The 57,671-nt window shown below is 63.5% G+C and carries 50 protein-coding genes (1 of these 50 running past the window's edge); 32 read left to right on the forward strand and 18 right to left on the reverse strand.

Annotated features, from left to right (window positions below):
• Window positions 1-19 precede the first annotated feature (19 nt).
• On the forward strand, window positions 20-745 hold the full coding sequence (locus tag AC5IJH_RS00980; protein WP_491900918.1) for a hypothetical protein: 726 nt from the start codon (window positions 20-22) through the stop codon (window positions 743-745).
• A gap of 69 nt (window positions 746-814) precedes the next feature.
• Here AC5IJH_RS00980 and AC5IJH_RS00985 read toward each other — a convergent pair whose 3' ends face one another.
• On the reverse strand, window positions 815-2,245 hold the full coding sequence (locus AC5IJH_RS00985; protein ID WP_491900919.1) for a glutamine synthetase family protein: 1,431 nt from the start codon (window positions 2,243-2,245) through the stop codon (window positions 815-817).
• Window positions 2,246-2,450: 205 nt separating this feature from the next.
• Between AC5IJH_RS00985 and AC5IJH_RS00990 the strand changes: the two genes are divergently transcribed.
• The 12 genes from AC5IJH_RS00990 (at window position 2,451) to AC5IJH_RS01045 (ending at window position 15,437) form a co-directional block, all read left to right on the forward strand.
• Complete coding sequence (locus tag AC5IJH_RS00990; protein ID WP_491900920.1) at window positions 2,451-3,875, forward strand: zinc dependent phospholipase C family protein; 1,425 nt, start codon at window positions 2,451-2,453, stop codon at window positions 3,873-3,875.
• A gap of 146 nt (window positions 3,876-4,021) precedes the next feature.
• Window positions 4,022-4,660, forward strand: a complete 639-nt coding sequence (locus AC5IJH_RS00995; RefSeq protein WP_491900921.1) for a hypothetical protein — start codon at window positions 4,022-4,024, stop codon at window positions 4,658-4,660.
• 35 nt (window positions 4,661-4,695) lie between these two features.
• A complete protein-coding gene (locus AC5IJH_RS01000) occupies window positions 4,696-5,580 on the forward strand; it encodes a Nif3-like dinuclear metal center hexameric protein (RefSeq protein WP_491900922.1) in 885 nt (294 codons plus the stop codon).
• Window positions 5,581-5,631: 51 nt separating this feature from the next.
• Window positions 5,632-6,720, forward strand: a complete 1,089-nt coding sequence (locus tag AC5IJH_RS01005; protein WP_491900923.1) for a radical SAM protein — start codon at window positions 5,632-5,634, stop codon at window positions 6,718-6,720.
• 6 nt (window positions 6,721-6,726) lie between these two features.
• Window positions 6,727-7,044 carry an antibiotic biosynthesis monooxygenase family protein gene (locus tag AC5IJH_RS01010; protein ID WP_491900924.1) on the forward strand — a complete coding sequence of 106 codons (318 nt, stop codon included), beginning with the start codon at window positions 6,727-6,729 and terminating at the stop codon, window positions 7,042-7,044.
• Window positions 7,045-7,221: 177 nt separating this feature from the next.
• Entirely contained in the window at window positions 7,222-8,748 is a 1,527-nt protein-coding gene (locus tag AC5IJH_RS01015; protein ID WP_491900925.1) for a glycoside hydrolase family 32 protein, read from the forward strand.
• Window positions 8,749-8,784: 36 nt separating this feature from the next.
• Window positions 8,785-9,294 carry a Uma2 family endonuclease gene (locus AC5IJH_RS01020; protein ID WP_491900926.1) on the forward strand — a complete coding sequence of 170 codons (510 nt, stop codon included), beginning with the start codon at window positions 8,785-8,787 and terminating at the stop codon, window positions 9,292-9,294.
• Between the two features lie 265 nt (window positions 9,295-9,559).
• Window positions 9,560-11,377 (forward strand): translational GTPase TypA, encoded by a 1,818-nt coding sequence (gene typA / locus AC5IJH_RS01025; protein ID WP_491901079.1) that lies wholly within the window; start codon window positions 9,560-9,562, stop codon window positions 11,375-11,377.
• 118 nt (window positions 11,378-11,495) lie between these two features.
• A complete protein-coding gene (locus AC5IJH_RS01030) occupies window positions 11,496-11,819 on the forward strand; it encodes a hypothetical protein (protein ID WP_491900927.1) in 324 nt (107 codons plus the stop codon).
• A gap of 74 nt (window positions 11,820-11,893) precedes the next feature.
• On the forward strand, window positions 11,894-12,841 hold the full coding sequence (locus AC5IJH_RS01035) for an LOG family protein (RefSeq protein WP_491900928.1): 948 nt from the start codon (window positions 11,894-11,896) through the stop codon (window positions 12,839-12,841).
• A gap of 144 nt (window positions 12,842-12,985) precedes the next feature.
• The gene (locus AC5IJH_RS01040; RefSeq protein ID WP_491900929.1) at window positions 12,986-14,155 is read left to right on the forward strand and encodes a PHP domain-containing protein; all 1,170 of its coding nucleotides are present in this window, start codon (window positions 12,986-12,988) and stop codon (window positions 14,153-14,155) included.
• 40 nt (window positions 14,156-14,195) lie between these two features.
• Window positions 14,196-15,437, forward strand: coding sequence for a glycosyltransferase (locus AC5IJH_RS01045; RefSeq protein WP_491900930.1), 1,242 nt, complete (start codon window positions 14,196-14,198; stop codon window positions 15,435-15,437).
• Window positions 15,438-15,442: 5 nt separating this feature from the next.
• On the opposite strand, the gene AC5IJH_RS01050 is transcribed toward AC5IJH_RS01045, so the two are convergent.
• Window positions 15,443-17,200 (reverse strand): alpha-glucosidase, encoded by a 1,758-nt coding sequence (locus AC5IJH_RS01050; protein ID WP_491900931.1) that lies wholly within the window; start codon window positions 17,198-17,200, stop codon window positions 15,443-15,445.
• A 295-nt stretch (window positions 17,201-17,495) separates the two neighbouring features.
• Here AC5IJH_RS01050 and AC5IJH_RS01055 point away from each other — a divergent pair, with 295 nt between their 5' ends.
• From AC5IJH_RS01055 to AC5IJH_RS01070, 4 genes are read left to right on the forward strand one after another with little or no spacing between them, the layout of a single operon-like run.
• Window positions 17,496-18,425, forward strand: a complete 930-nt coding sequence (locus AC5IJH_RS01055; protein ID WP_491900932.1) for a carbohydrate kinase family protein — start codon at window positions 17,496-17,498, stop codon at window positions 18,423-18,425.
• A gap of 40 nt (window positions 18,426-18,465) precedes the next feature.
• On the forward strand, window positions 18,466-19,830 hold the full coding sequence (locus AC5IJH_RS01060) for a DUF2252 domain-containing protein (protein WP_491900933.1): 1,365 nt from the start codon (window positions 18,466-18,468) through the stop codon (window positions 19,828-19,830).
• A gap of 23 nt (window positions 19,831-19,853) precedes the next feature.
• Entirely contained in the window at window positions 19,854-21,776 is a 1,923-nt protein-coding gene (locus AC5IJH_RS01065; RefSeq protein ID WP_491900934.1) for an ABC-F family ATP-binding cassette domain-containing protein, read from the forward strand.
• Between the two features lie 24 nt (window positions 21,777-21,800).
• Window positions 21,801-22,181 carry a hypothetical protein gene (locus AC5IJH_RS01070; protein WP_491900935.1) on the forward strand — a complete coding sequence of 127 codons (381 nt, stop codon included), beginning with the start codon at window positions 21,801-21,803 and terminating at the stop codon, window positions 22,179-22,181.
• Here the strand turns inward: AC5IJH_RS01070 and AC5IJH_RS01075 are convergent.
• Together AC5IJH_RS01075 and AC5IJH_RS01080 are read right to left on the reverse strand one after the other, a co-directional pair.
• Window positions 22,133-22,861 carry a hypothetical protein gene (locus AC5IJH_RS01075; RefSeq protein WP_491900936.1) on the reverse strand — a complete coding sequence of 243 codons (729 nt, stop codon included), beginning with the start codon at window positions 22,859-22,861 and terminating at the stop codon, window positions 22,133-22,135. The genes AC5IJH_RS01070 and AC5IJH_RS01075 overlap by 49 nt on opposite strands.
• A 22-nt stretch (window positions 22,862-22,883) precedes the next feature.
• The gene (locus AC5IJH_RS01080) at window positions 22,884-24,197 is read right to left on the reverse strand and encodes an MFS transporter (protein ID WP_491900937.1); all 1,314 of its coding nucleotides are present in this window, start codon (window positions 24,195-24,197) and stop codon (window positions 22,884-22,886) included.
• An 84-nt stretch (window positions 24,198-24,281) separates the two neighbouring features.
• Between AC5IJH_RS01080 and AC5IJH_RS01085 the strand changes: the two genes are divergently transcribed.
• The gene (locus AC5IJH_RS01085) at window positions 24,282-25,559 is read left to right on the forward strand and encodes an MFS transporter (RefSeq protein ID WP_491900938.1); all 1,278 of its coding nucleotides are present in this window, start codon (window positions 24,282-24,284) and stop codon (window positions 25,557-25,559) included.
• Here AC5IJH_RS01085 and AC5IJH_RS01090 read toward each other — a convergent pair.
• The gene (locus AC5IJH_RS01090) at window positions 25,553-27,205 is read right to left on the reverse strand and encodes a TolC family protein (protein WP_491900939.1); all 1,653 of its coding nucleotides are present in this window, start codon (window positions 27,203-27,205) and stop codon (window positions 25,553-25,555) included. The genes AC5IJH_RS01085 and AC5IJH_RS01090 overlap by 7 nt on opposite strands.
• 129 nt (window positions 27,206-27,334) lie before the next feature.
• Here AC5IJH_RS01090 and AC5IJH_RS01095 point away from each other — a divergent pair, with 129 nt between their 5' ends.
• The 4 genes from AC5IJH_RS01095 to AC5IJH_RS01110 all read left to right on the forward strand — a co-directional run bounded on the left by AC5IJH_RS01095 (window position 27,335) and on the right by AC5IJH_RS01110 (window position 33,601).
• Window positions 27,335-29,482, forward strand: a complete 2,148-nt coding sequence (locus tag AC5IJH_RS01095; protein ID WP_491900940.1) for a molybdopterin-containing oxidoreductase family protein — start codon at window positions 27,335-27,337, stop codon at window positions 29,480-29,482.
• Complete coding sequence (locus AC5IJH_RS01100; RefSeq protein ID WP_491900941.1) at window positions 29,475-29,660, forward strand: CPXCG motif-containing cysteine-rich protein; 186 nt, start codon at window positions 29,475-29,477, stop codon at window positions 29,658-29,660. Before AC5IJH_RS01095 ends, AC5IJH_RS01100 begins: the two co-directional genes overlap by 8 nt.
• A 209-nt stretch (window positions 29,661-29,869) precedes the next feature.
• Window positions 29,870-32,644 (forward strand): outer membrane protein assembly factor BamA, encoded by a 2,775-nt coding sequence (bamA, locus tag AC5IJH_RS01105; protein WP_491900942.1) that lies wholly within the window; start codon window positions 29,870-29,872, stop codon window positions 32,642-32,644.
• Between the two features lie 264 nt (window positions 32,645-32,908).
• Window positions 32,909-33,601: an OmpH/Skp family outer membrane protein gene (locus tag AC5IJH_RS01110; RefSeq protein WP_491900943.1), complete on the forward strand. Its 693-nt coding sequence runs from the start codon at window positions 32,909-32,911 to the stop codon at window positions 33,599-33,601.
• Window positions 33,602-33,954: 353 nt separating this feature from the next.
• On the opposite strand, the gene lepA is transcribed toward AC5IJH_RS01110, so the two are convergent.
• Window positions 33,955-35,766 carry a translation elongation factor 4 gene (gene lepA, locus AC5IJH_RS01115; protein ID WP_491900944.1) on the reverse strand — a complete coding sequence of 604 codons (1,812 nt, stop codon included), beginning with the start codon at window positions 35,764-35,766 and terminating at the stop codon, window positions 33,955-33,957.
• A gap of 159 nt (window positions 35,767-35,925) precedes the next feature.
• Here lepA and AC5IJH_RS01120 point away from each other — a divergent pair, with 159 nt between their 5' ends.
• Both AC5IJH_RS01120 and AC5IJH_RS01125 read left to right on the forward strand, forming a co-directional pair.
• Window positions 35,926-37,695: a lytic transglycosylase domain-containing protein gene (locus AC5IJH_RS01120; RefSeq protein ID WP_491900945.1), complete on the forward strand. Its 1,770-nt coding sequence runs from the start codon at window positions 35,926-35,928 to the stop codon at window positions 37,693-37,695.
• Between the two features lie 186 nt (window positions 37,696-37,881).
• Window positions 37,882-38,451 (forward strand): hypothetical protein, encoded by a 570-nt coding sequence (locus AC5IJH_RS01125; protein WP_491900946.1) that lies wholly within the window; start codon window positions 37,882-37,884, stop codon window positions 38,449-38,451.
• A gap of 79 nt (window positions 38,452-38,530) precedes the next feature.
• Here the strand turns inward: AC5IJH_RS01125 and AC5IJH_RS01130 are convergent, their stop codons facing one another.
• From AC5IJH_RS01130 to AC5IJH_RS01160, 7 genes are read right to left on the reverse strand one after another with little or no spacing between them, the layout of a single operon-like run.
• Window positions 38,531-39,091 carry a peroxiredoxin gene (locus AC5IJH_RS01130; RefSeq protein ID WP_491900947.1) on the reverse strand — a complete coding sequence of 187 codons (561 nt, stop codon included), beginning with the start codon at window positions 39,089-39,091 and terminating at the stop codon, window positions 38,531-38,533.
• Window positions 39,092-39,119: 28 nt separating this feature from the next.
• On the reverse strand, window positions 39,120-39,998 hold the full coding sequence (locus tag AC5IJH_RS01135) for an LpxI family protein (protein WP_491900948.1): 879 nt from the start codon (window positions 39,996-39,998) through the stop codon (window positions 39,120-39,122).
• A gap of 4 nt (window positions 39,999-40,002) precedes the next feature.
• Window positions 40,003-40,779: an acyl-ACP--UDP-N-acetylglucosamine O-acyltransferase gene (lpxA, locus tag AC5IJH_RS01140; protein ID WP_491900949.1), complete on the reverse strand. Its 777-nt coding sequence runs from the start codon at window positions 40,777-40,779 to the stop codon at window positions 40,003-40,005.
• Window positions 40,776-41,300 carry a 3-hydroxyacyl-ACP dehydratase FabZ gene (gene fabZ / locus AC5IJH_RS01145; RefSeq protein WP_491900950.1) on the reverse strand — a complete coding sequence of 175 codons (525 nt, stop codon included), beginning with the start codon at window positions 41,298-41,300 and terminating at the stop codon, window positions 40,776-40,778. The genes lpxA and fabZ overlap by 4 nt, the downstream gene beginning before the upstream one ends.
• A gap of 52 nt (window positions 41,301-41,352) precedes the next feature.
• Window positions 41,353-42,120 carry a hypothetical protein gene (locus AC5IJH_RS01150; protein ID WP_491900951.1) on the reverse strand — a complete coding sequence of 256 codons (768 nt, stop codon included), beginning with the start codon at window positions 42,118-42,120 and terminating at the stop codon, window positions 41,353-41,355.
• A 32-nt stretch (window positions 42,121-42,152) separates the two neighbouring features.
• Window positions 42,153-42,980, reverse strand: coding sequence for an SDR family NAD(P)-dependent oxidoreductase (locus AC5IJH_RS01155; protein ID WP_491900952.1), 828 nt, complete (start codon window positions 42,978-42,980; stop codon window positions 42,153-42,155).
• A 46-nt stretch (window positions 42,981-43,026) separates the two neighbouring features.
• On the reverse strand, window positions 43,027-43,455 hold the full coding sequence (locus tag AC5IJH_RS01160; RefSeq protein WP_491900953.1) for an MmcQ/YjbR family DNA-binding protein: 429 nt from the start codon (window positions 43,453-43,455) through the stop codon (window positions 43,027-43,029).
• A gap of 109 nt (window positions 43,456-43,564) precedes the next feature.
• Between AC5IJH_RS01160 and AC5IJH_RS01165 the strand changes: the two genes are divergently transcribed.
• Entirely contained in the window at window positions 43,565-44,251 is a 687-nt protein-coding gene (locus AC5IJH_RS01165; protein ID WP_491900954.1) for a MerR family transcriptional regulator, read from the forward strand.
• Between the two features lie 79 nt (window positions 44,252-44,330).
• Here the strand turns inward: AC5IJH_RS01165 and AC5IJH_RS01170 are convergent, their stop codons facing one another.
• Both AC5IJH_RS01170 and AC5IJH_RS01175 read right to left on the reverse strand, forming a co-directional pair.
• Window positions 44,331-44,714: a DUF3253 domain-containing protein gene (locus AC5IJH_RS01170; RefSeq protein ID WP_491900955.1), complete on the reverse strand. Its 384-nt coding sequence runs from the start codon at window positions 44,712-44,714 to the stop codon at window positions 44,331-44,333.
• On the reverse strand, window positions 44,711-45,919 hold the full coding sequence (locus tag AC5IJH_RS01175) for an aminotransferase class V-fold PLP-dependent enzyme (protein ID WP_491900956.1): 1,209 nt from the start codon (window positions 45,917-45,919) through the stop codon (window positions 44,711-44,713). The genes AC5IJH_RS01170 and AC5IJH_RS01175 overlap by 4 nt, the downstream gene beginning before the upstream one ends.
• A 56-nt stretch (window positions 45,920-45,975) precedes the next feature.
• On the opposite strand from AC5IJH_RS01175, the gene tyrS reads away from it, so the two are divergent.
• Window positions 45,976-47,259 (forward strand): tyrosine--tRNA ligase, encoded by a 1,284-nt coding sequence (tyrS, locus tag AC5IJH_RS01180; RefSeq protein ID WP_491900957.1) that lies wholly within the window; start codon window positions 45,976-45,978, stop codon window positions 47,257-47,259.
• Between the two features lie 56 nt (window positions 47,260-47,315).
• On the opposite strand, the gene AC5IJH_RS01185 is transcribed toward tyrS, so the two are convergent.
• Window positions 47,316-47,519: a PH domain-containing protein gene (locus AC5IJH_RS01185; RefSeq protein ID WP_491900958.1), complete on the reverse strand. Its 204-nt coding sequence runs from the start codon at window positions 47,517-47,519 to the stop codon at window positions 47,316-47,318.
• 545 nt (window positions 47,520-48,064) lie between these two features.
• Here AC5IJH_RS01185 and AC5IJH_RS01190 point away from each other — a divergent pair.
• From AC5IJH_RS01190 to AC5IJH_RS01200, 3 genes are all read left to right on the forward strand, one after another.
• Window positions 48,065-48,772 (forward strand): RNA polymerase sigma factor, encoded by a 708-nt coding sequence (locus tag AC5IJH_RS01190; RefSeq protein WP_491900959.1) that lies wholly within the window; start codon window positions 48,065-48,067, stop codon window positions 48,770-48,772.
• Window positions 48,769-49,734, forward strand: a complete 966-nt coding sequence (locus AC5IJH_RS01195; protein ID WP_491900960.1) for a zf-HC2 domain-containing protein — start codon at window positions 48,769-48,771, stop codon at window positions 49,732-49,734. Before AC5IJH_RS01190 ends, AC5IJH_RS01195 begins: the two co-directional genes overlap by 4 nt.
• Window positions 49,735-50,012: 278 nt before the next feature.
• Window positions 50,013-50,951 (forward strand): PDZ domain-containing protein, encoded by a 939-nt coding sequence (locus AC5IJH_RS01200; protein WP_491900961.1) that lies wholly within the window; start codon window positions 50,013-50,015, stop codon window positions 50,949-50,951.
• Window positions 50,952-50,964: 13 nt separating this feature from the next.
• Here the strand turns inward: AC5IJH_RS01200 and AC5IJH_RS01205 are convergent, their stop codons facing one another.
• Entirely contained in the window at window positions 50,965-52,332 is a 1,368-nt protein-coding gene (locus AC5IJH_RS01205) for an FG-GAP repeat domain-containing protein (protein WP_491900962.1), read from the reverse strand.
• Window positions 52,333-52,630: 298 nt separating this feature from the next.
• Between AC5IJH_RS01205 and AC5IJH_RS01210 the strand changes: the two genes are divergently transcribed.
• From AC5IJH_RS01210 to AC5IJH_RS01220, 3 genes are all read left to right on the forward strand, one after another.
• Window positions 52,631-53,674, forward strand: coding sequence for a radical SAM protein (locus tag AC5IJH_RS01210; protein WP_491900963.1), 1,044 nt, complete (start codon window positions 52,631-52,633; stop codon window positions 53,672-53,674).
• A gap of 78 nt (window positions 53,675-53,752) precedes the next feature.
• A complete protein-coding gene (locus AC5IJH_RS01215; RefSeq protein WP_491900964.1) occupies window positions 53,753-54,631 on the forward strand; it encodes a creatininase family protein in 879 nt (292 codons plus the stop codon).
• 35 nt (window positions 54,632-54,666) lie between these two features.
• Window positions 54,667-55,464 (forward strand): ribonuclease HI family protein, encoded by a 798-nt coding sequence (locus AC5IJH_RS01220; RefSeq protein ID WP_491900965.1) that lies wholly within the window; start codon window positions 54,667-54,669, stop codon window positions 55,462-55,464.
• A 7-nt stretch (window positions 55,465-55,471) separates the two neighbouring features.
• Here the strand turns inward: AC5IJH_RS01220 and AC5IJH_RS01225 are convergent, their stop codons facing one another.
• Window positions 55,472-57,671: the 3' portion of an ABC transporter permease gene (locus AC5IJH_RS01225; protein WP_491900966.1), read on the reverse strand. The gene runs 272 nt beyond the window's last position; only the last 2,200 of its 2,472 coding nucleotides appear in the window; its start codon lies beyond the right edge, outside the window; it ends in the stop codon at window positions 55,472-55,474.

Raw genomic sequence — 57,671 nt, forward strand, 5'->3', positions numbered from 1 at the left:
AAAAAAAAGGTGACCTCCTTTGGCGACCTCGACCCTCGCTCCGCCCCGAGCGCGCACCACCTCGCTCTATCCACACGCACACTGGTATTTTCTGGCTGCCATCGTGGTCACGTGGATCGGCTTCTCGCACACCTATTTCATGGTGCTGCGCACAGAGCCGTTGCTGCACCACCTTCATGGCGCACTCATGGCCGGATGGATCGTGATGTTGGCAGTGCAGTCACTTCTATACCGGCAGGGCAAGCTCGCCCTCCACCGGAAGATCGGGCGCGCCGGCGTCTACGGTCTTCTGCCCGCCATCGTAGTGTGCGGCTGCTTCATGGTGCATTCCATGCTGCAGGCGAGCTCACTGCCAGCCCCCATCGTCACCCAGCTGGCCTTCGAGGATCTGGCCGAGCTGCTAACACTGCCCATACTCGTCGCTCTCGCCATCGTCTATGCGCGCGACGTCGAACTTCACGCCCGCTACATGTCCTCCACCGTGGTGTTCTTCTTGCCGCCGGCAATCGCGCGCGGGCTGTTCATCTTCCCCTTCATGCACAGCTTCCCGCGCAATCTGCTGGTCGCCCTCGCCATCGGCTCGCTGATCTACGTGGTCCTGATTGCCGACGACGCTCGCCGCGGCCGCATCCGCGCTCCCTACCTCATCGCAGGCGGGCTCTACACCGCAAGCGGCATGCTCTCCTACCTCGTGGTTCACTGGGCCTGGTGGATCTCCCTCACGCACGCCATCGCCGCGATCTAAACACGCGCTCTAACGAAAAAAGAGCGGAGGGTATCCCCTCCGCTCCTGTCCCACCGTGTTTGCCGCGCTCTAGAACATGTTCCACAGGAACTGGTTGTAGACATCGTGGTGGTACTGCACCTCCGGCACCTTCACAAACGTGCCGAGCAGCCGTGGGCAACGGTCCGCCGCCGCCTGCTTCAGGTCGGCGTAGCGCGCCTTCACATCCTCGCCCAGCAGCTTGGTCGTCCACGTTGCATTGCGGAAGTCCTCCAGCGCCGAGTAGATGTTGTCCGGCAGATAGCGCTCTGCCTGGCGCAGGTTCGCAATCTTCGACGTGTCGCCATCGAGCCCGGTCTTGAAGATCGAATACAGCACCAGGTACGGATTCGCATCCGGACTCACCGACCGCACCTCGACGCGCGAGCTCTTCTCGTTGCCGATCGGCACGCGCACCATCGAGCCGCGATCCACCGCCGATGCCTTGATCTGGTTCGGCGCCTCGAAGTGCGGATCCAGCCGGCGATACGCATTCACACTCGCATTCAGCAACAGGCAGATGTCGTTGCCGTGCGTCAGCACGCGATCGATGAAGCCCCACGCGAACCCGCTCAGCTTCTCCTCGCCCTGCGCATCCCACATCAGGTTCTTGCCGCCTTTGCTGATCGACAGGTTCGTGTGCATGCCGCTGCCGTTCACGCCCACCACCGGCTTCGGCAGAAAGCTCGCGGTAAAGCCCATGCGGGTCGCCACCTGGCGGCAGATCAGCTTATAGAGCTGGATCTGGTCTGCCGCGGCCACCACCTCGCCGTAGCTGTAGTTGATCTCGAACTGCGACGGCGCCACTTCGGGGTGGTCCTTCTCGTTCTCGAAGCCGAGCGCGCGCTGCACCTCGGCCGCTGTGTCGATGAAGGTGCGCAGCGGATCGCCCGGCAACGAGTGATAGTAGCCGCCCGTGTTCACGTATTCGAAGCGCTGCTTCTGGTAGAAGTTCCGCTCCGCGTCTACACCTTCGAACAGGAAGCCTTCAATCTCGTTTGCCGCGTTCAGCGTGTAGCCGTCCTTGTCGAACCGCTCCTGCGCGAAGCTCTTCAGCACGCCCCGCACATCGGCAGAGTATGGCGCGCCGCCCTTGTCGATCACCTCGGCAAACACCAGCACCTTGCCGCCGCCGAAGTAGTCTTCCGGCACCCAGTAGAACGCGCTCCAGTCCAGTGACAGCCGCAGGTCGCTCTCGCGCTGTGCCGTAAACCCGCGGATCGACGAGCCGTCGAACGTCAGGTTGTCCCAGCTCTTCATCAGAAACTTCTTGTCGTAGTCCAGCATGTGGAGGCGTCCCTCCAGATCGCTGAACAGCACCGTCACTGCCTTGATGCGCTTCTCGTCTGTCAGGTACTTCAGCCGTTCCTCGCGGATCTTGTCGGCGGCCACACGGTTGCGCCGCTGGTCCTTCGCCTTCAGGTTCAACTCCTCCAGCTCCTCGTAGGGAAGGGAAAGAAAATTCCGCTGTTCGTTTGCCATCGAGCTCCTCTGTGTCTGTGTTTTGTATCGGTGGGCAGCGGCAACGTGGGCGCTTGCTCCTGAGCATAAATGTTGCTGCCGGGCCGCCCAAACACTTTGCTCCTGTCTCGGCTGAGAGATTTCGTCGCTCCCACCCCTCAGCCATCCTCCCCGGCAAAGAAAAATCCTCGCACCCCTCGCCATCCCTGCATCAGAGTCTCCGGACATGACCCGAGCCCTCAACGCCAGCCGGAAACTCATCGGCTCCGCCCTTTTGCTGCTGCTGCTCGCTCCGGCCCCGCCAGCGCGCGCCTATTCCGTCCTGTCCCATGAGCAGGTCGTCGACCTCGCCTGGAAGGACCACATCGTCCCCGTGCTGCGCCGCCGCTACCCCAACATCACCCCCGAGCAGATCAAGGAGGCGCACGCCTACGCCTACGGCGGCGCCATCATTCAGGACATCGGCTACTACCCCTTCGGCAGCCACATGCTGTCCGACCTGCTCCACTACGTTCGATCCGGCGACTTCGTCGACAACCTCCTGCGCGAGGCGCAGAACCCCAACGAATACGCCTTCGCCCTCGGCGCGCTCGCCCACTACACGTCGGACACGCTCGGTCATCCCGCCGTCAACCACGCCACTTCGAACGAGTACCCCAAGCTCCGCGCGCGCTACGGCGAGCAGGTCCTCTACGACCAGGATCCGCGCGCCCACCTCCAGACCGAGTTCGGCTTCGACGTGCTCGAGGTCACCCAGCAGCGCTATGCACCCGAGGCCTACCACGACTTCATCGGCTTCCTTGTCGCGAAGCCCGTCTTCGAGCGCGCCTTCGCCGATACCTACGGCGTCCCGCTCAAGCAGGTGCTGCCGCATGAGGACCTCGCCATCGGCACCTATCGCAAGACGATCAGCGTGCTCCTGCCCAAGATGACCCAGGTCGCCGTCACCGATTACGGCAAAAAGATGGCACAGGCCGAGCCCACCTTTGTGCCGCGTAAGCTGATCTACCGGCTCAATCGCGCTGATTACGAAAAGAGCTTCGGCGACAGCTATCAGCGTCCCGGCACCGGCGCTCGCATCCTCGCCTTCCTGCTGCGCCTCATCCCCAAGGTCGGCCCGCTCAAGGACCTCTCGCTGCGCGTGCCCAGCGCCGACGCCCAGAAGACCTTTCTCACCGGCATGGATCACGTCGTCGACCGCTTCGATCACGATCTGGACGAGCTCAACCGCCAGCCGCCCGACCGGCCCGCGCTGCACCTCGCCTCGCTCGATCTCGATACCGGCCGCCCCACGGCACCGGCTGAGTACCCGCTCGCGGATCAGACCTTCGCCGACTATCTCGCCCTGCTGGTGAAGCCTCGCCCCGCCTCCGCACCGGCCACCGCCTCGGCACCCGCACCCAGCGGCACACCGGAGCCCAACCGCAACGCCCGCCCCTCGCCCATGGCCGCCGTCGCCACCGCGCCGGACCCGGCGAAGCAGCGGGAGCCCCAGCCCATCGATCCCGCGATCCGTCAGGATGTGGAGCACTTCTTCGATCACGCGAAGCACGGCACCCTCCACCTGAAGCGCCACCAGTGGAAGCACCTGCAACAGAACCTCGCGCAATTGCGCCAGCTCCCCGCCGCGCCCCCGCAACAGCCGAAGTAGCGGCACTCCCCCTATCCTCCAGCCGGACCACGACCGGTCGGGGTGCGCGTGATACGTTCGTTCCAAACCACTCAAGCCTCCACTTCCCCTGTGGTCGCAGCGCTTGCTCTTCGGGCCCGTTCGTCTCGTTTCGGGGTAACTCACGGATGCTTGCAAGCCGGCCGCCTCGCGGCTCGTTCTATCTCTGGATCGCGCTCCTTATGCTCGCGGTGGTGGTCTACGGGTTCAGCCGTACCGTCGGCCCGAACCTTCTCCATTCAAACCGTCCGCACCGGATGTGGCTCGCCCTCCATGGCGTCATCCTGCTCGCGTGGATGCTCTTCTTTGTGGTGCAGTCCGCGCTGATACGCGCGCGTAAGATCCGGTTGCATCGCATGCTCGGCTGGTTCGGCGCGGCAAATGGCCTTCTTTGCATCATCGGGCTGGCGGCAATCACCATCGCCAGCGCTGCACCGCTGGCCCTGCGCTTCGTGGGCGGGGTCAGCGTACTCGGCTTCGGCATTCCGTTTGTGCTCGCGATCGTCTGGCGGCGACGGCCGGAGCTCCACCGCCGCCTCTTGCTCATCGCGACCGCCGTGCTGACCAACGCCGCATTCGCGCGCTTTCCTTCAGCCTTCCATCCAAACCACCTGTTCTTTCTCGGCACGGATGCATTCATCCTCGTTGGCGTGCTGCGCGATATCGTCGTCACGCGGCGCCTGCACCCTGTCTACGCGTACGGCGCCACGGCACTGTTTGCTTCGGAGTTCCTCGTCATGATCCCCGCCTGGCACTACCTCGGCTGATCCGCGCCACACGTGCAAAGATGGAGCTCGCCGCCATGACCTCGCATCGCCGCACTACCCTCGGTCTCCTCCTGCTGTCGACGCTCTCTGCGGTTGCACAGACCGCGAAGCCGCCGCTCACCGCCGCGCAGCTCATGCAGCGCGTCATCGCGGCCACCGGCGCCACGCCGCCTTCGGACACAGTCGACACTCTCAAGGCAGGCGATCCCAGCACTGTCGTCACCGGCATCGCGACCACGTTCATGGACACCTTCCCCGTCCTTGAACAGGCCGTCGCTAGCGGCAAGAACCTCGTCATCACGCACGAGCCCACCTTCTACAACCATCGCGACGAGCAGGCCACCCTCGCCGATGACCCGGTCCTCAAGCAGAAGCTCGCCTACATCCGCGATCACCACCTCGTCGTCTGGCGCTTTCACGACACCTGGCACGAGCGCGAACCCGACGGCATCCTCACCGGCATGATCAACCAGTTCGGATGGAAGCCCTACCAGAGCAGCACCGATCGGCTGCTCTTCACCTTGCCGTCCGCCACCGTGCGTGAGGTCGCCGCCACCCTCCAGCAGAAGACAGGCGCTCGCTCTATCCGCATCGTCGGCAATCCGGAGCTACGCGTCACACACGCTGCCGCTTTGCTCGGCGCTGCCGGCTCCGACCGCCAGATCAAGCTGCTCGAGCGCAACGATGTGGAGTTGCTCGTCGTCGGCGAATCCCGCGAGTGGGAGACCGTTCCCTACGTCGTCGACGCCGACGCTGAGGGCCGCCACAAAGCCCTCATCATCCTCGGTCACGAAGTCTCCGAAGAGGCCGGCATGGACGAATGCGCGCGCTGGCTCCGCACGCTCTTCCCCGGCATGCCCGTAGCGTTCATCCCGGCACGCGAGCCGTTCACGACCGTCACCGCCCCGCCCTCCAGATAGCGAAGTTCATCCCCCGCAACAGCCGCCTCATTCGCCGCCTACAATAAAGACGTGGCCACTCTCGCTCATCCGTTCACCGGAACCATCGCGGACAAGATCCGCGCCGGCGAGCGCATCACGCCCGACGACGCCCGCCACCTCTGGCAGCACGCCACCGACGCGGAGATGCGTGAGCTCGCCACCGTCGTCCGTGCCCGCTTTCATCCCGCGGACCGCGCCACCTACATGGTGATGCGCATCATCAACTACACCAACGTCTGCGTCGCGCAGTGCGACTACTGCGCCTTCTACAAGCTGCCCGGCCAGGACGGCGGCTATGTGCTCTCGCGAGAAGCGGTGTTCTCAAAATTGGACGAGCTGCTCACGCTCGGCGGCGACCTCGCCGCCTTCAACGGCGGCTTCAACCCGCACCTGCCGCTCGACTACTACTGCGAGCTCTTCTCGGCCATTCGTGCCCGCTACGGTGACACACTCGAGTTCTACGCGCTCACCATCGCCGAGTTCCTCTACCTCGCCGATCACGCGAAGCTCTCACTCGCCGACGCAGCCGCACGGTTCCATGCCTCGGGCGTGCGCTGGATCACCGGCGGCGGGTCCGAGATCCTCACTGAAGACTTTCGCCGCCGCCACTCCAAGTTCAAGTACACCGTGGCCGAATACTTCGCCGCGCAGCGCGCCATCCTCGACGCGGGCCTCAAGACCACCGCCACCATGGTCATCGGCTTCGACGAAACCCTCGACGAGCGCATCGAACACCTCGACCGCACCCGCGCCTTTCAGGACGAGGTCGCCGGCATCGGCGGCGGCCTGCAAAGCTTCCTCTGCTGGACGTTCAAGCCGTACTTCACCGCACTGGGAAGCACGCTCGGCGGCATCGAGATCACCACGCAGGAATACCTGCGCCACCTCGCGCTCTCGCGCCTCTACCTCGACAATATTCCGCGCATCCGCACCTCGGTGCTCACGCAGAATGCCGGCGCGCTCGACGGCCTGCGCTACGGCGCTGACGACTTCGACCTGCCCATCGAAGACGAAGTCACCCAGAAAGCCGGAGCCACCATCTCGCTCGACTTCGACCGCCTCCTCGACCACGCCCGTGCACTGGGCTTCAAGCCCGAATACCGCCATGTAGCCCGCTAGGTCGCCATGCACGTCATCGTGTGGCAGTTCGAAGTCGCACCCGAGAAGACGACTGAGTTCCTCGCCGCCTACCGAGGCGACGGTCTCTGGGCGCAACTCTTCCAGCGAGCGCCGGGCTACCTCGGCACAGAACTGCTCTCGTCCGCGGATGAAGCGACGCGCTACATCACCATAGATCGCTGGCGCAGCGCCGAAGACCTCGACCGCTTCCGACAGAACTTCGCGGACGCCTACCACGCGCTCGATGTATGCACCGAGGCGCTGACCACTCGCGAGACGGAGATCGGCAGCTTCGCATCCGAAAGCTGGAAGCAGATAGACTAGCGCCGCCGCAACCCACCCCGCCGCCGGCTCACCTTCCACGTGCTCACCCAGAACGCCAGCGATCCCGCCGCCAGAGCACCCCACACCCATCCTGTCTTCTCCATCGTCATCTCCTCCAACCGCGAGCTTAGCTCCGCGTGCGTTACCCTGTCGTCGCTCTTCTAGAGGTTTGTTTTCATGCCCACAAGACGCGATCTGCTCCACGGTCTCGCGCTCACCACCGGTGCCGCGCTCACCCGCCGCCTCCGCGCGCTGCCTGCGCATACGTCACTCACCGAGTCGCAAATCCTCGCCGACCCCATGCGCCCCGTGTGGCATTTGATGCCCGCGCGCAACTGGATGAACGACCCCTGCGCCCCCATCTACTGGCAGGGCCGGTACCACATGTTCTTCCAGTACAACCCGCACGCCGCCGTGTGGGGCGACATGCACTGGAACCACGCCACCTCCGCGGACATGGTGCACTGGAAGCGTGAAGGCATCGCCATCGCTCCCACCCCGGGTGGCCCCGATGCTGCTGGCGTCTTCACCGGCACGGCGGCAGTCGTCGAGGGCCAGGTCGCCGCGCTCTACACCGGTGTTACCGAAGCGCCGCTTGAGCAGGTCACCTTGCGTGATGGGCAGGATCATCTGCGGGAGCAGCAGTGCCTCGCCGTCGCTGAAGATCCTGGCCTCACCCGCTGGCGCAAGCAGCCGCAGGCCGCCATCCCGGTCCCGCCACCCGGCATGAAGGTTACCGGCTTCCGCGATCCGTGCCCCTTCCGGCTCGGAGACCAGTGGTACTGCATCGTTGCTTCCGGCCAGCGCGGCGTCGGCGGCGCGGCGCTGCTCTACAAGGCCGTCCCGCAACCCGGCACCGGCCCGGTCGCCGCGCTCAGCCACTGGCAGTACCTCCACCCCTTCGCGGAAGGGAAGTGGTCCGGCAAGCAGGGGGCGAACCCCGTCGACACGGGCGAAATGTGGGAGTGCCCCGACCTGTTCGAGCTCAACGGCAAGTGGGTGCTCATCCACTCGACCGAGGGCCGCACTCTGTGGCAGATCGGCACCATCAATCAGGCGGCGCTGCGCTTCGTCGCGGAGAGCGAAGGCCTGCTCGACCACGGCTCCTACTACGCCCCCAAGTCGCAGCTCGACGCCGCTGGCAATCGCATCCTCTGGGCCTTCCTGCCGGAAACGCGTCCCCCCGCCGAGCACGGAGCCGCCGGCTGGGCCTGCTGTATGTCGGCGCCCCGCCGCCTCTCGATCGCCGATGGCCGCCTCCTCATGGAGCCCATCCCACAGCTCACCTCGCTGCGTACCGCGCCGCGCACCGGAACGGCCGTTCCCCGCCTGCCCTCCGCCGCGCAGGAGATCCGCCTCACGCTCCAGCCGGCCGGGAGCGGCGGCCAGCCCTTTACAGAACAGTCGTTCACTGACCGGCAGGGCGCCGCCATCCTGCTGCGTACCGATCCGCAGCTCCCGGCGGGCACCGTCCGGATTGGCGCCATGCATCCGGAAAAAGAGATCACCGGCCTGGCGAGCGGACCGCTCGACCTGCACATCTTCCTGGATCACTCGGTCGCGGAGGTCTTCCTTAACCACCGCGAGGCCATGACCGTCCGTTACTACAAGCGGGACTTCATGGAGCCAGCCGTCGCGATCACCTTGGGGGGCAAGTGGAAGCTTGCCGACCAGCAAGCCTGGACGCTGCGGAGTATTTGGTAGACCGCTTGGTATCCTTGTTTCGCGAGGAGCATCGCGATGGCGACCGCAACCCAGGTTCCGCTCGAGACCTATCTCCACACCGCGTACAGCCCCGACTGCGACTACGTCGATGGTGAGGTCCGGGAACGCAACGTTGGGGAGCGTGAGCACTCACGCGCGATGGTCGAGCTAGCCAGCCGCATCTGGGATCTTGAGCGGCGTTCGGGCGTGTGCGCGCTCCTGTCCCTCCGCGTCCAGGTCAGTCCCACCCGCTTTCGCGTTCCCGACATCACCGTGCTGCGCGCCGACGCGCCAGACGAGCAGATCATCACGCACCCGCCACTGATCGCGATCGAGATCCTCTCGCCCTCGGACTCCTTTGCCGCCATGCGCGAGAAGATCGATGACTACGTTGGCTTCGGTATCCTGCACATCTGGGTCGTCGATCCCGCGGATCGCATGGGCTACGTCTGCCGCTCTGGCCAGTTTCGCGACTGGCAGCCCACCCGGCAGCTCGCAGTGCCCGGCACGGAAATCTTGCTCGATCTCGCCGCCTTGCCCGCTTAGGGAACAGCTCGCGCGATCGTTGGCATGTTTTTCATCCACGTCCGCTACACTGGTATTAGGTGAAGAAAAGCAGACTGCCCCGGCGCGCCCGGAGGACCTCGTAAGCTCTATGGTTTGAGGTCTTTGCGCCTAAGTCCTTGGGAAAGCCACACTTACCCACGCGACACTGTCTAAACCGCTCCATTTGAGTGACTTACAGACCTCCAAGACCGGAGGGTGGGGGGGAGGGGTGCCCGGCCTCCGCCACACATAAGAGAGAACGCGCATCGTGTCCAGCATCCGCAATATCGCCATCATCGCCCACGTCGACCACGGCAAGACCACCCTGGTGGACGCCCTGCTCCGCCAGGCCGGTACCTACCGCAGCAACGAGACGATCATCGAGCGCGTCATGGACTCGAACGAACTCGAAAAGGAACGCGGGATCACGATCCTCGCCAAGAACACCGCGATCCACTACAAGGACTCGAAGATCAACATCGTCGACACCCCCGGCCACGCCGACTTCGGCGGTGAGGTCGAGCGCGCCCTCAAGATGGTCGATGGCGTCATGCTGCTGGTCGACGCCTCCGAAGGTCCACTGCCCCAGACCCGGTACGTCCTCTCGAAGGCCCTTGAAGCCAAGCTTCCGCCGATCCTCGTTATCAACAAGATCGACCGTCCTGACGCCCGCGCGCAGGAGGTCCTCAACGAGGTCTACGACCTGTTCATCGACCTCGATGCGCACGAAGACCAGCTCGACTTCCCGGTGCTCTACACCAATGCGAAGCAGGGCACGGCCTCGCTCTCGCTCGACACCCCCGGCACCGACCTGCAGCCGCTGTTCGAGACCATCCTCACCACGCTTCCTCCCGCTGCCGGCGATGCGAATGGCGCACTCCAGATCCAGGTCACGAACCTCGACTACTCCGACTACCTCGGCCGCCTCGGCATTGCGCGCGTCTTCAACGGCACGCTGAAGACCGGCGACGAAGTCAATATCTCCAAGCGCGATGGCTCGCTGCAGAAGACCAAGATCACGAAGCTCTTCTCCTTCGAGGGCCTCAAGCGCACGGACATCACCTCGACCGAGATCGGCGACATCGTCGCCATCGCTGGTGTCACCGGAATCACCATCGGCGAAACCATCGTCGACCTCGAGAACCCGCAGCCACTGCCGCCGATCATCATCGACGAGCCCACCATCGCGATGCAGTTCTCGGTGAACAACTCGCCGATGGCCGGTCGCGAAGGCCAGTACGTCACGAGCCGCAACCTGCGCGAGCGCCTCGAGCGCGAGCTGCTGACCAACGTCTCCATTCGCGTCGAAGACACCGGCACGCCCGAGAGCTTCAAGGTGCTCGGCCGTGGTGAGCTCCAGCTCGCCATTCTCATCGAGATGATGCGCCGCGAAGGCTACGAGCTCATGGTCGGTCGGCCTGAGATCGTCACCCGCACCGTCGACGGCAAGCTGATGGAGCCCGTCGAATACCTCACCATCGATGTGCCCGAGAACTTTGTCGGTACCGTGATCGAGCGCCTTGGACCGCGTAAGGGCGAGATGGTGAAGATGACCAACCACGGCTCCGGTCGCGTCCGCATGGAGTTCCGCGTGCCCTCGCGCGGTCTCATCGGCCTCCGTTCCGAGATGCTGACCGAGACGCGCGGCACCATCGTGATGAACTCGCTCTTCGACGGTTACATCCAGTACCAGGGCGAGATCCCGCAGCGCCCCACCGGCGCTCTCATTGCCGACCGCAACGGCACCACCACTGCCTACGCGCTCGACGGACTGCAGGATCGCGGCGTGCTGCTCATCAACCCCGGCATCGAGGTCTACGAAGGCATGATCGTCGGCGAGCATTCGCGCGACAACGACCTCGACGTGAATGCTGTTCGCGAGAAGAAGCTCACCAACATGCGTGCCTCGAGCGCGGATGAAGCCATCCGCCTCGTGCCCGTGAAGGCGCTCAACCTCGAACAGGCAATTGAGTTCATCGCCGAAGACGAACTGGTTGAGGTCACACCAAAGTCGTTGCGCCTCCGCAAGAAGGTGCTCCAAGCGAACCGCCGGCCCCGCCGCAACGCGCAGCCCGTCTCCTGACGAGCGCATGCTCTGCGTGATAGGGTCAGTCACAGAGCGGCCTTCGGGCCGCTCTTCACGTTCGAGGGAATTGACGTTGACGAGCGGCCGGCCCGGCGCTCTGCACAGCAGGTAGTGGATGGCCGAACAAGGCAACCTATTCTCCCCGCACCGTGACCCCGCGGGCATCGCGCCCGTGCCGCGCGAGCGGCCCCAACGCCCCATCCCGCGCTGGCTTGCCATCCTCGAGCTGAGCCTGTTCGTGCTGCTCCGCTTGTATGTCGGCGCACTCGTGGTGCTGCTGCCCTGGCGCAGCCTTTGGACGACGAATTCCTGGATACTGCACTTTCCTGCCCTCGCCTCCTTCATCGCTCAGGGCTGGGTCCGTGGCATCGTCTCGGGGCTCGGTCTGTTGAACATCTGGGTCGCTTTCGTAGCACTCTTCCGCGGCGGTCGTCGCTAACGCATCCTATGCAGTCGCACGCGTAGTGCGGAATGGATGGCTCGCCTTGCGCCCACGCTCGACTTCGGAGTTCTATGTCTGACGAAACACCGCCACTGCTTCAGGCCGCACCGCTCGCCTACGAGAACCCCACCTTCCTCAACAGCCCGGACGGGCGGCTCTTCCGCATCCTCGCCGAGTTCTCCGAACCGCTTGCACGCTTCCGGCGCGAACGCATCCGAGACACCGTGGTGTTCTTCGGCTCCGCACGCTTTCGCGCGCACGATGTCGCGTCGCGTGAGCTCGAGATGCTGGCCAAGCCCGGCTCTGCGGAACCCGCACCACCCGAGGAGCAGCCCGCCGCACCGCAGGATATCGCCCAGGGCACTGCGACCGAGTTGAAGCTTCGCCACGCCGAGGCCGCTGTCGAGATGGCGCAGTACTACGAAGACGCGCGGCGTCTCGCCTCTCTGCTGACGACGTGGGCCATGAGCCTGAAAGGGCGGCAGCGACGCTTCGTCGTCACCTCCGGTGGCGGCCCCGGCATCATGGAGGCAGCCAACCGCGGCGCCTGGGAGGCGGGTGGCGTTACCGTCGGGCTCAACATCAAGCTCCCCTTCGAGCAGTACCCCAACCCCTACATCACACCCGCGCTGAACTTCGAATTCCACTACTTCTTCATGCGCAAGTACTGGTTCGCTTATCTCGCCAAGGGACTGGTCGTCTTTCCCGGTGGCTTTGGCACACTCGACGAAGCGTTCGAGATCCTGACCCTCGCGCAGACCGAGAAGCTGGCGAAGAAGATCACCGTGATCTTCTATGGTTCGAGTTACTGGAAATCAGTCATTAACCTTCAGGCTCTGGTCGACAAGGGCGCGATCTCGCCGCACGACCTCGACCTATTCCAGTACGCGGACACCCCGGAGCAGGCATTCACGCTATTGCAACAGGGACTGGTCACAAATCACCTCGAGCCGGAGGCGCGTCACGCTGCCGCAGCCGACGGCGGCGAAATGGCGCCAGACATCGCCAAAACGCGCTAATTGATGCCGATGCTTGTTGTCATATCCGATTCCTGCTGCCTGCTCACGCGAAGGTTGCACATGAGTCACAGCATCTTGTTGGCCACGTAATGCCTCGTTCACGGGGCTCTTCTCATACTCAGAGTGCAGGGTGTGAGGTGAGCCATGATGAGATCCCAGATCTCCTACTTGTGGAAGACCCCCGATGCCGCGCGCTCGTTCAGCACCGGCGTCTCGCTGCATAGCCATACCAACCGCTCGAGGGAAACGCTTGACTTCGTCGTCAGCGCGCTCTCTGGAGATGGCTTCACGGGCCGAGTCTTCCGCAAGATCGAAGCCGTGTACTCCCGTCGCGCGACCTTCAAGCCGGACTATGCGCGCGCCTACTGGACACCGCCGTTAACGCCGCGCCTCGCGTTCGATCTCGAGCGCCGTCAGATTGAAAGCCAGTTGCAGCGGCAGGCCCTGGTTTCGATCACGGATCACGACAACATCGAAGCACCGCAGCTGCTGCGCACTGTCGCCAGTGCGCGTCACATCCCCGTGTCGGTCGAGTGGACGACGCCGTTCGGCGGAGACCAGTCCTTTCATCTCGGTGTTCACAATCTGCCGAGCGCCGAAGGCGCGGACTGGATGCGTACCTTCGCGGAGTTCACGGCGCAGCCGTCCGACGCACGCCTGACGGAACTGCTGAGCGCATTGCACTCTCTGCCTCATGTGCTGATCGTGTTCAATCATCCCCTGTGGGATCTTTACGAGATTGGCGCCGTCCGCCATGCGCAGCGTCTCGCAGAGTTCATGCAGCAGAACGGCGCCTACATTCACGCATTTGAGTTGAATGGCCTGCGCAACTGGAATGAGAACCGCGCGGTGCGCACGCTGGCCACGCAGTGGAACAAGCTGTTGATCTCCGGTGGCGATCGGCACGGGCTTGAGCCAAACGCAAACGTCAACCTGACGAATGCCATCAGCTTCAACGACTTTGTCGACGAAATCCGCTACGACCAGCAAAGCCATGTGCTCTTCATGCCCCAGTATGCGCAGCCATGGAAGCATCGCATCCTGCAGTCCACCATCGATGCCGTTCGGAACTATCCTGATTTTCCCGAGGGCTCGCGGCGCTGGGATGAGCGCGCCTTCCATCCTGGTCGCGACGGCATCGGTGTCCGGCCACTGAGTGAGTTGTGGCCGCAGGGACAGGCGCCCGTCGCCCTTCGGGTGGGCGTCAACATTGCCCGGCTAATGGGGTCGGCTCCGCTGAGCGGCGGCCTGCGCCTTGCGTGGAATGAGTCGCGGCAACTTCAGTTCGCGCTGGGCGAAGGCGAAGCGGTCTAAGCGGCTTCCGCTCTGCAGGGCTGGCGCATACACTCGCGCTATGGCTGCGGCGCTGGACCAGACCTCGTTCGGAACAACGCCCAGGGTCGCCTACTTCCCGGACACCTTCCACGAAGTGAACGGCGTGGCGCACACCAGCCGCCACTTCGAAGCTTTCGCTCGCCGGCGCAATCTGCCGTTTCTCTGCGTGCGCGCCGGTCCAGCCGACCGTGTGGGCCGCGATAGTTCGCGGGTCCGCACGGTGGAGCTGCCCCGCGGAGCATTGTCCTTCCCGATCGAAAAGGATCTGCGCTTCGATCTCGCGTACTGGCGGCATCTGCCGCGCATTCTGGCGGAGACGCGTCGCTTCGGGCCAAACCTGATTCACATCACCGGGCCAACCGAGCTGGGGTTTATTGGTGCCTGGCTCGCGCACAAACTTCGCGTACCGCTGGTTGCGTCCTGGCACACCAACGTTCATGAGTATGCGGCGAAGCGCGCCACCTGGTTCACGCGTCTGTTCGGGACGCATCAGCCGCAAGTTGCCGGGAAAATTGAGGGTTCTGCTCTGTGGGGCTCGGCTGTCTTTTATCGGCTGGCGCGCATCCTGTTTGCGCCCAATGCAGAGTTGTGTGCGCTGCTGGAGCGTGCGACCGGCCGGCCGTGCTACCTGATGACGCGTGGCGTGGATACGGATGCGTTCTCGCCGGGACATCGCATGCGAGCGAAGGACGACTCCGACTGTGTGCTTGGCTTCGTCGGCCGTCTGTCAATCGAGAAGAACGTGTCGCTGCTCGCCGAGATTGAAGCCACACTGCGCGCGGGCAGTGATCAGCGGTATCGCTTTCTTATCGTCGGCCATGGCGGCGAGGAGGCGTGGCTGCGCCAGCATCTGGCCTACGCTGATTTTCCCGGTGTGCTCCGTGGGGAGGCGCTGTCCCAGGCGTACGCAAACATGGACGTTTTTGTGTTCCCGTCGCACACGGACACCTTCGGGAATGTCGTACTCGAAGCGCTCGCATCTGGCGTGCCCGCGATTGTGACGCCGGACGGTGGCCCCGCACGCATTGTGCGCGAAGGAGACACCGGGTTCATCCGTGGGGATGCAGACTTTGCTGGTGCGATTGCAGCGCTGGTCGCGAACCGCACCCTGCACCGGGCGATGCGTGAGCGGGCGCGGCAACACGCGCTGACGCAGTCCTGGGACGCCGTGTTCGAGAGCATCTACGCGCGTTACGAGCAGATGCTCAGCGCAAACACGAACGGCACGAGCGCGGACGCCCGTGCCGTTGCTGGCGACTAGGTGAGCTACTCGACTTGCCCGATGTAGACGCCGTACGCTGGCAGCTTCACCGCATCGAGTGATGCCGGATCGCTTGCGCCAGGTGTCTTCATCAGTGTCTTCGCCTGCTTGCCCTGGACTCCCTGGGACGACAGATCGAAAGCAATTGTCTGCGGGTCAGCGGTGAAGTTACACGCCACCACCACGGCTGGCTTGCCCTCTTCGCGCCGCATCCAGGAGAGGACATGCGCATCCGTCGGATTCAGCATCGTGAGTGTGCCCGAGTGCAGCGCCGGGTTCTCGCGCCGTAACTGGATCATCTGCTTGTACCAGTTGAGCAGAGAGTCCGTGTCGCGCACCTCCTCTTCGACGTTCACCGTCTTATAGGTGGAGGGAACTGGCAGCCAGGGGTGATCGCTCTTCGTGAAGCCAGCCTCGGGTGAGCCATCCCACTGCATCGGTGTCCGCTCGCCGTCCCGTCCCTTCTCGCGTGGCCAGCCCGTCTTGCCGATCGGATCCTTCACGTCTTCGACGCGCGTGGGCGGCGTGGTCTTCATGCCGAGCTCGTCGCCGTAGTACATCATCGCCGTGCTGCGCGTTGTGAACAGAATGGCCGCCAGCATGCGCTGGATGTCGACGTCGTGCGTGCCATCGCCGTAGCGTGCATCGATACGCGGGTTATCGTGGTTGTCGAAGACGAGCAGCGGCTGATTGTTGCCGATGTCATGCTCCACTTCATTCAGTCGCTGACGGAACAAGTTGATGTCCAGCTTGTTCGTGAAGCCAACCTGCATGTCCATGGGCAGCTGCAGCTCGTCGTGATTCGCGCCGTACCACTTCTCCAGTTCTTGAACGTTCGGCAGATAGGTCTCGCCGATCAGAACGCGGTTGCCGGGGAAGCTGTTCGTCACGTTGCGCAGATCGCGCATGACCTTGTGCACTTCCGGCAGATTCTCCGTCAGTGAGCCATCAATATTTGGATCGCCGAAGGCGTTCGTGCCGGGCAAAATCTGCTCGTCCTTGAACGAGGGATCCTCGAACAGTGTCGGCACGGCATCCAGACGGAAGCCGCCCACATCCTTGCGCAGCCAGAAGCGGACCACGTCCCACATCGCTGCTTCCACCTTGGGATTGTTCCAGTTCAAGTCGGGCTGCTGGATGTAGAACTTGTGGTAGTACCACTGATTCGTCTTCGGCGAGTATTGCCACGCAGAGTGGCCGAACACGGACTGCCAGTTATTCGGCGGCTGACCCGGACCCTTCCCGTCGCGCCACACGTACCAGTTGCGCTTTGGATTGGTCTTCGAGCTCTCGCTTTCCTTGAACCACGCATGCTGGTCCGAGGTGTGGTTCATCACCATGTCCATGATGATGCGGATGTCTCTCTTCTTCGCTTCCGCCACAAGGTGGTCGAAGTCGGCCATCGTGCCATAAGCGGGATCGATCGCCACGTAATTCGAAATGTCGTAACCGAAGTCCACCTGCGGCGAAGGATAGATCGGCGTGAGCCAGAGCGCATCCACGCCAAGCGTTTTCAGGTAGTCCAGCCGGCTCGTGATGCCGTTCAAATCGCCGATGCCGTCGCCATTCGAGTCCTGGAAGCTGCGCGGATAGATTTCGTAGATGACGGCGTGCCTCCACCAGACGTCCTCGTTGTTGTCTGCGGCCTGTGCCTTCGCTGCCGTTTTCGCGGACGCGTGGTCCTTCGCCGGCCCCGCAGCATGACAGGCAGCGGCCAGGCTCAATCCCAGCAGCGCAGCCCAGCACCTTGTGTTCGCACGCATCTTCCCTCCTTGGCGCTCATGCTTCGTGATGCCAGCAGAGCCATCCGGCTCTGAAGCCTAACATACGATGCGCAGGGCGAGTGCGGCGCAGCTTATGCCCGCCGCTCGTCGGCACTCCGTGACCTGCGTGGTACGCTCAACCCACATCCGGGCTTGTTGGTTTACGATCGTCCTTCGCTCCGTCCTACGCTCGAGGAGACACGATGCATCGGTTCTCACGGACTTGCCTGCGGAATGCCGTTCACGGCTGCGCGCCTGAACTGGCCAGAGTATTCTCCGCTCAGGTGCTTCCGCGATGAGCGGCTCAAAGTGCATCGTCGGGTTGGGCGAGCTGCTCTGGGATGTACTTCCGGACGGTCCACGCCTGGGTGGCGCCGTTTCGAACTTCGCGGTAATGGCCGCCCGCCTCGGCAACCGCGGTGTGATTGCGACGCGGGTCGGCACCGATGCTCTGGGCCGCGAGGCGATGGGACTGCTGCAGAAGACGCCGGTTGAAACCGGGTTTGTGCAGGAAGACTTCAGCCGGGTCACGGGAACCGTCACCGTCGCGCTCGAGGCAGGCCAGCCGCACTACACGATTCATGAGCCGGTGGCCTGGGATTTCCTGGAGTTCACACCACATTGGCTGGCCCTTGCAGAACAGGCCGATGCCGTCTGCTTCGGTTCGCTCGCGCAGCGCTCCCCGGCGTCCCGCCGCACGATCGAAAGTTTCCTGCACGAAACGCAGCCCGGCTGCGTGCGCGTCTTCGACGTGAACCTGCGGCCGCCGTTCTTCACGGCAGAAGTGGTCGAGCGATCGCTTGAACTCGCGACTATTTTCAAGTTGAATGCGGATGAAATGCCGCACGTCCTATCGCTGCTCGACTTTCCGGACGGCAGCAGCACCGCGCCGGACTCACTGCTGAATAGCGCGCGGCAGATCATCGATCAGTTCCCCGTGCAGCTGGTCGCGATCACGCTGGGTGCGCAGGGCAGCCTGCTGATCACCCGGAACGAAGTGGATCGCCATCCAGGCTATGCGGCGGAGCTCGTCGATGCGGTTGGTGCGGGCGATGCCTTCACCGCTGCAATCACGCACTTCTATATGCGCGGAGCGTCCCTCCACCAGCTCAATGTCGCGGGCAATCGCTGGGGCTCCTGGGTGGCGTCCCGCGCCGGCGCCATGCCTGAGCTCAGCGATGACGAGCGGGACCGCGTGATGAAGCAGATCGAGCAGGAAGGCTGACGGCGAACGTGCGCGTGCAGCTTCTAGTCGGGCCGTCAGAATGACGACGCATATCGCTCCTGCAGATCGTGCGGCGCTCGGCAAGGCGCGTCGCAAACAAGTGCGCCGCCAGAAACACGCGCAATGGAAGCCGGCCTCCCATCGCCCGTCGCCGGTCCAGACCGTGGCGCATTCGATGCAGGGCCGCGTCGCCGCCCTGGTCGCGATCAAGTACGAACGCATGCTGGAGTCGCCCTTCGGCTTCTTTCGCGGGGCTGTGCCGGTCATGGCGGCCGATCTGGCCGCGATGCCCAACACCGGGATCGTCTCGCAAATCTGCGGTGACGCGCACGTGCGCAATCTGGGGGCCTACGCTGCCCCGGATGGCAGGCTGGTGTTCGACATCAACGATTTCGACGAGAGCTGCCGGGCTCCCTTCGAATGGGATCTGAAGCGGATGGCCACGAGCGTCGTTCTGTCCGGACGCGCAAACGGCGAGAAGAACGCCGCGTGTGCAGACGCGGTGCTCGTGCTCTCTCATAGCTACCGCAGGCTGGCAGCGCGTCTGGCAGCCATGCCGGTGCTTGAGATGTCGCGCTATCAGGTGCATCGGCTGGAGCGAGTCACGCCCGTCTCCGATGCGCTGCACAAGGCTGAGCGCGAAACGCCGCTCGCGACGATGGCACGCTTCACGGATGCGTTGAAGGAGTCGAAGAGTGGGCAGGAGCAGCGTCGCTTCAAAGAGGAGCCGCCGCTGCAGACGCGTGTCACAGGGAGCCAGGCACGCGCAGTGCTCGGTTCGTTTGGTCCTTATCGCGACACGCTGCTGCCGGAACGGCGTCACATTCTCGCGCAGTACCGTCCGCTCGATGTGGCCTTTCGCGTTGTGGGCACCGGCAGTGTAGGCCTGCGAGACTACCTGGTCTATCTCGAAGGAAACGGTGGCGCGGATCCGCTCTTTCTGCAGATCAAGGAACAGCCCGGGTCGGCTTACACACCGTACGTTGCTGCGCAATTTGCGACCACTCATGCTCCGGCAAATCACGGGCAGGCGGTCGCCGAAGGCCAGCGCGCCATGCAGTGGCAGTCGGACCCGATGCTCGGCTGGACAAACATCGGCGGCCGCGATTACCTGGTCCGCCAACTCAACGATCACAAGGCGTCCATCGATTTCGAGACGCTGCGCGGTGGCGGGCTGCTCGAATACGCAGAGATCTGCGGCGAACTGCTGGCGCGCGGACATGCACGCTCCGGCGACCCGCACCTGATCACGGGATATCTTGGCGCAGGCGCGAAGGACGACAGCTTCGATCAGGCGCTCCGCGAGTTCGCCCACGCCTACGCCGACCAGACCGAGGCTGACTGGCAGGCGCTGGTGGCGGCCCGCAAATCGCGGAAAGCTCCGGCAAAGCGCACAGCCGGATGAGAAAATAGCAGCAGGGACACCTGATGCTGCAACTCACCTCTGCGGGCAAGCGCTTCGGCCCGCGCACGCTATTCGAAGGCGCCAACTGGTTAATCACGCCGGGCGAGCGCACTGCGCTGGTCGGCGCCAATGGCACCGGCAAATCCACGCTGCTGAAGTCCTTGGCCGGCCTTGAGGGACTCGACTACGGCACGCTCGACCGCGCGCGTCACGCCACCATCGGCTACCTGCCGCAGGATGGTCTCGCCCTGTCCGGCCGCACCGTGTTCGACGAGTGCCTATCCGTGTTCGATGAGCTGCGCTCGATCGAGCAGGAGCTTGAGACGCTTTCGACCAGCCTTGCCGAGCTCGACTCTGCTTCTGCCGCGTATGAGGCTGTGGCCGAGCGCTTCTCGCAGCTCGACAGTCGGTTTCGTGCCCATGACGGTTATGCGCTGGATGCCCAGGTCGGCGCCGTACTGGACGGGCTCGGCTTCAGCAAGCAGGACTGGCAGCGGCAGACGCAGGAGTTTTCTGGCGGCTGGCAGATGCGCATCGCTCTCGCAAAACTGCTGCTCGCCAAGCCGAGCCTGCTGCTGCTGGATGAGCCGACGAACCACCTCGATCTCGAGACCCGCAATTGGCTTGAGCAGTACCTGAACGGCTATCCCAACGGCTACATCCTCATCTCGCACGACCGCTACTTCCTGGACGTCACGGTCAGCAAGATCGTCGAGATCTGGAACAAGGCGCTGCACTTTTACAACGGCAACTACGAGCGCTACCTCGAGCAGAAGCAGGAGCGCCGCGTGCAGCTGGAGTCGGCGTTCCGTAATCAGCGCCAGCAGATTGAGCACCTTGAGACGTTCATCAACCGCTTCCGCTACCAGGCGACCAAGGCGAAGCAGGTGCAGAGCCGCATCAAGGAGCTCGAGAAGATCGAGCGCATCGAGATTCCGCAGGAAGAAGCAATCATCCACTTCACGTTTCCGCAGCCGCCTGCGTCTGGCCGCACCGTGGTGGAGGTTAAAGACCTGGAAAAGAGCTACGGAGCCAAGCAGGTGCTGCGCGATGTGAACTTCACGATCGACCGAGGCGATCGCATCGCCCTGGTAGGCGTCAATGGTGCGGGTAAATCCACGCTTGTGCGCATGCTCTCCGGGACGGAAGGGCCATCAACCGGCACGCTCAAGATGGGCCACAACGTCACCGCGGAATACTTTGCGCAGGACCAGTACAAGGTGCTGAATCCAGCAGCGCGCATGCTCGACGACATCAGCAGCATCGCTCCGCGCGTGCCGCAGGCAGACCTGCGCGGGCTGCTCGGCTGCTTCCTGTTCTCGGGTGATGACGTTTTCAAGCAGCTCGGCGTACTCTCAGGCGGCGAGCGCAATCGCTACGCGCTGGCCCGCATCCTGGTCAGTCCCGCCAACTTCCTGCTGCTGGATGAGCCGACGAATCACCTCGACCTGCGCGCAAAAGAGGTGCTGCTGGACGCGATCCGCAGGTTCAGCGGCACCGTCATCTTCGTTTCGCACGATCGCTATTTCCTCGATGCGCTGGGCACGCGTGTGTTCGAGGTCGCGGACGGCGCGGTGCAGGTCTACCCCGGCAACTACGAGGACTACCTGCGTCGCAAGGCAGGCATCCCGATCCTCAGCGCAGACCTCGCACAGCCCGTCACTTCACACGACATCAGCGAGCCCACCAGCGAAGCGCCTTCGCGCATGCGCCGCGTCAATCCAATCAAGCGCAAGCAGATGCAGAACCGGCTCTCATTCGTCGAGGGCGAGATCCCTCGCATTGAGGGCAGCATCGCTGAAGCCGAAGAGGCACTCGCCCGATTCGTCAGCGCCGAGGAGACGCAGCGCCAGAGCGCCGCGCTCGAGACGCTGCGCCGCGAGCACGCAGCCCTCACGGCCGAATGGGAAGATCTGATGCAGCAGCTCGAAGAAGCGAACGTCTAGTCTCGCTCGGTGCATCTATCGAGCATGAGCAAGACTCCGGAAGCAATCGACACAACAGGAGCGCTGCGCCTCTATCCCGCGCCGTGGAAGGGCGAGGTGCTCTTCGCCTGCCGCAAGTGCCAGCGCCGCATGAAGAAGAAGGACGGCCCGGAAGCCCTGCAGAAGGTGAAGCGCTGGTTCAAGGCGCGTGGCCGGCATCAGAAGGGCCCAGAAAAGAGGACAGAGCTGCGCGTCATTGACATGACCTGCATCAAGCTCTGCCCGGGCGATGGTGTGACTGTCTTCTCGCGCGGTCACCTTGCGCATGAGCCGGCGGGCGTGTGCATCGCGCGCTCGGAGAACGACCTCGAAAGGCTCTACTGCGAACTGACGGACGTGGCCTTGTCGCCTGAGAAGGTCACGTGAAACTTGTGCGTCTGACCCTGGTCAACCGTCGTGTAGCTCACCGTGCGATTGCCTACATCTTTTGAGTCGGACTGCTGCAGATTGCCGACCGCCATCGCGGTCTGCAGTTCGCTCATGCCCTTCACCGGTGTGTGTTGTTCGACCGCGTGCCAGACATCCGGTGTCCAGTGGTAGAGCGTCTTCGGATCCTGGTAGTAGAAGAGGTCGTCGCACTCCCAGTTATCGTTGCCTGAGCTCAGCGTCGCTACCGGTGCGGCGAACTCGCCCACGCGCCCCGGCTCAGTAAAGACGACGAACGCGTTCTTGTCGCCGCGCACAATGCTGCTCGTCCAGTCGGTGGGTGCCGTCGCCTCGACAAAGGTCTTCACAATCAGCTGTTGTGCTGGCGGCAGGCGACCCTCTTCTTTCGCGAAGTGGATCTTGCCACTGGTGTACGCATAGTACGGGATCTCGTAGCCCGTCTTCGACCAGACCGGCTTGCCATCCAGCTCACGTGCGGACTTCAGGCTGTTGATGAACATCCGCTTGGGCACGACCGATTCATCGTCGGTCAGGACGCGGCGCTCGGGCTGCTTCGTGGCCACGGGCGCATTTCGTTCGTGCTCGTACGAGACAACGCGCCACGCACCAATCGCGAGCACCAATACCGTAATTGCGCCGATCACCTGCCATTTGCCCATCGTGTTCTCCTTCGCGTGCTTGTTAGATGAGTGGCTGCTCAAGCTGTTCTTCTGGTGGCATCAGCGACTCCGCGCTCAACTGATCGGCGTCGCGCAGTGCAGGGAAGAAGGTGGCCCACAGCCCGGTCACTACGAGTGATCCGATGCCGCCCATCACCACGGCACGCACCGGCCCCCACCACTGCGCGGTCAAGCCGCTCTCATATTCGCCCAGCTCGTTCGATGCGCCCACGAACAGTGAATTGACGGCGCTGACTCGTCCGCGCATCGCGGGCGGTGTCGCCAGTTGCAGAAGCGAGGAGCGGATCACGACGCTGACCATATCTCCAGCGCCGAGTAGCACAAGCGCCACGAGCGAGACCCACAGGTTGCGTGAGAGCCCGAACACGATCGTGCAGGTGCCGAAAATGGCCACGCAGATGAACATCGTGCGGCCGGCCCGGCGATGGATCGGCCGGAAGGAGAGCACGACCGACACAGCCAGTGCGCCGAGGGCGGGCGCAGCACGCAGCAGTCCCAGACCGCGTGCGCCAGTGTGCAGCACGCTCTCGGCGAAGATCGGCATCAGCGCCACGGCGCCGCCCAGGAGAACAACAAACAGATCCAGGCTGACCGACCCAAGCAGCAGGCGCGCGCGCCACACGTAGCGCAATCCTTCGAACAGCAGATCGATGCTCGTGGCGCGGTGTTCCATGCGTCCGGGGCGAACAGACAGCCGCCCAATCAATGCAAGAAATCCGGCGAGGGCGACCAGCGTGAAAAGAAAGACCAGCGGTGCGCCAGCCAGCCGCGGTGCACCCCATTGCGCCAAGGGCAATGTGAACAGCAGACCGCCGACCGCGGGCCCCGCGATGTTGGCAATCTGGAAGACGGTCGCGCCCCAGGTGACTGCGTTGACGAAGTGCTCCTTCGGCACAAGGTGGGGCAGTAGCGCAGAACTGGCTGGCCCGCTGAACGCTCGTCCGGTGCCGATGATAAATAGCACCGCATAGATCGGTCCGATGTCCCGCATGCCCCCATACGCGAACCAAAACAGCAGGGACGTGCAGATGAGCTGCAGTGCATAGCAGACCAGGATCACCGTGCGGCGATCGAAGCGGTCTGCCGTATGCCCTGCGGGCAGCATGAACAGCAGCCCGGGCAGGAAGAGCGCCAGCCCGGTGTAGCCGAGGTCGATGGCACGATGCGTGATTTGGTAGACCTGCCATGCGACCGCGACTGACTGCGCCTCCGCGCCCATGATCACCAGCATGCGCGCCATCTGGTAGAGCCGGAAGTCACGTGAGGCGAAGGCGGCAGCGCCGCGTTGTGCAGGTTGTTCGTTGGACTGAGGCATGCCGGTGCTGGGGACGAAGCTCCTGCATCGATTGTCTCAGCCCGAGCGGGCGTTACTCTGAGTGCAGGCGGTGCAGGCACCCTGATGCCGGAATCAAATGACGCAATCGCGCCCGAACTGCCGCTTGGAGAAGGCGCAGTCTCCGCCGGTGCTGCGATGCCGCCCCACCCGGCGCACCCGCTGGCGCCAATCAGCGGTGTGGTCGGCGTCTTTGCGTGCGGGCTGGTCGCCTTTCTCTCGCTCTACGCGACGCAGCCGCTCTTGCCGCTTTTGGAGCAGATCTTCCATGCCAGCAAGTCCGCTGTCGGCTGGACAGTGAGCGCCTCGACCCTCGGCGTGGCCATAGCCGCACCATTGCTCGGCAGCCTGACAGAGCGCATGAATCGTAAGCGCGTCATGGTCGCCTCCATGCTGCTGCTGGCGTTGCCTACAGCCGGCGTCGCGGCAGCGCCCACGCTGGGGTGGCTGGTCTTCTGGCGCCTGCTGCAGGGGCTGATCACGCCCGGAGTGTTTGCGACGACGATCGCATACATCACGGAATCGTGGCCGCCTACGGCCGTCGCGCCAGTCATGAGTTTGTACGTTAGCGGGACCGCGCTTGGCGGCTTCTGCGGACGTGCCATCACTGGATTGATGGCGGATCACTTCAACTGGCGCGCCGCCTTTGTATTGCTGAGCGCCATGTGTGTCGCCGGCGCAGGACTGATTGTGTGGCTCCTGCCCGATCGGCCGCGCAAACAGCGTGCATCGGCTGCTGCGGCGGACGCGACACCTGCCGAGCTGGGGCTGCAGCGTTTCGCGAACCCGCGCCTGGTCGCAACCTACCTGGTCGGATTCAACGTGTTGTTTTCGCTTGTCGGCGTGTTCACGTACATCACGTACTATCTCGCCGCTCCGCCATTCTCGCTCTCGACCACACAGTTGAGCCTGCTGTTCGTCGTCTATCTGGTCGGGCTCGTCGCTACGCCGCTTGCGGGGGCGCTGCTGCCGCGGGTCGGCCTGCTCGTCGGCATCACTGGCTCCAGCCTCATGTCGCTCGCAGGCGTGTTACTGACGCTCGTCCCGCATCTGCCGATTGTGATCACCGGACTGGCGCTCTGCTGCACTGGCACGTTTATCTCGCAGAGTTGCGCGACCAGTTTTCTGCGGGAGGCCGCGCCGGAGTCATCGCGCTCGACCGCCGTGGGGCTCTACGTCGCGTGCTACTACATTGGCGGCACGGTTGCTGGTGTGGCGCCGAGCCTGGTGTGGCGCCACGGTGGCTGGACGGCGTGCGTGGCGCTTGTGGCAGTGGTGGACGTGCTCTCGCTCGCGATTGCGCAGTTCGGCTGGCGCATGCGCGATGCGGCGATCGGCTACTGATTGCCGAGGTAGGTCTTGTAATGCGTGTCCACGATGCCCAGGTTGCGCGCCAGGCCCAGCTTGGACTGATTGAACTGCAGCGTGTCGGAGATCAACTGCGCCTGCGCCTGCGACAGTGTTGCCTGCGCTTGCACCACGGCGAGATTGTCCTGGACACCAGCCGCAAAGCGATCGCTGGCGTCGGCCAGGGCGCGCGTCGCCAGCTGCACGTTTTGCTGCGAGACCTGCACCAGCGTCTGCGCCGAGTTCACGTCGAGCATGCTGTCGCGAAGCTGCTGATCGATCTGCTGTCGCAGGTCACCCAGACGGCTCTGCGTGCTCTGCCGCTGGGCCTCGGCCACCTCGGAGTCGCCGCGGAACTGCGCCTCCTTGAAGAGTGGCAGCTTCACCGTACCCATTGCGACAAAGGTAGTGCGGTAGGAGCCATGCGTCACGCCGGTCAGCGCGTAGTCGCCGTTCGCTGCCACGGTGGGCAGGCGCTCGTAGCGCGCTGCTGAACGTGTCAGTTGCGCGGCGCGCATCTGGCGCTGGAGCCCCTGAAAGTCCTGGCGATTTTTGTAGGCCACCTTGCGTGCGTCCTCAAGTGACATCTGCTCGAGGTCAGCATACGGCGCGGTATCCGTGAGCTGGATCGACTGTTCGACCGGCACGCCGATCATGCGCTTCAGCAGGATCAGATCCTTCTCGTACACGTTGCGGATCGCAATCACCTGCTGCTGCTGGGTCTGGTATTGCACGCGTGCGCGAGACTCGTCGAGCCGCGCCGCCGTGCCGGCTTCGTGCTCCGCCTGCGCCTGCTGGAACAGCGTCTGATCCGCGCGCAGCAGCGACTCGGCGCTGTCGATCTGCGACTGATCCGAAATCGCCTTCAGGTACTGGTTGCCGACATTCAGCACCACTAGCCCACGCGACGATTGCGTGTTGTAGTAGCTCGCCTTCGCGTTCTCGCGCGCCGCGCGATAGCGCGTGATCGCCGCATAATCGAACGCGGTCCAGTCGAGCGCCACATCCGCCTGCGTCACGTCCACCTTCACGATCGGCTGGAAGGGCGAGTTCGCCAGATTCGGGAAGAGTGGGCCGATCTTGCGCAGCAGCGACTGGTTGAAGCCGAACGTAGACAGGTCGTACTGGTGGGCGCCCGTTGAGCCCTCTGCCTTAATCGCCGGCAGCAGCGGATCGAGCGACTTCAGCGTCTGCCCTTCGACCTGTTTCTGCTGAGCGCGGGCTTCCGTGATCGCCAGGTTCGCGTCCATGCCGCGCGTGATCGCATCGTCGAGTGAAAGCTTCAGCGGATCTGCGCTGACCCTGGCACGCGTCACGCTGCCGTAATAGGGGTTCTGTGCAGAGCTGGGATTCAGGACAAGCTGGCCGGAGCTTGTGCCGGTCCCCGCGGTGCTGGCGCCCGTTCCGTTGCCGGCGCTGCTTGGAGCCGGATTCGCGGACACGGCCGCCGCGGAACTTCCCGTGGCTGAGGTGGCGTCAGCGGTGGTCGACGAGGACGCGCCACCCTGCGGACTCGTTGTGGTGCCGCCCTGGCCTCCACCTGAACCCCCTGCCTGCGCCTGAGCGGCAGAAGCGCCAGTGAGCGCCAGCGTGGCACACATCAGGATGGAACCAATCTGTCCAATCACGAACCGACCAATCACCCGCGGTTGCACTCCTGTCCCAGAATCACTCTCGTTAGATCATGGCAGATGCCGAGCGATGCCGAAACTTTGCTCCGACCCCGGGGAGCGGGGCTCAGCCGGCTCGCCGCGGCCCCTTACAATCGGAACATGCCTCCCGCAGAGTCACCGCTGCGTGTCGTGCAGGCCGTGTGTTCGCACGACTGCCCGGATTCCTGCGCCGTGCACATCAGCGTGGACCCCGCCGGGCGGGCGCAGAAGATCGTTGGCGATCCCAATCACCCGGTAACCCGCGGCTTTTTGTGCGGCAAGGTCGCCCGCTACCTCGATCATGTCTATGCGCCGGACCGCCTGCTCTATCCGATGCGGCGTCGCCCGGGCGTGGCCAAGGGCGCTCTCCAGTCCGGACGCGAGCCCGAGAGCTTCGAGCGCATCTCCTGGGACGAGGCGCTCGACATGGTTGCGGGTCGTTTGCACGCCATCACGGCCGAGCATGGCCCCGAGTCCGTTCTGCCGTACTCCTACGCTGGCACCATCGGACAGCTTGGCTACGCATCGATGGACCGGCGCTTTTTTCACCGGCTCGGCGCATCGCAGCTCGATCGCACCATCTGCGCCACGGCGGGCGGTGACGCCATCCTGTCCCTTTATGGACGCAAGCTCGGTACAGATACGGAGCAGTTCCATCGCGCACGTCTGATCCTGGCGTGGGGCGCGAATGTTCACGGCAACGCCATCCATCTGTGGCCGCAGATCGAGGAAGCGCGCCGCGCCGGCGCTCGCCTCGTCGTCATCGACCCGTACCCGACCCGCACCGCGCGCGCAGCCGACTGGCACATCCCGATCCGGCCAGGCACGGACGTGGCACTCGCGCTCGGCATGATGCACGTTCTGTTCGCGGAGGGCAGGGAAGACCGCGACTACCTGGACCGCTTCACCCTGGGCGCCCGCGAGCTGGCCGAACGCGCACGCGAATATTCGCCGGAGCGCGTCGCCGCGTGGACGGGCATCGCTGCGGACGATATCCGCACCCTGGCGCGCGATTACGCGTCGACCACTCCCGCTGTCATCCGGCTGAATTACGGCGCGACCCGCAGCGAGAACGGCGGTACGGCGGCGCGGGCCATCGCGATGCTGCCGCTGGTGACCGGCGCGTTCCGGCATCTGGGTGGCGGCCTGCAGCTCTCGACCAGTGGAGGCTTCAGTTTTGACGGCCAGGCGCTCGAGCGCCCTGACTTGATGCACGCGAGCCCACTGGGCCGTCCATCCCGCGTCGTCAACATGTCGCGCCTCGGCCACGCGCTCACGGAGATGAACGATCCGCCGGTCAAAGCTCTGTTCGTCTACAACTCGAATCCCGCGGCGATTGCCCCGAACCAGGCCGCTGTCCTGCGCGGCATGCGGCGTCCGGACCTGTTCACCGTCGTCCATGAGCAGTTCTGGACAGACACGGCGGACTATGCCGACGTTGTCCTGCCCGCGACGACATTCTTCGAACAGACCGACGTGCAGGGCGCGTACGGCCATTACTACGTGCAGCTTTCCGATCGCGCCATCGAGCCGCTCGGCGAGGCGCGGCCCAACGTCTGGCTATTCGGTCAGCTCGCGCAGCGCATGGGCTTTCCGGAGCCTTGCTTCCGCGACACCGAGGACGACTTGATCGCGCAGGCGCTCGGCAATGCCGACCAGGACGGAACCATGCAGGGCATCACGCTCGATCGACTGCGCCGCGAGCGCCGCGTGCGCCTGCGTCTGCCTGGTGAGCCCGATGCGCCATTTCAGCCCTTCGCTGACGGGCGTTTCTACACCGCATCCGGCAAGGCAGAGATCAGCTCGCCGTCGCTCGCAGCGCTCGGCGTCGATCCGCTCCCCGCATTTGTACCCCCAACCGAGTCACGTTCTGCCAGAGGGAGTGAACGTACGTATCCGCTCGAGTTCCTGCCCCGCAAGGCCGACCATTACATGAACAGCACGCTCGCCAATCACGATGTGCACCGTCACATGGAGGCCGCCTTCCTCGATCGCCTGGAACTGCATCCGGACGACGCAGCCGCGCGACAGATTCAGGAAGGAGATGCGGTGGAGGTCTTCAATGATCGCGGACGGCTGCGGCTGGTCGCGCGCCTCAACCCGCAGCTTGCGCCTGGCGTGGTCGCCTCGCGCATGAATTGGAACAAGCTCACGATTACAGGCGGCAATGTCAATCAGCTCACGTCCGAGCGGTTGACGGACTTCGGCCGCGGCCCCACCTTCTATTCAACGCTGGTCGAGGTGGCGCGGGCCGGCACGCATGGCTGAAAGCGGCTACCAGTGCGCCGGTTGCGGCGAGTGGAACGACACAGCGGTGGACGAGTCGGCGGGCAGCCGTCAGAGCTACGTCGAGGACTGCCAGGTCTGCTGTAAACCAAACGTGCTCGACGTGCGCTGGAGCGCGTCGGATCACGCCTACCTGATTCGCGCAGAGCTCGAAAGCTGAGCCAGTACGCATGCCCCGGTTGGGCGGTCTCGCCCCGGTTGCTATAGAATCGGTTTTTCCAGCAAGAACAGCAGAATCGTATTTTTTGTTGCAGTGAGGGTGTGCCTATTTTTCCCGACATCCGGCGGAGTTCCGGCTCCCAGATTCACCAGGACAAGACCGTTCGGTCCTTTACAGGAATGGCGCTACGTGGGTTGGGGTCTCTGGCCTTGCTCTGTTGCACCGTTGCGCCCGCCTTCGCGCAGGCCGGCGGCAACGTCATCTCCGAAATTCGCGTGATCGGCAACCGCCGTATCCCCAAGGAGACGGTGCTTGCCCGCTTGTTCTCGCATCCGGGCGATACGTACGATCCGGCCACTGTCGAGCGCGACTTCAACTCGCTCTGGAACACCGGCTATTTCGAAGACGTCCGCATCGAGAAGGAGGACACGCCCAAGGGCCAGATCCTCGACGTTTTCGTGCGTGAAAAGCCGACGATCCGCGAGATCAACTACAAGGGCCTGAGCTCGGTTACGCAGTCCGATGTGCTCGATCGGTTCAAGAAGGAGAAGGTCGGGCTCACCGTCGAGAGCCAGTACGACCCCACCCGCATCGCGCGCGCGATCGCCGTCCTGAAGGCTCTCCTGGCCGAGCACGGCCACCAGTTCCCGACCATCACGCCCGAGGTGAAGACCATCCCGCCGGCATCGGTCGCCGTGAACTTCAACATCAAGGAAGGGCCGGTCGTGAAGGTCGGCAACATCCGGTTCAGCGGCAATAAGAGCATCAACTCGCGCACGCTGCGCGCCGCGATGAAGAACCTTCGGCCGATCGGCGTGCCGCACTCGATCTTCCTGGAGAACCTGTTCGCGCGCACCTATGACGCGAGCAAGCTCGAAGAGGACTCAGAGCGCGTCCGTGTCGCGTATCAGAACCACGGTTATTTCAAGACGGTCGTGGGCGAGCCGTCCACGCGTATTCGCAATGAAGGCGGCCTGTCGCTGCTGACCTTCCGCCCGAAGAAGGGCAAGCGCATCGATATCCGCATTCCCATCGAAGAGGGCGAGCGGTATCGCCTGGGTGGCATCAACTTCACCGGCAACCAGGCGGTCAAGAACACGAAGGCACTGCGCGGCCAGTTCACCATCAAGGATGGCGACTACTTCAACTACACCGCGGTCGGCAAGGGCCTCGAGAATCTGCGTAAGGCGTACGGCACGCTCGGCTACATCAACATGGTGGCCAACCCGAGCACGCGCTTCGACGAAGCGAAGAAGACGCTCTACATCGATGTCGATATCGACGAAGGCAAGCCTTTCACCGTCTCACGCATCGAGTTCACCGGCAACACCGTCACGCGCGACCCGGTCATCCGCCGCGAACTGTTGCTCGAGGAAGGTCAGGCCTACAACAGCAACCTGTGGGAGCAGAGCCTTCTTCGCCTGAACCAGCTCGATTACTTCGACACGCTGCGTGTGGACCAGGACTCGACCGCAACCCAGGACCAGGCGAACAACACCGTCTCCCTGCTGCTACGCGTGCACGAAAAGGGCAAGAACTCAATCGGCTTGAACGGTGGCGTCAGTGGTCTGTCCGGTTCGTTCCTCGGCATCAACTACCAGACCAACAACTTCCTCGGCTTGGGTGAGACGCTGAGCCTGCAGGCGAACCTCGGCAATCTGCAGCGCAACCTGCAGTTCGGCTTTACCGAACCGTACTTCCGCAGCAAGCCGATCTCGCTCGGGTTCCAGTTGTTCTCGAGCAAGTACGACTACAACGCAGCCAAGAACTATCAGATCTCGACCGGCGGCGGAAACCTGAGCGCGGCACAACAGTCACTGGTGCAGAACTACAACCAGTCCGTGACCGGGTTCAACGTCTCGACCAACTACCTGATCAAGCACAGCTTCCAGCGCATCGGCCTGACCTACTCGTTCAATCGCAGCTCGATCACGGCCTTCAGCCCGGCGTCGTCTTCGCTCTTCCAGACGCTCGCCTTCCGCAGCGGCATTCAGAACAACAACGCGCTGAACGGCATTTACACCAGCCTGGCCTCGCTGTCCTACACGTACAACAAGATCGGCAATCCATATAACCCGCACGACGGCCAGGAGATTTCGGCTGTGCTGCAGGTTGCCGGCCTGGGCGGCAATGTCAAGTACATCAACCCGGTCTTCGAATACCGGCACTTCAATGGCATGCACCTGCTGCGCCCGAGCAAGGAAGGCCGCAACGTGCTCGGTGTGCGCTTCCAGGCCAACTACATCCAGGGCCTGGGCGGCAAGGTCGCGCCCCCATTCCAGCGCTTCTACCAGGGTGGCGAGCAGGAGCTTCGCGGCTTCGATATTCGCTCCGGCACGCCGTACGCCTTCATTCCGCAGCGGACGCAGTTTCTGCTCACGAATCCGGATGGCAGCCTCGTGCCGCGCGATCCCACCAACCCGACGCTGGGCAACATCACGGTTCCGATCCCGACCTACGGCATCGTCTCGGTCGGCGGCGACACCTCGTTCAGCAGCAATGTTGAGTACCGCATCCCGCTGGGTGGTCCAGTGGTCTTCAAACTGTTCAACGACTTTGGCATGTCAGTCGCCACGCGCCAGTCGCAACTCGTGGAGAGCGTGCTCTCTATCGACCAGTTGAACTCGCAGCTCTACGGCTGCCCGGTGTACGTCAACGGCACCTGTCAGGGCGGATCACGCGTCAACTTCTCGCGCGAGATCCGGCCCATTCAGGGATCGAACGCGGTGCCGCGCATGTCCACGGGTGGCGAGATTTCAGTGCTGCTGCCCATCGTGCGTGCGCCGTTCCGGATTTACTACGCGTACAACCCGCTCCGTCTACTCGAGCAGGTGCGCGGAGAGAACATCATCACGCGCGATCTGTTCCCCGCAGGCGGCGCGGGCGACTTCAGCTACGCGCAGGCGATCCAGTTCTACGGATCGCAGTATCAACTTCGCGAGCCGCGCAAGACCTTCCGGCTCGCCGTCAGCACCACCTTCTAAGTGGCTGGCGCACCGTCGGACCCTCGGGAGCGATGCTTCGGGACCCGCGTCTTTATTGACGCTCCCGGAGTACGCTCCCTATAATTCTTCCTAAGTTTCCTGAGAAGTCCTCTGTCTGTGTTTCTTGTGCGCCTCGCGCGCCCGCCAGGGCAGCCCGCAGCCGCAACAAAACTGCGCAAACGGGGAGAGCAGGAAGGACAGTAGCCTTCCGGCACCGCCCGGAGTGCCTGAAACACCACGGAATTCAAGGAGTCTCCCAGCACCATGAAGCGTTCACTCTCACTTGCATGCCTGCTCGCGTCCGCCCTCGGCGCCACTGCGCTCGCGCAGTCCCCCACCGCCGCAGAGCCGCCGTCCGCACCTGGCGCCCCCGTTGCCTCCGCGCCGGCAGGCCCCACCAAAATCGCCGTGATCCAGTTCGAGGGCGTCGTCGCCCAGACCAACGAAGGACAGCGCGCCTTCGCTGAACTGAACACCAAGTTCCAGCCCAAACAGCAGCAGATCAAGCAGGCGAGCGACGAAGTGGACTCGCTGAAGAAAGAACTGCAGAGCGCAGGTGACAAGCTGAGCGAGTCCGAGAAGGCCTCGCGCGTGCGCACCATCGACGAGAAGGAAAAATCTCTGCAGCGGAACGTCGAAGACGCGCGCAACGACTTCTCCGGCGAGATGAATGAAAAATTCAGCACCATCGCCCAGAAGGTCGCGAGCGTGATGCAGCAGTATGCGCAGAAGAATGGCTACACGCTGGTGCTTGACGCAAGTGCTCAGCAGTCGCCGATCCTCTGGGCATCCGAGGCGACGAACATCTCCGAGGCAGTCGTGCAGGCTTACAACACGCAGTCCGGTGTTCCGGCTCAGCCGAACGCTGGCGCAGCGCCTCGCACAGGTGGGGCGATGGCCCCGCGCACCCCGGGAGCGGCCCGCACGCCGTCGACGACCGCACCGAAGCCGCACTAATTCGGCAGAAAGCTAGACGAGACAGCCCCACGTTGGCAACCAGCTGGCGTGGGCCTCTTTTTGTCCGCTAAGTGCTGTCGGGAGCAGGATCTGGCGGCCTGCACGGAGCAGTTCAAGAATGTGGAAAATTCTGTGGATTGCGCGGCGATCGTGATTTCAGCTCTCGCGAGAGAGCGCCGCCGATCCGGTGTAAGGATCAGGAATAGCAATATAACTGACGTGCCGAGTAGGACTTAAGCAGAAAGTACGGCACTGGACGACCGGAATTGCGACTCCGTCCTCCACAGGCAACCTTCTGTTACTTTCCACAGAACCAGAAACGACTCGGCCGCATCCCGCTGGATTTGAGCAGGTTAGCCGCTACTGTCCTCGCCCACCTTCAGCACCGCCAGGAAGGCCTCTTGTGGGATGTCCACCTTGCCGATCCGCTTCATCCGCTTCTTGCCTTCTTTTTGCTTTTCCAGCAGCTTGCGCTTCCGGCTGATATCGCCGCCGTAGCACTTGGCCAGCACGTTTTTGCGCAGCGCTGCCACGGTCTCTCGCGCCACGATCTTGGCGCCGATCGCCGCCTGAATGGCGACCTCAAATTGCTGGCGCGGGATCAGCTCGCGCATCTTCGAGACCAGCGCCCGCCCGCGGTCGTAAGCGAAGTCGTGGTGAACGATGATCGAGAGCGCATCGACCGGCTCGCCTGACACCAGGATGTCGAGCTTCACCATCGGTGAGATCCACGACCCCGCAAGGCTGTAGTCGAGCGAGGCGTATCCGCGCGAGACCGACTTCAGCCGGTCATAGAAATCAAGCACGATCTCGTTCAGCGGCAGCTCGTAGGTGAGCATGACGCGGGTCGGCGTCACATATTCGAAGTTCTGCTGCCGTCCGCGCTTCTCCTCCACCAGCTTGAGAATTCCCCCGACATACTCCTCGTTGGTCAGGATGGTCGCCTTGATGACTGGCTCTTCGATCTGCTCGATCTCGCTCGGGTTGGGCCAGCGCGAGGGATTGTCGACCTCTACCTCGCTGCCATCGGTGAGGCGAATCTTGTAGCGCACGCCGGGCGCGGTGGTGATCAGGTCGAGATCAAACTCCCGCTCGAGCCGCTCCTGGATGATTTCCATATGCAGCAGGCCGAGGAAGCCGCAGCGAAATCCAAAGCCCAGCGCTGCGGAACTCTCCGGCTCCATCGAGAACGAGGAGTCGTTCAACCGCAGCTTCTCGAGCGCTTCGCGCAGCATGGTGTGTTCGTGAGAGTCGACTGTGTAGAGGCCTGCGAAGACCATGGACTTGATGTCCTCGAAGCCGGGCAAGGGTCCGCTCGCAGGCCGTCCTTCTTCGGTAACCGTGTCGCCAATCTTGGTATCCGCCACGTTCTTGATGGTGGCGACGAAAAAGCCGACTTCGCCAGCGGAGAGTGACTCGACTTCGAGGGGCTTCGGCGTCAGTACGCCGAGCGACTCGACATCGAAGACGCGGCCGTTCGACATCAGTCGAATGCGGGCTCCCCTGCGCAGCGTCCCTTCCATCACCCGGGTCAGCACGATCACGCCGCGATACGCGTCGAACCACGAGTCGAAGATCAGCGCCTGCAGCGGCGCTTCGCGGTCGCCGGTGGGCGCGGGCAACCGATGCACCACAGCTTCGAGGATCGCCTCAACGTTTTGTCCCGTCTTCGCGCTCACCGGGATCGCGTCGGTCGCATCGATGCCGACAGTGTTCTCGATCATCTCCTGCGTCCGCGTCACATCCGCGCTGGGCAGGTCGATCTTGTTGATCACCGGGATCATGTCCAACCCGTTGCTGATCGCAAGGTAGGCATTGGCGAGTGTCTGCGCCTCGACACCCTGCGTTGCGTCCACGACGAGCAGCGCGCCCTCGCAGGAGGCCAGCGAGCGCGAGACCTCATAGGAGAAGTCCACGTGCCCTGGCGTGTCGATCAGGTTGAGCTGGTAGAACTCGCCGTCCTTCGCCTTGTAGAGCATGCGGACCGCGTGCGCCTTGATCGTGATGCCGCGCTCACGCTCGAGGTCCATGGCATCCAGTACCTGCGCCTGCATCTCGCGCGCGCTCAGCGAGCCGGTCAGCTCCAGCAGGCGGTCCGACAGCGTGGACTTGCCATGGTCGATGTGCGCGATGATCGCGAAATTGCGGATGCGACTGGTTTCCATGGGTGCGGAGAGCGGGAGGACGGGCGCGATTCGAAGCGCGGCTCAATCGAGATCAGCGCGCCAGCGCAAGAGTACCGATGTCCGCTCAGAGCATGAGTTTATCATCGGCATCCGGCACGGCTGCGCTCTACAATGACGCGAGCAACACGTACACAATCCATGGATGTTTTTCGACGCTACGCCGTCCCGCGCCGGGCGGCGCTACCGCTGGTCGCATGCCTTGTCTCCCTCGGTGTCAGTCTTGCCTCGGGCGCTGCGGCTTGGTGTGCGTCGGCTGGTCCGCACAAGCCGCCACAGGCCAGCTCACTCGGTGCGCAGGATGCGCATGCACCGCAGTCTCCCGCGAGCCCCCAGGAGCAGCAGGCCATCGCTGAGTCAGAGCGCGCCTACACCAGCGGCATCCGCAACTATCACTCAGGCGATTTGGCAGCAGCCAAGCGGGATTTCGATACAGCCGTCGATACGCTACTCGCGAGCGGACTCGATCTCAAGAAGAGCCCGCAGCTGAGTGACGAGTTCGAGCACCTGGTCGATGCCATCAACGCGCTCGAGATGGACGCCCTCAAGCAGGGCAATGGTTTCGCTCCACCGACCGAGCAGACGCTGGTCGATGTCGCCAACGACGTCACCTTCCCCGTGGATCCGAACGTGCGCGCTGCGGCCGAAGCCGAGTTGAAGACCACGCAGTCGGATCTGCCGCTCGTCATCAACGATGCAGTCACCAGCTATATCGGCTACTTCTCGAACACGAGCACCGGCCGCGGCACCATTATCAATTCTCTCCGCCGTGCAGGCCGCTACAAAGAGCTGATCCAGCAGACACTGCGCGAGGAAGGCGTCCCGCAGGACCTCATCTATCAGGCGATCGCCGAGTCGGGTTTTCAAACTCAAGCCGTCAATGCACGCTCCGGTGCAGCCGGCATGTGGCAATTCATGTCCTTCCGCGGCGCCTACGGCCTGGAACGCGACGGCTGGGTGGACGAGCGCTTCGATCCCGAGAAGGCGACGCGCGCCTACGCACGCGAAATCAAGAAGAACTACCAGCAGTTCGGCGACTGGTATCTCGCGATGGCCGCTTACGACTGGGGTCCAGGCAACGTGCAGCGCGCTGTGCAGCGGACCGGCTACGCTGACTTCTGGGAGCTCTACAAGCGCAACAATCTGCCGCGCGAGACCAAGAATTACGTCCCCATCATTTTGGCGGCGGCGCTCATGGCGAAAAATCCGGTGCAGTACGGACTCACGGACCTCCATCCGGATCCGCCGGTGCTCGCTGACACCGTCACCGTGAATGGCGCGATCGATCTTCGTCTGGTCGGCGATATCGTGAATGCGCCCGTGCAGGAGCTGGTCGGCTTGAACCCGAGCCTGCTGCGGCTGCAAACACCGCCTGACGAACCCTACGATCTGCATCTGCCTGTTGGCGCCAAAGCCATATTTCTCGACACCATCCAGGAGATTCCTCCGGACAAGCGCATGGCGTGGCGCTACCACCGCGTGCAGCCGGAAGACACGCTCGAGACGCTCGCCAGGACGTACCGTGTCTCGGCGACTGACATCGCCTTCGTCAATCAGCTCGATGCAAAGGCGGACCTGACAGGCGAAGATGCACTCATCATCCCCGCATTGCCTCCGGCGGCGACCAGCTCTGCGCGCAGCAGCGCGCGTTACAAGGTGAAGCGCGAGGACACGCTGGTCACACTGGCCGATCGCTTCAACGTCACCACGGAACAGTTGCGCCGCTGGAATCACCTGCGTTCGAACGCGCTGCAACAGGGCCAGACACTGTTCGTCGCAGAGCCAGCACACGTCTCGGCATCGGCCCGGGGCAAGCATCAGCGCCGCGCGAAAACTGTGAGCGCGCACCGCGCTGGTGGCGGTGCTCACACTGTGCCAGCAAGCGCGCACGCAAAGAAATCGCACAAGTAAAACGTGCACGCACGAGCGCCGCATTCGCGCGCGATGCGTTGCGACTCAGTGTGCGTATGCGTTTCTCGCTTGCCTTCGCTAGCAGTCCGTTGCATGCTGTTGCTATAATCCGCGCCGCAGGTGAAGTGCTTCGCAGCACCACCTGTCACGCGCGGAAGCGAACCGAGACGCCCCGGAGGCACACACATGCAGGATGAGCGCAAGCTGTTAGCGTACGACGACGGCGAACACGAGCCCGAGGGCAAGGACTACTCGGACGAAATGGAAGATGAAATCGACGAGGACGAAGAAGACGAAGAAGTCAGTGTTCCCGTCTCGTCCGACGACGATCTGCAGGACGAGGACGAGCCGGTCGCTTCTTCATCCGTGAAAAAGGCGGCCGCGAAGAAGTCGCCTGCCAAGAAGTCATCTGCGAAGAAGCCTTCCGCAAAGAAATCGTCGGCCAAGAAGGCGCCGAAGACGGCTGCCAAAAAGGCGCCTGCGAAAACGGCGGCCAAGAAGGCCTCTACAAAGTCTGCCGCGAAGAAGAGCAGCAGTGCCCGCAGCGGCGGTAAGGCGGCCAAGAAGGCTGCCAAGGGCGCAAGCAGTAAATCCACTCAGCGAGGTAACAAATTGGCAGTAAAAAAGGCAGCAAAGAAGAAATCAGCCACGAAGAAGACCGCAGGTAAGAAGGCGACCAAGAAGGCAGCCAAGAAGACCAGCGTAAAGAAGGCAACCAAGAAGGCAACCAAGAAGACGGCAGCAAAGAAGAAGTAAGGCAACGTCGTACGAGGCAAGCAAAAGAGCCCGGCATCGAGCCGGGCTTTTTTGCGTCCGCACATCGCGCAAAAGTGCGTTAGCTGCTCTTCTTTTCGAGGTTTGCGAGCTCTGCAAGCACCTCGGCGCTGTGGCTCGACGGATCAACGCCAGTCCACACACGCGCGATCTTGCCCTGCGGATCGATCAGAAACGTGTTGCGCTTCGCGATCTTCATGCCCATATAGTTGCCGAGGGAGCCGTACTTCGCCACGGTCGTCTTCTGCTCATCAGAGAGCAACTTGAAGCTGAGACCTTCCTTTGTGCAAAAAGTCTTGTGGCTCGATGCAGAGTCGACGCTAACGCCGAGGATCACGGCATTCTCGTTCTCATACTTCGGCAGGTCTTCCTGAAACTTGTGCGCCTCCATCGTGCAGCCGGACGTCATGTCCTTGGGATAGAAGTAGAGCACCACCCACTTGCCGCGGTACGCATCCAGGCTGACCGGCTTGCCTTCCTGCGACGGCAATGAGAACTGCGGTGCCGACTGGCCGACAGCGGGGATCGCATCATCCGCAGCACGCGCGCTCCGTAGAGCGAAGACGGAGACAAGCACAGCCAGGACGAGCACGGTCGAAAGGGTGATACGGGAAAAGGACATAGGTGGTTCCTCCAGGAACGCACGCCCATTATCTGTGCGGCTCTGCGACAATCGCAATCCCTGCGGCATTTGCAGCCGCCACCAACGCTGCGCGATCAAAAAGCAGTGTGCGTCCAGCCTCTATGCAAAGGCAGCTGGCGCCCGCTTCGTGCATGGCCTGCACGGTTGCTTCTCCAATCACAGGTACATCAAAGCGCATATCCTGCTTCGGCTTCGCAACCTTGACCACGGTCAGGCTGCGCTCAAGTGTCGACGCTTCGTCCTCGAGCGTGCGCATCAGCGCCCCAGCACGGGCGATCGTGGCATCCGTGCCTTCCATGGCTTCGACGGCGACGCAGGCGCGTCGCGCGATCACCACTGTCTGGCCGATATCGTAGCCCGCGATGGCACCCGCTACTTCGCGGCCATAGGCGATGTCTGCGAGTTCCGCTTCGTTAGGAGCGCGCTCTGTCAGGACGCCGGCTGTGGCCAGCAGCGGTTCGAGAAACGAAGTAGACGAGATCAGCTCGATGCCCTCATCGCCAAGCACCTTGGCAATCGCGCCGAGCAGCATGTCGGTGTTGCGCGTGCGCAGATTCAATAGCAGCTTCGCCAGGCGCCAGTCTGGCCGGATGCTCGAGAAGATCTGTTTGTGTTTCACCTGGCCGGCCATCACGGCCTGGCGCACGCCCGCGTTCTGGAATATCTCGATCAGACGAGACAGTTCGCCGAGCGACATCCAGTGCACCGTCATGCCAGAGTCAGCGCGAGCTCGCGCGTCGATCTCGGGATCGGTCTCTTCACGGATGGCCGCGACCACGACCACTCGACCGTGAGCACGCGCTGCGTCGAGCAGCAGGAAAGGGAAACGGCCGTTGCCGGCAATCAAACCCAGCGGGCTAGCGCCCTCCTGCGGGTCGGAGCTCATGTTGCTATTTCAGCACTCCGCGCTCGCTGCTCTCGATGAACTGCAGCAGGTAGCGAACATCATCTGACAGGCTGCCCTCGTCGCGAAGCGCCGCAATCGCCTGCGTGGTGTTGCGCTTCGACGCGAGCAATAGTCGGTACGCATGCTGCAGGTAGTGCAACTGCTCCTTGGTGAACCCGCGCCGCTCGAGCCCGATCTTGTTCAGGCCGTAAGCATGCGTCTCACGCTTGGCTGATGTCAGAGAGTACGGCAGCACATCCTGCGTGATGGTCGTGCCGCCGCCGATGTAGGCGTGACGGCCAATGCGGCAGAACTGATGCACGGGGCACAGCGCACCCACGCTGGCGTAGTCCTCCACCGTGACGTGGCCGGCCAGCGTCGCGCCGTTCGCGAGGATGCAGTGGTGTCCAATCGAAGAGTCGTGGCCGATGTGGGTGTATGCCATGATGAGGCAGTTTGCGCCGACACGCGTGATGCCACCGCCTCCTGCTGTTCCTCGGGAAATCGTGACGTACTCGCGGATGACGGTGTTCTCGCCGATGTCGCAGCGCGTCGGCTCGCCTGCGTACTTCAGGTCCTGCGGTGCGACGCCGATCGCGGCGAAGCTGTAGACTTTGCAGCCAGCGCCCACCCTGGTGACGCCATCGAGCACGACATGCGAAACCAGTTCGCAGCCCTCGCCGAGTTCGACGCCGGCGCTCACTGTGCAGTAAGGCCCGATCTTCGCGGACTGCGGGACCTTTGCGCCGTCTTCCACCAGTGCGGTGGGGTGAATGCTCACTCGGCGGCGGCCTCGGCCAGCACGACTGCTTCTGTAGCGGTCGCGTCAGCGCGCTTCGTGCCACGCGGCACCACCTGGCACTTGATCTCCGCCTCACAGACCAGCTTGCCGTCAACAAACGCGTTTCCGCGCATCGTTGCGCCGCGTCGGCTCCACTTCAGCACCTGCACCTCGATGCGGACCTGGTCGCCGGGCACGACTGGCGCACGGAAGCGCGCTTCGTCGATGCCGGTGAAGACCATAAGCTTCTGATCGCGATCCGGCACCTCGGTCAACAACAGTGCGCCGCCAGCCTGTGCCATCGCTTCCACCATCAGCACGCCTGGCAGGATTGGGTAGGTGGGGAAGTGGCCCTGAAAGAAAGGCTCATTGATGGTGACGTTTTTGATCGCCACGATGCGCTGCATGGGCACCAGCTCCAGCACGCGATCGATCAGCAGGAAAGGGTAGCGGTGCGGCAGGATCTCCATGATTTCGGTGATCCCCAGGCTCCCGGTGCTCGGTGTTTTCTCCGTCGCCATACGGGTGAGATTATATCCACCCCGCACCGTCTCTCGATGGAGGGCACGGCGCTTACTTCTTCAGCTTGCGGACCGCCGCATCTACATCGAACAGATCCGGCGCGAGCTGTCCGCCATACACTGCGTTGTAGACGAAGCGTTGGTTGCTCATGTCGCCGTTGTGGAAGCGGGTTACGGTAAAGGGCGTCTGGATGCCGTTCAGCCTGTGGTAGTCGTCGTACTCTTCCGCCTCTTCGTTCTTGTCTTTGTAGATGGGATCGCGCCACTCAAAGCTGCGCTGGACCGGCAGGTGAGACGACGCATCCAACTCCACCGTCACGTTGTCATTATTTGCCGACAGGATGGTGACCTTGTCGGCGAGATGGCGTTCCACCGTGCTCTGGCCGCCATACAGGAAGAGCGCGCCGGGCTGGTTCATCCACACACGCGCTATGGCTTCAATCGAGTGCGCACGGCGGCGCAAATAGTCAGCCATGTCGAGGGCGGGCAGCGGTCGCTTTCCTCGATAGGTGACCTCCCAGCCCTGATCCCCGACGAAAATCTCGTAGACCTGGCGCTTCTTCCCAAGTTCGATGCGCTCGCGCTCCACCGATCCGTTCACCGGTGGCTGGTGATAGTCCCAGAAGTCGGTGATCTCGCCGGTGGGCTTGCCCTGGAAGAAGCCGGAGGTGCGACCGATAATCTCGTAGCCCGGGGCATGCAGCCATGCATCGCCGCCGAGTGCCTGGATCATCTGCTCCAGCAGTTGACGCGCCTTCTGCTGGTCCGCATCCGGCGCAGGATTCTGTGCTGGGGCCTGCGCCGTCAACGGGGAAGTCATCAGAAGGAAGATCAGTCCCGCTATTCGCATCCTTATCCCACCAGTACCGCGCCGCCGTTGACGTTGAGCACTTCGCCGCTGATGAATCCTGCCCACGGCGTGCAAAGGAACAGGATCGGCGCGGCGATCTCATCCACATGCCCGACCCGACCGAGCGGAATCGTTCCGAAGACCTTGGCGCGGCTAGCATCCGTCGCCAGCGCCGGTGCAGACATGTCGGTTGCCACCCAACCCGGAGCGACGCAGTTGACATAGATGCCGCGGGGCGCAAGCTCACTCGACAGGCTTTTCGTCAACGAGATCAGCGCGCCCTTGCTCACCGCATAGTCTGCGTGGAAGGCCTCACCTCGCTGGGCCGCGGTAGAACTGACCAGCACAATGTGTCCGCGTGCTGCTTTCTTCGACGCCTCACTCCCACTACTCGTTTCGGCCTGCCGGTCGAATGCCGCGACTGTCTCCTGCACCAGTCCGAAGACACTCTCGAGGTTCACATCGAGCGTGCGCCGCCATTGCGCCTCGTTCATGGTCGCGATCGGCGCATCGTTGGGAGGCCACACACCGTGGTTCACCACCAGGCAATCGATGCGGCTGAAGGTGGCGACGGTCTGCCGCACCAGTTCGCGTCCCGCTGCCGCGGAGTCGAGTTCTTGCTGAAAGCCGCGACAGACCGCGTCTCCACCGCACGCGGCACTCAACTCAGTCGCCTTCGCGCCAGCCTCCCGATAGTTAAAGGCAACGCGCGCGCCTGCCTGGCGGAACAGCCGGACGGTCGCCGCCCCGATTCCGCGCGCACCACCTGTGATCAGCGCCACCTTGCCGGGAATCGCGAGCGGCACCTGGGCTTCGTGTGTCTGCTGCATGCCTCTGACGCTAACGAAGCCGCCAGCCTTGCGCAACTCGACCGATTCAGCGGGCGCGGCCGGCCACACTGCGTTTGCGTTGGGTGATTAACTTGCGGCGTTCGTCTGGCGGCATTGCCAGCAGTTCACGCGTGCGCCGCGGCATCTTCGCCTCGGTGATATCCCTGGCGATGCGCAGCCGGTCTTCGAGCTCTGCATTGCGCAGCGCGCTCCAGCGTTCGAGCGCGACCCAGTGCAAGCGTCCGAAGTAGGGCGCCCGAACGATGCCTGGCAGCTCGAGCAGCTCTGCCGCGCCCTCTGGCCCCGCGGCAAACGACAGCACGCCGCGGCCATCGGCATCCAGGTTCATCAGCGCGAACATCTTGCCGCCGATCGCCTTATCACCTACCCAGAACACCAGATTGTTGCCCCACTGCAGCGTCTCTTCTACCAGCGGCAGCGTCAGCAGGAACTCGCGGGCGGTTTCGTTGTCCACGCCCGGAGTATGAGTGACGCCGCGTGATTCCTTCGAGCGTGTGCGCAGATGAAATTAGCTTGACCCTGACGTTGCGTCAGCCTGCACTCTGTCTTCGAAGGGGGGAGAGATGGAGCCGACCTACCGCACCAAGGAGTTCGCTGCGCTGGCGGGCCTTACCGTACGGACGCTGCACCACTACGATCGCCTCGGGGTGCTCCAGCCGGAGCGCACTGCAGTGGGGTACCGCGTCTACAGCACATCGCACCTTGCCCGGCTCGAGCAGATTCTGGCGCTCCGCTTTGTCGGCATTCCGCTGCGCGAGATCGCAGCCGTGCTTGCGGCGGAACATCGTGACCTGGCCGAGGTGCTCGCCGCGCAGCAGCAGTTGTTGCGTGCACGCCGCCAGCAGATCGATCGCGCACTGACCGCCATCGCCAATGCTGAATCGGCGCTGCGGTCCGGACACTCCAGCCTCGAACTCTTCGCACAAATTCTCAAGGAGGTTCACGTGGACGAACAAGGAACGCAGCATGCTGAGTTTCTCGACCGGTACTACAGTGAAGACGCACAGGCGACTCTCGCCGACAAGCGCAAGAGCTTCAGCGCGGCCGACCAGGAGGCGATCACTGCGGAGTGGCAGGCGCTCTTTGCCGATGTGCGAGCCGCGTTCGATCGCGATCCGGCCTCGTCGCAAGCGCAGGGTCTGCTCGCCCGATGGGATGAGCTTGTCGGACGCTTTACCGGGGGGAATGCCGGTATCGCGACTGGGCTCAAGAAAGCCTGGTCGACCGCGAGCACTGGCCCACCGGGATGAAGCAGCAGGCGCAGCCATTCAGCGATCCCGCGGTGTGGGCCTACATGGCGCGTGTTCGTAGTGCGCGGCCGGCCTGACGTCAGGCCTTGCGTAGTCGAATGGCGCCCCTCGCCCGCGACGGATCGACCACGCGGCCGCCCTGCGTGATCACGATGCGGCCCTCGGCAACGAGGCGCCGGGCTGCAGCGCGCGCCGGCTCCATAAGCGGTCGCCATGCGACTTCGTCATCACTGGCGGCGACCGCGCGCGCTGCTTCGGAGGGGCAGATCGTCTTGCCCGCTCCCCGCTGCTCGAGCAGCCGAAGGATCGTCTGTTCGAGCATGCGGTCCTGTGCGCCCGGCTTGTGCGCGCGGCATGCGTCGGAGCAGTAGCGCACGGACTCCCAGTCGCGCTCCCACTTTTTGCGCCACGTGATGATCCGTCCGCAGCTCGCGCATGGCTTGCTGGGCAGTTCTGCGCTCAAGCGAGCCGCTCCACGGCAGCGATGCAGCGATCGATCTCGTCTTCGGTGTTGTAGTAGTGCACGGAGGCGCGCACCACGGCATCGAGCCCGCGCGCCTGCATGTCCAGCAGGGCTCCGGCGCGATCGTTCAGGCGCACGATGATGCGCTCCTTTGCCAGCCGACGAACCACATCAGCGACGGAGAAGAGCTCATGCGTGAAGGTCACGATGCCAGACTCGGGCGCGCCCTCGCGCCATCCTGGATCGCGAACGGTTACACCGCGTACACCCGCCAACCCGGCGCGCAGGCGTGCGGCCAGCGTGCTCACTCGCGATTGAATGCCGTCGAGTCCGAGCGCCAGCGCGTACCGCACGGCCACGCCAAGCCCCAGGCGCGTCGCCACCGACGACTCCCACGCTTCAAAACGACGCGCGTCTTCCCGCACGGAGAAGGTGTCCGGGCCAGTCCAGGTCGCGGCATGCAGGTCAAGCAACGGCGGATCGAGCCGCTCCATCAGGCTCTGCCGCACATACAAAAATCCTGTGCCGCGCGGCCCCCGCAGATACTTGCGCCCGGTGGCAGAGAGCAGATCACACTGCAGCTCCTCGACATCGAGCGGGATCTGCCCCGCGCTCTGGCACGCATCCAGCAGGAACGGCACTCCGCGCTGCCGCGCCAGCCGGCCCACCTCGGCCGCAGGCTGCACGCGACCGCTGTTGGTCGGCACATGCGTCAACGCGATCAGCGCAACCTGCCGCTCTGTGCGCAGCGCCGACGCGAGCGCGTCCAAATCGATGCCGCCCGTTGCGTCCACAGGCACCACCACGACGCGCACTCCGAACCGGCGTGCCACCTGCAGAAAGGCGATGTAGTTGCTGGCGTACTCATTCGGCGCGGTCAGGATCACATCGCCTGCCCGCCAGGGCAGCGCATAGAACGCCATGTCCCATCCGCGGGTTGCGGACTCGACCAGCGCAATCTCTTCTGCCTGCGCATGCAGCAGGGTGGCGATGGATTGGTACACCTGCTGGTGTTCCGCAACGACTTCGTCGTTTGCTTCGTAGCCGCCAATCTGTTCTTCCCGCCGCAGGTGTGCAGTCACGCGGTCCACCACAGGCCGTGGCTGGAGACTGGCACCTGCGTTGTTGAGAAATACCTTGTTGGCGCACCCAGCCGTGTCGGCGCGCATCTGTTCGATGGGGAATGTGTCCACCGCACTCAGCATGTGCCCAGCATAGAGGGTGAGCCACGACAGTCGCGCCACCTATACTGTCGAGAAGCATGCCCGACGCGCCGACCTCATCCGCTCCTCAGACTTCTGCCCTGCACGCCTTTCCTCCAGTTGACGAGCAGCTCGATCTGCTCCAGAAGGGCGCAGCCGAGATCATCCGTGTCTCCGATCTACGCGAGCGCCTTGAGCAGTCGCGCCGCACGGGACGTCCGCTGCGCGTCAAGGCTGGGTTCGATCCCACGGCGCCCGATCTTCATCTCGGCCATACCGTGCTCATGCGCAAGCTGAAGCACTTTCAGGATCTCGGGCACCAGGTGATCTTCCTCATCGGCGACTTCACGTCGTTGATCGGGGACCCCACGGGGCGCTCTGTCACCCGCAAGCCGCTCACGCGCGAACAGATCGAAGTCAACGCGCAGACGTACACCGAGCAGGTCTTCCGCATCCTCGACCGCAGCCGGACTGAGGTACGGTTCAACTCGGAGTGGCTAAACACGCTCGGCTTCGAGGGGTTCATCCGCCTCGCTGCCCATTTCACCGTGTCGCAAATGCTGGAACGCGATGAGTTTCACAAGCGCTTCCACGAAGAGAAGCCGATCTCTGTCCACGAACTGCTCTACCCGCTCGCGCAGAGTTACGATTCCGTTGCCCTCCACGCCGACGTTGAGTTGGGTGGCACCGATCAGAAGTTCAACCTGCTGATGGGGCGCGAACTGCAGCGGCAGTATGACCAGCCACCGCAGATTGTGCTGATGACGCCGATTCTCGAGGGACTGGATGGCGTGCAGAAGATGTCGAAGTCGCTCGGCAATGCGATCGGCATCCACGAGCCAGCCGGCGAAATGTACGGCAAGCTGATGTCCATCTCTGATGAACTGATGTGGAGCTACTGGACGCTGCTCACCGACATGCGGCAGAGCGAGATCGACACGCTTCGGGCGGCGGTCGCAACTGGTAGCGAGCACCCGATGGAGGTCAAGAAGCGGCTGGCGCGGACCATCGTGAGCGGCTTCCATTCGCCCGAAGCTGGGGAGCGGGCAGCAGAAAACTGGGCACGTCAGTTCCAGCGCGATGAAGCGCCTGAGGATCTTGAAGAGCTCCCTGTTCCTGCGGCAGACCTTGGCTGGACGAGGGAGAACGGGGCGGTGCGGCTCGACAAGCTGCTGGTCCGCCTGGGGCTGGCCGAGTCAGCGAGCGATGCATCGCGCAAGGTGAAGCAGGGCGCGGTGCGCCTGGACGGAGAGCCTGCACAGGGCACCCACGCGAAGGTCGCTGTGCCGGGGCGCGTCATAGTACGCGCGGGACGCCGCGCGAAGGCGGCCATGCTCAGCTAGGAATGTCTTCGAAGGTGGAGGGCAACGCGGAACAGAGCGGCCGGTGGCCAGCATTCTTAGGCGTTGTAGGAGCCGGAGTAGAGCTCAGTCAGCTTGTGGATGAGGTCGCCGTAGCCAGAGGCCTCGAGCTGCACCTCGGTACCGGTGTGAAGCTGGACAAAAGCGAGCTGCCGCTTGTAATCCATCGCAATCGAGGCAATCTGCTCCAAAGGAATTGCCCGGGACCGCTCCAATGCCTGCGCCAACTCTACGGCTTTCATGTGCGGGTCCCCCAGAAAAATGGTTCAGTAAATGAAGCGGCGGCGGTGCGGTGACGCCCTGGTTCTGAGTCCCTCCCCCGAAAGACCCGGCACCAGTGCGATCACCGCACCACCGCATGCACTCAACATACCTCGAACTAAGCCCGTGAAAACATCGGAGCGGTAACTCTTACCCAACTACTGAGTAACGCAGGGTAACTTGCCGCTTTGCTGCGTCAGCAGGACTGGTAACGTTTTTACCAACACCTGCCGCATGCTCCGGCCGCGTTTTGAATGGCCCGCGGCCAGTTCTCGACCCTTTCATGGATGCGCAAAAATCTCCTCCAGCTGCCAGGTACACGAAGCAGTTCAGGGTGCAGAAAGCAGCCGGGCCAGACTGTGTCCGGAATGTCCCGATGGGATAGCCAGACACCATGCCTGACTTCGCCAGCCGATGAAAACAAAAATCGGGAGCGGGCTGCTACCAAAAGCCATACCGGCGCGTCTCCTACATGCGGGGATTCGTCTACCCTTGTGGGGACACTCCCCACCGAGGTGTGAGCACGATGGGAACCGACGCACTCCGTGTCCAGCCCGGGCAGCTAAGCCCGGCGCTTCCGGCCAACCGCACCAGCCAGACCTGGCCCGGACGCCGTGACCTCCAGACCCGCACGGCTGGACGCATGTCGCCCGAGGACCGGGCCTCTGAAACAGAACTGATCCGCCAGGCTCAGAAAGGCTCGCGGCCGGCGTTTGACGCCCTGGTGCGCCAGTACGATCAGGCCGTGCTGCGCCTTGCGCTGCACCTGCTCGGCTCCGAAAGCGACGCCCAGGACATCGCGCAGGAGGCCTTCTTGAAGGCCTACCGCTACCTGAACAACTTCCGGTTCGAGTGCTCCTTCTATACCTGGATCTACCGCATCGTCACGAATCTCTGCCTGGACCTGATGCGCCGCCGCAAGACGCGTCGTGAAGACTCGGCGGTGGTGACGGATCAATCGGGGGAAGAGCTCGACCTGTTGTCGATGGTCTCCGACGAGCGCGCCTCGGCCAACCCGGGCCGCGAGCTGGAACGCAAGGAGCTCGGCGCACGGATCCAGGCAGCGCTCGAGAAGCTGACCCCGCGCGAGCGCATGGTCTTCGAACTGAAGCACTACCAGGGCCTGCGCCTGCGTACCATCGGCGAGATGCTGAACACCACCGAGGAGACAGCCAAGAACACGCTGTTCCGCGCAACTAAGAAGCTGCGCGCCAGCCTGGCGGTGGTCCGGTGATCTGGGCAAGCCAGGGCAGCGCCTTGAGCTGCGACACCGCGCAGGAGCAGATCACGCTTCTGCTCTACGGCGAACTCAGTGATGAGGCGTGCCACCGGCTGGAGCAGCACCTCGCGGGCTGCTCTGTCTGCCGCGACGAACTCGAAGTGAGCCGTGCGCTCTCGAGTGCGATGGCGATTCTGCCCGTTCGCGAGCCCTCCCCCAACCTGCTCGCGCAGACGCGGATGAAGATCGACGATGCGCTCGAGCAAGTGCCGCAGGACTCCTGGTTTGCGCAGCTCCGGCGCTCCTGGCTCACCGACCTTCGCCTGCTGGGCACCGCTCCGTTAGCAGCAGCGGCCATGCTCTGCGTGGGTGCCGGCCTGGGTTACACCGGCTTCCGGCTGGCCGCGCCGGCGGGCGCCAATCCCGCGCTCGTCGACCAGGGCCGGGCGCCGATTGCTGCCGTGACCGGCGTGTCGCAGGACGCTAACGGCATGGTGCGCGTTGAATACAGCCGCCTGACGCCGGCGGCCGCAGTGGGACGGGCCGATGATCCTTCCATCCGCAGCCTGCTCCTGGCCGGAACGCGCGCTCCGCTGAATCCCGCGGTCCAGACAGCGGCGCTGGGGCTGCTGGCGCATGCCTGCAGTGCCGGCGATGGCTGCGGCTCCGATGATGGGCTTCGCGAGGCGCTGATGGTGGCGCTCCGCTACGACCCGGATACACACGTGCGGACGCAGGCACTGGCCGGTCTTGCGCCCTACCTTGCGGACGACATGCACGTTCGGGACGCGGTGCTCGAAGCCGTGCTCGATGACAACGATCCCCAGGTGCGGGCCAGCGCCATCCGCATGCTCGCGCCGGTCAGCGCCGACTCGAGCGTGCAGCAGGTGCTTCAGACAGTCGCAGCGCACGATGGCAATGCGCTGCTGCGCACCGTCTCCCGCACCATGCTTGAGCAGATGCCGCCCGTTCAGTGAGCTGCGCATTCGCCGCATCCGGATCCTGGGATTCCGAACAAATATCGTGATTGCTTTCATTGGTCAGGCATAACCTTCCCTGTTCTTCTTCGTCTCATGGATAGCCATGCAGCATGGCGCCCCTGAGACGCAGAAGGCAGCAAAAGTACGCTGTTCATCGACCACCAGTGCACACAAGGTGGAAGCGCCCGGAGACGAATAGCGGAAACCTCGCGACGACTCATCCGGCAGGGAGCACATGCTCTATACTCTTGCCGCCAGTCAGGAGCACTGCTTCCATGCACCACCGTCTTTCCATCACCGGTCGCGTCATCCTGTCGAGTGCAGGGCTGGCGCTGCTCATTCCCTGCGCGATCCACGCTGCCCCCCCACCGCCTGAGCTCGCACCGCAGGGCTACGCTGGCTTTGCCGTTCTCAATACGCATGGACTGCTCGCGGCGACACAGCAGGGCTACCTCGGCGTGAATGTGCGGGACGTCGATCTGGAGCACGCGTCGAAGGAGAAGCTGCCGGCCCCCGTGGGCGCCGAGGTGGTCTCGCTCGACCACGACGCGCCTGCTGCCAAGGCCGGTGTTCATACCGGCGACATCATTCAGAGTCTGAACGGGCAGATCATCGCCGATGCGGCCACGCTCACGCGCCTGCTTCGCGACATGCCTGTGGGTAAGTTGATCGAGCTACAGATTATTCACGCAGGCAAGGTGGCGATGGTCCATCTGCAGCTCGCAGACCGCAGTTCACTGGTGCAGCATGCGTGGTCGCATCATTTCCGGGTGCCGCTGCCGGAGAGCGCGCCCATGGTCCAGGGCTTTGCCGCACAACACAGCTTCCCGAGTGGCGGCGGTTCGGCGACCACTGACAGCCCGGATGCTGAGGCCTATGTCGGCGCGCAGGTCGAGCCGCTGACCCGTCAGCTGGCGAAGTTCTTTGGCTCGCATGCCGGCAATGGGCTGCTGGTGCGCAGCGTGGAGGACAAGAGCCCCGCGTTTGCCGCAGGGCTCGAAGCAGGTGACGTGATCCTGAGCGCCAATGGTCAGGCAGTGGAGACCACAGCCGAGTGGCTGCAGGTACTGCGCAGCAACGCCGGCCATCCTGTTCCGGTCACTGTCTTACGCAACCGGAAGGTGCTGTCGCTTGCCATCACGGTAGACAACCGCATCACGCAGTCGGAGTTGGTCGTGCCCGAGCAGGTGAACCGCCTTCGCTTCGGGCTTTAGCCGCCAGGGGGCGCTAGGGCACCCTCACAGTGAACGAGCGCCGTACCAGTGAGTTATCCCAGCCTGCTGCGTAGACGTCCATGCGATGCGTGCCCGTGCTCAGGCTCAGGCTGCGGTTCATGAACGCGTACTTCGAGAAGCTGTCCCACTGCTCGCTGCGCTTCGTGCCGTCGACCCAAACCTCAACCTTGCGCATCTCCGTCTGACCCGCCGCACCGATAGTGAACTGAGCCGGTGAGCCCGTCGACGACGGCGGAGAACACACGCGGATACCGACGAAGGCATCCGGCGGTGCGCAGCTCGGGGAGCTTGACGCGGTGGTGTTCAACAGTGTCCCGATCTGCTGATCTTCGAGCGCACTGCACGGCGCCTTGATGCAGCTCAGGAACGAGATATCGGCCCGGCTGTCCGGATTCGCGCGAATGGCACTCACATCGTCGATGTAGGACGGCGCTGTTGCGACCGTCTGCTGCGGGTTGTAACTGCTGTCCCTGTTTCGGGTCAGCACTCCGATGTACGCCGAACCGGTCTGGCTGTTGTTGTTGCAATCTGCTTCGCCGACCACAAGATCATTCAGCCGATCGCCGTTCATGTCGGCCGCCACCACACCGAACCCGTTGCAGTGCGCTAGCGGAATGATGGTGCGGCTGCCGAAGCTGCGATCCGAATCGCCGTAGAAGACGCGCAGCGCCTTGGCACTGGGGTAATACTGCGAGCCGACGATGTCCATCTTGGCGTCATTGTTCACGTCGACTGCATAGAAGAGCGAGTGGCCGCCCGTCGTCTGGAGCAGGCGGCTCGTCGGGAAGTGTCCGGTCCCGTCCCCGTAAAGCACCTGGACGGCGTTGTAGTTGCTCAGATCGCCGACTGCGACATCCGCGCGGCCATCGCCATCGAAGTCGCCGAGCAGCAGGTAGCCACCCACCGAGGTGCCCCGCGAGGGACCCGCGACGAAGCTGCCGCTGCCCGTCCCAAATAGCACTTTCACGTAGAGGCCGCCCTGGAAGGCGATGTCCATGTGCCCATCGTGGTTGAAGTCGCCCGCGACTGCGGTGTACGCGTCCCCGAGTCCGGACTGCGAGAAGACTGCGCCCTGATGGAGGTCGCCGTGCCCGTCGTTCAGGAACACGTGAACTGCGTTATCGGTGCCGAACACAGCAAGGTCCGCCGTGCTGTCGTTGTTGAAGTCGGCGATGGCAATCGGGCCGGCATCGGCTCCGCCCGGGATCGCGTACGAGACCGGCGCGCCATACGTGCCGTCGCAGTGCGAAAACTCGACCGCGAAGTTGCCGTTGCCCTGCGTGAGGACCAGATCCTCGCAGCCATCCTGGTTCAGATCGGCGTGAAGCGTAGAGGCCTGTCCGGGCGAGAGGCGCTCCAAAACACCTACTGTAGTGGCGGCGAGAGCGGCTTGAAGAGAGCCGGCCAGGAAAAGCGTGAGAGCGAGACGAACACCGGCGTATGCCACAGAGACCTCAGCAGAAAGGTGAACAGATCAAGCGTGTACAGATCTCCGGACGCCGACGCGACCGGGGAACTGCCTATGTGTGCCTATGTATGAGGCAAATTAGGAATAAGTGTTTGCTCAGTAACAACGAAATATTCGCGGCATCCCACGCGATGGCATCCGCGACCGGCGAGGCCTCACAGGGCTGCCCCGTATAATGAGCAGAACCGGCATGCCCATCTCCGCCCATAGATCCAGCCTGCGTTTCAAGCGCATCGCAGCCGCCCGCAAGGCGCGCGAACTCGCGCTCGTGGGCCATGCACTGGCTTCCACGCACCACGTCGTCATGGCCCAGATCGTGCCGATGCGCTTCTGCAATCTCTCGTGCGCCTACTGCAATGAGTACGACAAGGTCTCCGAGCCTGTGCCGCTCGACGAGATGCTGCGCCGCATCGACCACCTGGCCAGCTTGGGGACCAGCATCATCACGATCTCCGGCGGTGAGCCGCTGACCCACCCCGATCTGGACCAGATCATTGCCCGCATCCGTCACCACGGCCGGGTCGCCGGCATGATCACCAACGGCTACTTCCTGATGCCGGACCGCATCGAGCGGCTGAACCGCGCCGGGCTCGATCACATGCAGATCTCGATCGATAACGTCCAGCCGGATGAGATCTCGAAGAAGAGCCTGAAGGTCCTCGACAAAAAGCTGCAGTTCCTGGCCGAGCACGCAGATTTCCACATCAACATCAACTCCGTTGTCGGCGGCGGGATCAAGAACCCGCAGGATGCACTCACGATCGGGCACCGCGCGCTTGAGCTCGGCTTCACCTCCACCATCGGCATCATCCACGACGGCAGCGGCCAACTGAAGCCGCTCGGCGGGGAAGAGCGCCGCGTGTATTACGAGATGAAGCAGCTCGACAAGAAGAACTACTCGCGTTTCAACCACTTCCAGGAAGCCATCGCCAACGGCGAGCCCAATGATTGGCGTTGCCGTGCCGGCTCGCGCTACCTGTATATCTGCGAAAACGGCCTGGTGCACTACTGCTCGCAGCAACGTGGCTTTCCGGGCACGCCGCTCGCCGAGTACACGCACGCCGATCTCGACCGCGAGTTCCTGACTGAAAAGACCTGCGCGCCCAACTGCACCATCTCCTGTGTGCACCAGATCTCGTACATCGACCACTGGCGCGCTCCGCAGACCCGCATCACCACGCCGCACGGCGCCCACACGGACCACACCTCGGACCTGGTCAACATCGAGCACTAGCGCGAACGCATTGCCTCAAGGGCGCCTCTCGCGCTAGGGTGGCCCGTGCGTCAGTTCCACTCCGCCATGAGGTCCGTGTTGCGCCTGAAACTCTCTCCCTTCCTCGCCTGTCTCATTCTCGTGCTGCCTGCCATCGCCAGTGCTCAGCCCGCGCTCTCCGTTCATTGGGAGGAGCTCACTGGCGCGGACTTCATCGCCGCGATCAAGCAGGCGCAGGGCGTTTGCGTGTTGCCCTTCGGCATCATCGAGAAGCATGGGCCTCACCTGCCGCTCGGCACGGACCTGATCAATGCCCGCTACCTCAGCGAAAAGGCTGCCCAGCAGGAGTACGCGGTTGTCTTTCCGCCCTACTACTTCGGCCAGATCGCCGAAGCGCGCCACGAGCCCGGAACCGTCGCGTATCCCGCTGCCATGCAGATGAGCCTGCTGCAGCAAACTACCGACGAGATGGGACGCAACGGCTGCACCAAGATCCTGATCGTGAATGGTCACGGCGGCAATGAAAACCTGCTGCCTTACTTCGCGCAGACACAGCTCGACTCTCCGCACGACTACGTCGTCTACATCGACTGGCCGCAGCCTCCGCATGATCCGCAGCGGCCCTACAAGCCGGGCCCGACGGACTACCACGCGGGTGAAGCCGAGACTTCGCACACCATGATCACCGCCCCAACGCTCGTGCATCCCGAGCGCGCGGGCCAAGAGTCCGGTGCCGACCACAAGCGGCTCCAACTACCCGAAGGCGTGTACACCGGCATCTGGTGGTACGCCAGCTATCCGGATCACTACTCGGGTGACGGCTCGCTGGCCTCCCGCGAACTTGGCGAATACGACCTGAAGGCAGAGACCGCTGCCACAGCCGCGGTGATTCGCGCCGTTAAGGCCGATGCGGTGAGCGCAGGACTGCAGCAGAAGTTCTACGAGGATGCGAAGCACCCGTTGCGCACGCCGCAGTAGCGCTCCACAGCCCGTTGCTCCACTACACTCAGGCTATGACGGAAGCAGCAGCAGCAGGCATCGTCGCGTACTGCGACGGCGGATCACGCGGCAACCCGGGCCCGAGTGGATACGGCGTCTCTATAGAGGACGAAAACGGCCGGGCAGTCGCCGAACTGAGCGAATTCCTCGGTGTGAAGACCAACAACTTCGCTGAGTATTCCGGCCTCCTCGCTGCGCTTGAATACGCGGTCACCCGCGGTCAGAAGCGGCTACGGGTGGTGGCCGACTCCGAGCTGATGGTCAAGCAGATGAAGGGGCAGTACCGTGTCAACAGCCCGGACCTGCGGCCCCTCTGGGAAGAAGCGAAGCGGCGCGTCGCGAAGCTCGAGCGATTTGAGATTCAGCACGTGCTGCGCAACAAGAACAAGCGCGCGGATGCACTTGCCAACCAGGCTATGGATCGCGGTAGCGGCCGCATGGTGCGCGAACTGGGCAGGACAGAGGAGAGCACCCCGGAATCGGCGGCATCGAAGGGCACTGCTGGGGTGGCTCCCGTGCATGGATCGCTGTTCGAGATGCCCGGAAGGGCAGCGCGCATGGCCGATGGCTCGGAGGCAGCGGCGGCGAAGCCCACCAGCCCGCTCCGCGGGGATCCCAGTGGTGCAACTGCGGCCAGTGGCAAAGCGCGGCAGACGGACTATGCCGCAGCAAAGCCGGCAACCGGCCCTGCTGCGCGCGCTAACCCTCCCGGCGGCCCTCGCACACTCAAGGGATTCGTGAAGAACGGCGTCGTGCACCTGCTCGAAGGTGAGTTGCCGGAGAACTGCTTCGTCCGCGTCACCGTCGAGTAGCCGTCGCCTACTGCTGGCGCAGGATCTCCACCGGCTGCAGCCGTGACGCGCGATGTGCTGGAATCCAGCTCGCCACCGCTGCGACAATCAAGAGCACCGCAGCGGTTGCGCCGAACACGAGTGGATCGCTGGACCGGGTTTGGAAGAGCAGCCCCTCAATGCGTGAGCCCATCCAGGCTGCCATAGCTCCCGCAGAGACTGTGCCGACCACCAGTCCCGCCAAGGTCAGTTCGAACCCGCGACGCAGCACCAGCCGACGCACATCGGCAGGCTGCGCGCCCAAGGCGAGCCGCACGCCGAACTCGGCGCGGCGCTGCGCGACAACGTAGCTGAGCAGGCCGTAAATGCCGACCGCCGCCAGCAACACGGCGACGCATGAGAAACCGGTCATGAGCGCTGCCTGAAATCGCTGATCGCCGCTTGTGCGCTCGATCGCCGCATTCATCGTCCGAACTCGGTAGAGCGGCGTGCCGGGTGCAAGTTGATTGACCAGCTGCCTCGCCGTGCCGACGAACTGTTGCGGATCGCCCTCCGTCCGCACGGCAACCGTGAAGGGGCCAATGGGAACCTGGTTGTAGGGCAGGAAGTACTCCGGCTGAATCTCCTCGCCCCGGCTTAGGCGACGCGTGTTGCTGATGACACCGATGATCCGTCGGTGCGGGTGAGGAGCGCCGTCAGGCGAGGCGCTATTGCCCAGTCCGCTGACCAACATACGGCCCAATGGATCGGCGTCCGGAAAGAACTTTCGCGCGAAGGCCTCATTGATGACGGTCACTTCGCTCTCACTCGTGAACTGGTCTTCATCCGGGGTGAACCAGCGGCCACGCTCGATCGGAATCTCGAGCGTGCGTAGATAGTTGGCACTGGCCAGCGTCAGCCGCGCGGACGGTCCTTCGCCTGGTGGCGTTGGCCTGCCATCGATCGCGAAGGCAATGGACATGTTGCCTCCGCTGAAGGGCATGCCGAACGAGCCGCCCACTGATTTCACGCCCGGGATCGCCTGAAGGCGACCGAGCAGCGTCTGGTGAAACTGCACACCTGCAGGTGGCGCCATGTTGGGCGGAAGAAAGACCCGGAAGGTGAGCAGGTGATCACTGCGGAAGCCGAGGTCGGAGTGGTTGAGGCGGTCGAAGGAACGGATCAGCAGCCCGGCGCCGACGAGCAACAGCAGGCTGAGCGCAACCTCGCCAATCACAAGACTCGCGTGAAGGCGTTGCTGGCGGGGGCCCACGGTGTTGCGGCGCAGGCCGCCCTCCAGCACCGAGGCGGGGCTCGCGTTCGCGGCTCGCCACGCCGGCACGGCACCGAACAACAGCGTGGTGACAATGGCCAGAGCAAATGTGAAGAGCAGCACATTGCCACTGATCGAGGCATGCGTGATGCGCGGCAGATCGGGCAGTGACTGAAGCGAGAGATGCAGGGCCAATGCTGCGAGAACGGCTCCGGCTGCACTCCCGACGAGTGCAAGCAGAGAGAACTCGACGAGCAGCTGCCGCATCACGCGCCAGCGGTTTGCGCCCAGGGCCGTCCGCAGCGCCATCTCACCGGCCCGCGCGCTGGTGCGGGCCAGCAGCATGCCGGCCACATTTGCGCACGCGATCAGCAGAAGGCAGCACACTGCCGCGAAGAGCAGACGCAACTGCCGGGCATTGCCCACCCATGCGTCCAACCCACGCTGGACACGGATGCCAGTTGTCAGCTTGTCAGCTACATACCGGCGCGCAAGCCCCTTTTGGATCGCGTTCATCTCCGCCGTAGCCTGCTGCTGCGTTGCTCCGGGGCGAAGTCTGCCAACGACGGTTTCCAGATCATTCCAGCCGCGTTGCTGCACGACCGAGTTGGGGCCGTCATCCGCATAGCCGAAGGTGACCCAGAAGGGCGCCTCCGTGTAGTGCAAAGGAAAGGCCAGCCCCTGCGGCATCACGCCGATGATGGTCCAGCCTTCTCTGTTGATGCGCAGCTGCTTTCCCAGAACGTCGCGCGACCCCGCGAAGTCGCGCTGCCAGAGCTGATAACTCAGCAGTACGTTGTGATTGCCTTTTGCCTCGTCTGCCTCGGTGAAGTCGCGCCCGAGGATGGGTTCAACCTGGAGGGTGCGGAACGCGTTTCCGGAGACCACACCACCGTCAACCTGCTCTGCTGATCCATCGCGCCGTGTAAGCGAGAACTTGTCGTCACCAAAGGTCGCAATCGAAGCGAAGGTGTGG

The organism is Candidatus Dedyshia acidiphila, assembly GCF_051025295.1.
Lineage (GTDB): Bacteria > Acidobacteriota > Terriglobia > Terriglobales > Acidobacteriaceae > KBS-83.

Bases quoted from the DNA above. Each gene is read 5' to 3' on its own strand.
- AC5IJH_RS01085 (WP_491900938.1), top strand. From the start codon at position 24,282: ATGCCGGAATCAAATGACGCAATCGCGCCCGAACTGCCGCTTGGAGAA.
- AC5IJH_RS01035 (WP_491900928.1), top strand. From the start codon at position 11,894: ATGTCTGACGAAACACCGCCACTGCTTCAGGCCGCACCGCTCGCCTAC.
- AC5IJH_RS00985 (WP_491900919.1), bottom strand. From the start codon at position 2,245: ATGGCAAACGAACAGCGGAATTTTCTTTCCCTTCCCTACGAGGAGCTG.
- lepA (WP_491900944.1), bottom strand. From the start codon at position 35,766: ATGGAAACCAGTCGCATCCGCAATTTCGCGATCATCGCGCACATCGAC.
- AC5IJH_RS00990 (WP_491900920.1), top strand. From the start codon at position 2,451: ATGACCCGAGCCCTCAACGCCAGCCGGAAACTCATCGGCTCCGCCCTT.
- AC5IJH_RS01120 (WP_491900945.1), top strand. From the start codon at position 35,926: ATGGATGTTTTTCGACGCTACGCCGTCCCGCGCCGGGCGGCGCTACCG.
- AC5IJH_RS01020 (WP_491900926.1), top strand. From the start codon at position 8,785: ATGGCGACCGCAACCCAGGTTCCGCTCGAGACCTATCTCCACACCGCG.
- AC5IJH_RS01200 (WP_491900961.1), top strand. From the start codon at position 50,013: ATGCACCACCGTCTTTCCATCACCGGTCGCGTCATCCTGTCGAGTGCA.
- AC5IJH_RS01125 (WP_491900946.1), top strand. From the start codon at position 37,882: ATGCAGGATGAGCGCAAGCTGTTAGCGTACGACGACGGCGAACACGAG.
- AC5IJH_RS01190 (WP_491900959.1), top strand. From the start codon at position 48,065: ATGGGAACCGACGCACTCCGTGTCCAGCCCGGGCAGCTAAGCCCGGCG.
- AC5IJH_RS01010 (WP_491900924.1), top strand. From the start codon at position 6,727: ATGCACGTCATCGTGTGGCAGTTCGAAGTCGCACCCGAGAAGACGACT.
- AC5IJH_RS01075 (WP_491900936.1), bottom strand. From the start codon at position 22,861: ATGGGCAAATGGCAGGTGATCGGCGCAATTACGGTATTGGTGCTCGCG.
- tyrS (WP_491900957.1), top strand. From the start codon at position 45,976: ATGCCCGACGCGCCGACCTCATCCGCTCCTCAGACTTCTGCCCTGCAC.
- AC5IJH_RS01015 (WP_491900925.1), top strand. From the start codon at position 7,222: ATGCCCACAAGACGCGATCTGCTCCACGGTCTCGCGCTCACCACCGGT.
- AC5IJH_RS01150 (WP_491900951.1), bottom strand. From the start codon at position 42,120: ATGACTTCCCCGTTGACGGCGCAGGCCCCAGCACAGAATCCTGCGCCG.
- AC5IJH_RS01080 (WP_491900937.1), bottom strand. From the start codon at position 24,197: ATGCCTCAGTCCAACGAACAACCTGCACAACGCGGCGCTGCCGCCTTC.
- AC5IJH_RS01175 (WP_491900956.1), bottom strand. From the start codon at position 45,919: ATGCTGAGTGCGGTGGACACATTCCCCATCGAACAGATGCGCGCCGAC.
- AC5IJH_RS01155 (WP_491900952.1), bottom strand. From the start codon at position 42,980: ATGCAGCAGACACACGAAGCCCAGGTGCCGCTCGCGATTCCCGGCAAG.
- AC5IJH_RS01165 (WP_491900954.1), top strand. From the start codon at position 43,565: ATGGAGCCGACCTACCGCACCAAGGAGTTCGCTGCGCTGGCGGGCCTT.
- fabZ (WP_491900950.1), bottom strand. From the start codon at position 41,300: ATGGCGACGGAGAAAACACCGAGCACCGGGAGCCTGGGGATCACCGAA.
- AC5IJH_RS01065 (WP_491900934.1), top strand. From the start codon at position 19,854: ATGCTGCAACTCACCTCTGCGGGCAAGCGCTTCGGCCCGCGCACGCTA.
- AC5IJH_RS00995 (WP_491900921.1), top strand. From the start codon at position 4,022: ATGCTTGCAAGCCGGCCGCCTCGCGGCTCGTTCTATCTCTGGATCGCG.
- AC5IJH_RS01185 (WP_491900958.1), bottom strand. From the start codon at position 47,519: ATGAAAGCCGTAGAGTTGGCGCAGGCATTGGAGCGGTCCCGGGCAATT.
- AC5IJH_RS01050 (WP_491900931.1), bottom strand. From the start codon at position 17,200: ATGCGTGCGAACACAAGGTGCTGGGCTGCGCTGCTGGGATTGAGCCTG.
- AC5IJH_RS01095 (WP_491900940.1), top strand. From the start codon at position 27,335: ATGCCTCCCGCAGAGTCACCGCTGCGTGTCGTGCAGGCCGTGTGTTCG.
- AC5IJH_RS01000 (WP_491900922.1), top strand. From the start codon at position 4,696: ATGACCTCGCATCGCCGCACTACCCTCGGTCTCCTCCTGCTGTCGACG.
- AC5IJH_RS01135 (WP_491900948.1), bottom strand. From the start codon at position 39,998: ATGAGCTCCGACCCGCAGGAGGGCGCTAGCCCGCTGGGTTTGATTGCC.
- AC5IJH_RS01040 (WP_491900929.1), top strand. From the start codon at position 12,986: ATGATGAGATCCCAGATCTCCTACTTGTGGAAGACCCCCGATGCCGCG.
- AC5IJH_RS01110 (WP_491900943.1), top strand. From the start codon at position 32,909: ATGAAGCGTTCACTCTCACTTGCATGCCTGCTCGCGTCCGCCCTCGGC.
- AC5IJH_RS01030 (WP_491900927.1), top strand. From the start codon at position 11,496: ATGGCCGAACAAGGCAACCTATTCTCCCCGCACCGTGACCCCGCGGGC.
- AC5IJH_RS01070 (WP_491900935.1), top strand. From the start codon at position 21,801: ATGAGCAAGACTCCGGAAGCAATCGACACAACAGGAGCGCTGCGCCTC.
- AC5IJH_RS01210 (WP_491900963.1), top strand. From the start codon at position 52,631: ATGCCCATCTCCGCCCATAGATCCAGCCTGCGTTTCAAGCGCATCGCA.
- AC5IJH_RS01130 (WP_491900947.1), bottom strand. From the start codon at position 39,091: ATGTCCTTTTCCCGTATCACCCTTTCGACCGTGCTCGTCCTGGCTGTG.
- AC5IJH_RS01060 (WP_491900933.1), top strand. From the start codon at position 18,466: ATGACGACGCATATCGCTCCTGCAGATCGTGCGGCGCTCGGCAAGGCG.
- AC5IJH_RS01100 (WP_491900941.1), top strand. From the start codon at position 29,475: ATGGCTGAAAGCGGCTACCAGTGCGCCGGTTGCGGCGAGTGGAACGAC.
- AC5IJH_RS01055 (WP_491900932.1), top strand. From the start codon at position 17,496: ATGAGCGGCTCAAAGTGCATCGTCGGGTTGGGCGAGCTGCTCTGGGAT.
- AC5IJH_RS01045 (WP_491900930.1), top strand. From the start codon at position 14,196: ATGGCTGCGGCGCTGGACCAGACCTCGTTCGGAACAACGCCCAGGGTC.
- AC5IJH_RS01220 (WP_491900965.1), top strand. From the start codon at position 54,667: ATGACGGAAGCAGCAGCAGCAGGCATCGTCGCGTACTGCGACGGCGGA.